Raw genomic sequence first — 57,671 nt, forward strand, 5'->3', positions numbered from 1 at the left:
GGCAAAACTATGACAAAGGTAAAGCGGAATTAGAACGTGTGGTTAATTAGACGCTTACGGGGCATCCATAAGATGCCAAATAATTCCGTCGTTCTTTTTAGCCATAACAGTGATGTGATTGTTGTATTTATATTCATTTAATCACATATCTGACTCATTTTGTTTTGAACATACTAGCAAAAATGAACATTGAGGAATGAGTCAGAAAGTGTCATGAGACAGGCTTTAGAAAATAAGCATTGGAAGAAAAATAGCAGTGAAAGTGGTGTTGCTACATATTTGCTACACAGGAGCTTAAAAAAGCAAAAGGGCTAAGAGGTTGAATTCCACTTAGCCCTTTATTTATATGGCGCTCCCGACAGGATTCGAACCTGTGACCTGCCCCTTAGGAGGGGGCCGCGCTATCCAGCTGTGCCACGAGAGCTAATATTGTAAATAATACACATCTATCTAATATTGTTAAGCTTTTTATTTATCTTCATAAATTTCTTTGTGCATCACATCGCCAATCTGGATACTTTGAGCCAGTGTTGGTTGGTTGATGATTAGCTCTGCTTGTTGGTCATAGACTCTGTTGACGGTTAACGTAATAGAACTTTTGGATACGCGATTACGTGGGATGCCGTGCTGGTCGACAAAAGCGCCAGTGTGCCAGAGTTGTAAAGTGTCGCCTTTTTTTACGCCATGGCGTCTGCCAAGATCGATGGTGACAATGTTGTCTCTGATCGCCACGACTTCAGGTAGTGTGATTTTACATGACAACTCAGCCTCTAGGTCGAGCATGATGTTTCGGCTTACTCGAAGCATCATCTCACCGTAAGTAGAAGACCAAAAGCGCGCGCCTTTAGTGTCAATTTTACTTGTTTTAGGGAATGGCCATAGTGCTACTTCGCGGTAGTTCTTGGTATAAACTTCTGCACCGGTTTTGCCATCAAACACCATCACTTCCATAGCAAACTGACGATTTATTTTGTCATCAGATAGAAATGAGGTTTCGACCGTTGCGGTTAAATCCGTAATCGCGCCGCTTACAATGTATTGCGCGCCGTTGTCTTGGGCGATCATTTTGATGACTTCAGGTTGACGCTTGTCGACGTTATAAGGTGTTGTACCAACAGAAACAAAACTCATGGACTGCTGAGTAAGTTGTCGGTTGATGATTTGGCTATAATCATCGCCTAGGCTGTAAACAGCGCCCATAACAGCTTGTTGTGGGGAAACCATATCAACTTTACCTATCACGAAGGTTTTTTTGTATTGGTCTACATGGCAACCTGTTGCCGAAGGGTAGATGTCGAGGCGTACCTTGATCCGCATCTTGCCGCCTCGTTTGTCTTCATCGAGCACTCTTATATAGCGGACTTCGTGATTGGTAAATTGATACTCCTCACGAGCTTCTTCAAGATACGGCATGATATAGCTAATGGTGCCAATGTCTGCCCCTGAAAAGTTCATCGCCTTAAAAATGGCGTCTTCTATAGCGTGGATCCTTGCCACTTCATCTGTGGATACGATAGCAGACGTGCCTTCCACTTCATACCAAGACGCTTTCGCCGTGAATGAAGATAAAAGCGTTAAAAACAATGCTATAAGACGTAAATTCATTTTTTTCATGACTCACTTACCATTTGGGTACGTTTATTGCTTAATATTTAGTTAGTAGAATTTGGTGATGTTTTTCTTTTTCGGCACATTAAGAAAAGCAAGTATTGTTCCAACTTGTAAGTTTACAGTATTTGGGGCAATAACACTCAGTAAACCCGGAGATGAAGATAATGAATAAATGGCTTGTAATAGCAATGGCGATGCTCTTGTCATCGTGTGCTTTTTCACCCATCTATAACGGTAAAGATACGTATTCTGGCAGTCGATTTATGCTAATGGATACCCCTCGTCATACGATGGACTTTTTTGTAGAAAGCTTAGCGGAAGAGTTAATTCTCTCTAATACTAGCGTTTCTGCTCGTACTCCTATTGCAGTCACATCATTTGTTGACCTGCAAAATATGGATACGACCAACTGGTTAGGCAACTCGGTATCTGAAGGATTTATTCATCAGTTTCAGCGCCGTGGTTTTAAAGTGGTTGATTTTAAAACAACGGGCTCTATCAGAGTAACACACGAGGGTGATTTTGCTTTTAGCCGAGACTGGAAAGAGCTAGCAGAAGAACAAGATGTTAAGTATGTGCTGACGGGTACAATGCTTCGTCAAGATGGTGGTGTGTTGATCAACGCACGTGTCGTTGGGATGCAAACGCGTATTGTCGTTGCTACGGCACAAGGTTTCTTACCAGAAGACCGAATTGGTCGTGATTTAGAAACGCTTAATAGCATTCGTACACAAGATGGTGTGCTAATTCGCTCAGATCCAACTCTAAAGTATCCAAATTCAATTATTTTACGTCCGTAAGAAAGAATTGAGAGAATAGGTGAGAGAAATGAAAAAATTAATGATGATTGCGTTTGCATTAATTGCTGTTGGTTGTCAGCCGTTGAATAGAGAAGAGAATTTATTGATGGCTGTTGGGTATGCAAGCATAAGTGAACAAAAAGGCCGCTCTGTAGAAGAACAGCAAGTTAGAGCGATGAGAGCGTCAAAAGTGGATGCATACCGCGAACTGGCCGAGCAGGTCTATGGGCTGAGAGTAAGTGCGCGCTCTGATATTGAAGATACTCGTTTAGGCCGCGAGTTAACGACAGGATCAGTTGATGGTGTTATTCGAGGGGCACAAGTATTGCGCAGCTACGCTGTTGGTGATAACTACGTGACTGAATTAAGCTTAGATATGGAAAAGATGGATCGATTTAAAGATTACGGTGATGTCCAGCAAGTGCCAGTTAAAAAGCAGACGACATTATTTTAATTACTGAAGGCATTGCTTTTATTAGATAGGACAATGCTCTCATTGTTTAGCCGTTCTGTTCATCTCCAGGGGAGCGGCAAACAAGGTAAGAAGCGGCAATCGCATGGTTTGCCGCTTTTTTAATGTCATAATAAAAAGTGGCGATAAACTGTTGCTAGAAAGTAGAAAGTAGAAAGTAGAAAGTAGAAAGTAGAAAGTAGAAAGTAGAAAGTAGAAAGTAGAAAGTAGAAAGTAGAAAGTAGTTAGGCTTTGATGTTGGTGCCTAGTGTAGAAATAGTATGAGTTTGACCCTCGGCGTTATAGGTCATGCCTATTTTTCCGCGGCTTTGTTGCATTAAGTTATGCAGTTTATTAAAACTCAGTTGGGCGCGTTGCAGGGCTTCACCGTTTATGTCGTTCATTTGCTGGCAATCGTGAATGATTGATTGAATATGAGAAACACGGTCGGAGTATTGCTGAACAGAAGTGAGTTGTTCAATATCTTGATGTTCGGAGATACGCTGGTCAGTTTGTTGAAGTAGACCAATAAGGGCGAGTTTGTCTTTAGCTATGGCTTCGATATCAGTGGCGATACGGTTAGCAATGGCTACTTTTTCTAGCTCGAGTAAATCCGATAAGGACTGAGCATTTTGAACTTGATATTCAAGTAAGCTGGTTAAACTGGCCATAAGTTATCTTAAAATAGCTGGACTGCAACTATCATTACAGTCCTGCTAGATCGTCTTCATGTTTCATCATACTTTCAGCAAGCTTTTCGGGGTTAACCGTATAAGAGCCGTTAGCTATCGCTTCTTTAATAGCAGCAACTTTGGCGCTATCGAAGCTTGGCTCGGAAGCCATTGATTGATGAAGTTGGCCAATCGCTTTGCTTTCTTGGCTTAGCGATACGGCGTCTTTACCGCCTTTAGATTCGGCGACAGAATCAGAACGCGACGTAGCGCTTGAATCTGTACGAGTCTGGGGGCGACTCGTTGCCACCGTTTGTCCGGACCTGAGTTGATCAATGCCTGCCATAGTTTGAACCTTATTCGCAAATGATAGTGAACCTATACAAATGATATCGACAGCCTAAAACAAAACTTTAATATATTTTTGTTCTAATTTTGCTATCACTTGCGTGGTGGTAAACGTGCCATGAATTTCGCTAGAAGTTGACTGTGACTTCTGCAATACCAGTAACTATACCATCAATTATACGACTAGATTTCTTATTTTTCACCCTTACTTGTTCACCGCTTGAACCATCTGACAATGCTGTCCCTTTTGTTGTGATGATGAGCCCACCTTTTACGGCTTTAATTACCACCGTTTCATTGCGACACACGACACAGATATCACCCTGTTCGATGACATCTCCTTGGCGGACATTTCTTTTCAGTTTTGCGCCAACAACTTGATTCGTTTGATTGAAACCAAATCGACGATAAGCGCGTTGTTCTATCAAAGATATGCTAATATCACTGTTACTGACCAATTCTCCTCTGGAGAGTGGTCTTAGTGCAGTCACCAATGGCCGAAGAAGTGATACGCGTACTGGGACATAAATACGCCAGTTATCTGCTTCGCATTGGACAAGTACAGTAACATTGCTTGATGAACGACCATTCGATGGTGACGACGTTGTGAGAGGGTCAGGGCAATCTGTTGCTCTAATACGGCTATCAACGTCGGCCGCAGTAGCGGATAATTGGTCATTAGCTGCAATTTGGTACGTGCTTAATACGTGATCTTGAGCAGCATTTTTGATCATATCCAGTTGCTGTTCTGTTGCTGCACTGCACAAAAGGCTAAAGAAAATTGAACAAAAGCCGATAGATTTAGCAAAATTTCGATAGAAAGCTCTACACTTAGATATAGATTGCATACAGAAAAACACCTTATAATACGTTATTTTGTAATTGTATGTTTTGTAGTCAGTGTTGGGTTAAATACTTTACTAAAAAATGCTTGAGATGGAGATGCGCATATGACGGGCATTCTTGATTCAGTGAATCAACGCACGCAACTCGTCGGTCAAAACCGATTAGAGCTATTAACGTTTCGTCTGATGGGACGCCAACGTTATGGCATTAATGTCTTTAAAGTTAAAGAAGTTCTTCAGTGCCCTAAGCTCACTTCTATGCCTAACTTACATCCTTTGGTTAAAGGTGTTGCGCATATTCGTGGTCAAACAGTATCGGTCATTGATTTAAGTTTAGCTACTGGTGGCAGACCAACAACCGACATCGATAAATGTTTCGTTGTTATTTCTGAATTTAACCGAACTATTCAAGGTTTCCTGGTAACTAAAGTAGAACGTATCATCAATATGCATTGGGAGTCTATTCTTCCTCCACCGGAAGGGGCGGGTAAAGCTCACTACTTAACGGCCGTGACGAATATTGATAACGAGCTGGTTGAAATTCTGGATGTGGAAAAAATCTTGGCTGAAATCTCTCCGGTTGATGAAACCATGAGCGAAGAGCTTAAAGAAGAAATTGCAGAAATTCAAAGCGATAAAAATATTGTCCGAAAAATTCTGATTGCTGACGACTCTACGGTTGCACGTAAGCAAGTTCAGCGCGCTATCGAGTCTATTGGATTTGAAGCTATTGCTGTGAAAGATGGTAAAGAAGCTTATGAGAAGTTGGTTGAAATGGCTGCTGAGGGCAGTATTTACGATCAGATCTCGCTTGTGATTTCTGACATTGAAATGCCAGAAATGGATGGCTACACTTTAACTGCAGAGATCAGAAGAAACGCCGATATTAAAAACCTCCACGTAATCTTACATACTTCTTTAAGTGGTGTGTTTAACCAAGCAATGGTAGAGCGTGTAGGGGCAAATGAATTCATTGCTAAATTCAATCCAGATGAGTTGGGTTCAGCAGTAAAAGCCGCGGTAAATAATTAATAGAGAACTGAATGACAGCTATAACTATAAGTGATCAAGAGTATCGCGATTTCAGCCGTTTTCTTGAGTCCCAATGTGGGATTGTCTTGGGAGACAGTAAGCAATATTTGGTTCGAAGCCGATTAAGCCCGCTGGTTAACAAGTTTAAATTAGGCTCATTGTCTGATTTGCTACGTGATGTCGTAACAGGTCGAAACCGTGAGTTACGTGTCGCCGCTGTTGATGCAATGACCACGAACGAAACGTTGTGGTTCCGTGATAGCTATCCGTTTGCAGTGCTGTCTGAGAAACTGCTACCAGAAGTTGCCGCAAATAAGAGACCAATCAAAATTTGGTCAGCGGCGAGTTCGTCAGGTCAAGAACCGTACTCCATTGCGATGACGATTACAGAAACTCAGCAGCGTAAGCCAGGCATGCTACCGAACGTATCCATCACCGCGACTGACATTTCTTCTAGCATGTTAGACATGTGCCGAGCAGGTGTTTACGATAACTTAGCCTTGGGCCGTGGTTTATCACCAGAGCGCCGCCGTACTTTCTTTGAAGATGCCGGCGATGGCAAGATGAAAGTAAAAGATAACGTTAAGCGTATGGTCAACTTCCGCCCACAAAACTTGATGGACAGCTACGCCTTGCTTGGCAAGTTCGACATTATTTTTTGTCGCAACGTGTTGATTTATTTCTCTCCAGACATGAAAGCTAAAGTGCTGAATCAAATGGCGAGTTGCTTGAACCCGGGTGGCTATTTGCTACTTGGTGCTTCAGAGTCATTGACCGGCCTGACGGATCGCTTTGATATGGTGCGTTGTAATCCTGGTATTATTTACAAGCTGAAAAGTTAGTTAAAAGAGTTTGCTCAACACAATCATCTTTATAGAAGCTAGGTATTATACCTGGCTTTTTTTTCGCCTGAATCATGGAGACAATGTGCCATCAGCGAGTTTTTCGTGTTTTGTCTTTCTATTGGCTTAATAATTGCTAATAAACTATGTAGGTATTGAATTCATCATATGAGAACTTGGTCAAGTTGGCATATAGATTGCATTATTTACCTTAGGTAAGTCAGTTCTTTTTAGTAGAGGCAATATATGGCTATTTCGTTTGATAAAGCATTAGGGGTTCACCAGCACACGGTGGGCTTACGAGAGCGCAATGCAGAGGTGATTTCTACCAACATTGCTCAATCGAACACGCCTGGCTTTAAAGCGAAAGGCATGGATTTTGATAAATCATTGCAAGCGGCAAAGTCGGGGGCAAGTTTTGGTCTTAATCGTACCGATGGACGGCATATTGGTGCCACTACTAATTTTACTGGTGATACTTTGTACCGCGTACCAACCCAACCCGATACAGGGGATGGCAACACAGTCGACGTAGATTTGGAACGTAACTTGTTTATGCAAAACCAAATTCGTCATCAGGCTTCGCTCGATTTCTTAGGCAGTAAGTTTAAGAATCTAACGAAAGCACTAAAAGGGGAGTAATTTAGATGGGCTTATTTAATGTATTCAATGTGACCGGTTCTGCCATGAGCGCTGAATCTGTTCGTCTAAACACAACCTCAAGTAACTTAGCTAACGCCAACAGTGTCAGTAGCTCTGCCGAGCAAACATACAAAGCGCGTCATGCGGTATTTGGTGCTGAGTTAAATAAGGCGAAGTACAACCGTGATCATAATGTTCCGGTAAAAGTGTTGGGTATTGTTGAAAGTGATAAACCACTGAGTTCAGAGTATAACCCAGAGCATCCACTAGCGAATGACGAGGGATTTATCTTTAAGTCAAACGTGAATGTGATGGAAGAAATGGCAAACATGATTTCTGCATCCCGAGCGTATCAAACGAATGTTCAGGTAGCAGATGCAAGTAAACAAATGCTGCTGCGTACGCTGCAGATGGGTCAATAGGAGGTAACGTCATGGCCGGAATAGACAATGTTGGTCAGAGCGGCTTGTCCTATGTTGATCAGCTTAAAAGCTTGCAAGAAAAGAACAAGCCGGCGGAAGCACAAACGGGCCAGAATGATCTCAATCAAGAAGATTTTCTGTCTTTGCTTACCAAACAGCTTGCTCAGCAAGACCCTTTTAAGCCGGTCAGCAATGACCAGATGATTGCGCAAATGGCTTCATTTGCGACCGTCGATGGTATCGGGAAGATGAATACTCAATTCGAAAGTTTGAATTCATCGATGACTTCTAATCAGGCACTGCAAGCTTCATCACTTGTTGGGCGTGATGTGTTAGTTCCTGGTGCTGCAGGCATTAAACCTGAAAACGCTGGAATGTCGGCAATGGTTAAGGTTCCTCAAGCTCTGGACAATTTATTTGTTCGTATTGAAGATGCGCAAGGCCAATTGATCCGTACATTAGATGTTGGTGCTAAACCTTCAGGCGATGCAAAGGTGGAATGGGACGGATTAGATGAAAACGGTAATCCATTACCGGGTGGCAAGTACAAGGTGAAAGCCGGTGGCTTGCTTGACGGAGAGACACGCGAATTCGAAGTTTCGACTTACGCAAACGTGAATAGTGTGCTCTTGGGTAAAGGTGATGGGAATGTACTGCTCAATCTGGCTGGCTTTGAATCGCCAGTTCGACTCGCTGAAGTACTAGAAGTAGGTAAGGCGTAAAACGCTAGCTAGATAGGAGATTTTGGAATGTCATATATTGCACTTAGTGGACTTGCTTCCGCTCAACTAGATTTAAACACAACCAGTAATAACATTGCTAACGCCAACACGTATGGCTTTAAAGAGTCTCGTGCGGAGTTTGGCGATGTTTATTCGAATTCACTTTTTACTAATGCAAAGACTGCTACCGGTGGTGGTGCTCAAGCAAGTAAAGTCGCTCAGCAATTTCATGAAGGTTCGAGTATTTATACTAACAACCCGATGGACTTGCGTATCTCTGGTACTGGCTACTTTGCCGTTTCCAAAGATAGATTGCAGCCGCAACAAAATGAGATGACGCGTAATGGTGCGTTCCACCTTAATAAAGACAATTACATGGTGACTTCTAACGAAGAATACTTGTTAGGTTATAAGGTGAACCCAGAAAATGGTGAGGTGGCATCTTATGAGCCTGAGCCGCTAAATGTACCTGCAGAATATGGCCGTCCAAAACCGACCGAAAATGTTGAGTTGAGCGTTAACTTACCAGCAGACGGTGAGCAAAAAGATCCGTTGCAGTTTGATATTACTGACCCGACAACGTACAACCGTTCGACTTCATCGACGGTGTACGACTCAATGGGTCAGTCATATAAAATGACGACGTATTACATGAAAGATGCGACACAGCCGAACACGTGGCAATCGTACTACACCATGACGGATGCGGAAGGCGAAAAACCTCTGAGTATCGCTGGTGGTGATACGACGGCACCAAATGGTCATGTCGGTCATACTATTCGTTTTAATAACGACGGTACGCTTGCGAGTGTGAATGGTGGCAACGATGTTGTAACTGTTCCTCTGGCGGGTGAAGGCAATCCTAATCCAATCGATCTTAATGGTGCGGATGGTAATCAGTCGTTGACTCTTAATCAGATGGGCGCGACTCAGTATGCTGCTCCATTTGAACTGGTACGTTTTAACGAAGATGGCGCAACCACGGGTTTCTTAACCAAAGTTGACTTTGATGAGTACGGAACCGTAATGGGGACATATTCTAATGGTGAAGCGGTAAGTCTTGGCCGTGTGGCATTGGTGCGCGTTGCCAATGAACAAGGGCTAGACAAGAAAGGCGGAACCCAATGGGATACGACTCAATTGTCTGGTAAGAAGACTTGGGGTGAATCGAACAAAGGTTCTTATGGTTCGGTAACAAGCGGTACCTTGGAGCAATCGAACATCGATATGACTCAAGAGCTGGTGGACCTCATTTCTGCCCAACGTAACTTCCAAGCGAACTCGCGTTCTCTTGAAGTTCACAACGGCCTGCAACAGAACATACTTCAAATCCGTTAATCTACAATCATCTGGCATTGCCGCTTTTTTGCGGCAATGCTTTTTTTCGTGGCAATACTTTTGCCGTTTAAAGCACCGATCCTTACCTCCCCTGATCTTCACACTTCCTATTTTTAATCTAATTAACTGAAATATAACGATTATATTTATTGGCATGCATATTGCTTTATTGCTCTTAGAAACTATTTTGGAGCAAATTATGGATCGTTCACTATTTTTAGCTATGAGTGGCGCCAAGCAGAACATGCAGGCGATGCAGCTTAGATCTAATAACCTCGCGAACGTAAGCACAAACGGCTTCCGAGCCGATTTAGCACAAGCTCGTTCTATGCAGGCTTATGGTGAAGGCTTACCTAGTCGTGTATTTAGCATGACAGAACGTCCAGGACAAAGCTTTGCCCAAGGTAGTGTGATCACCACGGGACGTGATCTTGATGTCACGATTGAAGGCAACGGGTGGCTAGCCGTAATGGACAAGACCGGCAAAGAAGGTTTAACCCGTAACGGTAACCTTCACATTGACCAAACAGGCTTACTGACTAATAGCTCTGGCCACTTAGTCTTAGGTGAAACTGGCGGGCCGATAACTTTGCCAATCCCATTAAGTAAAGTAGAAATCGGCCGTGACGGTACGATTTCTGTTATCCCTCAAGGTGCGCCAGCGGACGCGATGGAAATTGTAGACCGCATTAAATTGACCAACACAGATAACCGTTCATTGTTTAAAGACACCAATGGCCTATTTCGTTCAAAAGAGCCCAACCAACCTTTTGAAGCGGATGCTGCGGTTAAAATTATGACCGGTGCGGTTGAGGGCAGTAACGTTAACGCAGTTGGTGAAATGACCAGCTTGATAGATTTGCAACGCCAGTTTGAAATGCAAGTAAAACTGATGAGCACGGCTGAAGAGATGGACAAAGCGTCTGATTCTCTTATCCGTTCAAGCTAATAGAATTAGGGTAGGGGACAGATTATGCATCCAGCATTATGGGTAAGTAAAACAGGGTTAGATGCTCAGCAGACGAATATCTCAACCATTTCGAACAACCTAGCCAATGCCTCAACCATTGGCTACAAGAAAAGCCGTGCGGTATTTGAAGATCTGTTTTATCAGAATATCAATCAGCCGGGTGGCCAGTCTTCTCAAAACACAGAACTGCCAACAGGCTTAATGCTCGGTGCGGGTTCCAAAGTTGTGGCAACACAAAAAGTACACACCAATGGTAATGCTCAAACGACCAGTAACAGCCTTGATATGATGGTCGAAGGGGATGGTTTTTTCCAAATCCTGCTACCTGACGGCAACACAGGTTATACCCGCAACGGTCAGTTCACACTCGACAGTGAAGGCGCAATTGTGACTTCTGGTTCTGGCTACCGTTTAGAGCCAGAGATTGTGATTCCAGAAGAAGCCATTTCTATTACCGTCGGTAATGATGGTGAAGTGTCGGTTCGTGTGCGTGGCCAGCAAAATAACCAAGTGGTTGGGCAGATCACTACGGCAGATTTCATTAACCCGGGTGGTTTAGAGCCTATCGGCCAGAACTTGTACCTACCAACCGGTGCAAGTGGTGACCCGCAAGAGGGGACGCCAGGCCTTGAAGGTTTAGGTTCTGTACGTCAATCGATGCTTGAAACATCGAACGTAAACGTGACTGAAGAATTGGTGAACATGATTGAAGCCCAACGTGTCTACGAGATGAACTCTAAAGTTATCTCATCAGTAGATAAGATGATGAGCTTTGTTAACCAACAACTATAACCCGACACTTTAATAGGTTCAGTATTATGAAACGTATTCTATTTGCTACTTTGGTCATGGCTATGACGGGCTGTTCGGCATTGCAACAACCTGAGTTGACCGACCCATCACAAGGGACAACCGTTGTTGATGCGATCGAGGGCGATAAGTCCGGTGATGCAGGTGGCGGTATTATAGATACGCTCCGTGGTCGTACTGATCCTGTTGCGGGTGATCCTGCTTGGTCTCCGATTCACCCTAAGCAGAAGCCAGAACATTACGCCACGGCGACAGGTTCTTTGTTTAATACTGATTATGTACAGAACCTATATGATGACAGTAAGCCACATGGTATCGGTGATATCGTGACCGTCATGCTACAAGAAAGCACTAAGGCGGCAAAAAGTGCCGATGCAGATTTAAACAAATCTAACGATGCTTCGATGGACCCATTAAACGTTGGTGGTCAAGAACTGAAAATTCAAGATTACAACTTTTCATATGAGCTCAGTAATGAGAACAAATTCAAGGGCAACGCATCAGCTAACCAAAGTAACAGTATCAGCGGTTCAATTACGGTAGAGGTGATCGAAGTGTTAGCAAACGGCAATTTGATCATCCGTGGTGAAAAATGGCTAACCTTGAATACCGGTGACGAATACATCCGCTTGAGCGGCACAATTCGTCCTGATGACATTTCTTTTGACAACACCATTGCCTCAACGCGTATTTCAAATGCTCGAATTAAATATTCTGGCACCGGAAATCAACAAGATATGCAAGAACCTGGATTCTTGGCACGATTCTTCAATGTATCCTTGTAACAGTTAGAATACGGTCGGAGTTTTGACATCATGAAAAGATTGGCAGTGATATTAGTTAGCGCGTTAATGCTATGTGTGAGCAGCGCTCATGCAGCCCGCATTAAAGATGTCGCTAAGGTCGCCGGAGTTCGTAGTAACCAGTTAGTGGGTTACGGTTTGGTGACGGGTTTGCCGGGTACGGGTGAATCAACTCCGTTTACCGATCAAAGCTTCAATGCCATGCTGCAAAACTTTGGTATCCAACTGCCACCGGGCACAAAGCCAAAAGTGAAGAACGTTGCAGCTGTTATTGTGACGGCTGAGCTTCCTGCCTTTTCAAAGCAAGGCCAACAAGTTGATGTCACTGTGTCGTCCATTGGTAGTGCGAAGAGTTTACGTGGCGGCACCTTAGTGCAAACTTTCTTAAAAGGTTTAGACGGTGAAGTTTACGCCATCGCGCAAGGTAACTTGGTTGTGAGTGGTTTTAGTGCGTCGGGTGCAGATGGCTCTAAAATTGTGGGGAATAACCCAACAGTCGGCCTTATTTCGAGCGGTGCTACCGTTGAACGTGAAATTCCAACTCCTTTTGGTCGTGGCGACTACATTACATTCAATCTATTGGAATCTGACTTCACAACTGCGCAGCGTTTAGTGGATGCGGTAAACAATTTCCTCGGCCCTCAAATGGCACAAGCTCTTGATGCTACTTCTGTAAAGGTTCGAGCTCCACGTGATATTAGCCAACGTGTGGCCTTTTTATCGGCGATTGAAAACATCGAATTTAACCCTGCAGATGGCTCTGCGAAAATAATCGTAAACTCGAGAACCGGCACGATTGTGGTTGGTAAGCACGTTCGTTTGAAACCCGCAGCCGTTACTCATGGTGGCATGACCGTAGCGATCAAAGAAAATTTAAATGTTAGCCAACCTAATGCCTTTGGTGGCGGCCAGACCGTTGTTGTTCCGGATACCGACATCGAAGTATCTGAGCAGTCCGGAAAGATGTTTAAATTTGAACCGGGTCTAACACTTGACGATCTCGTACGAGCAGTGAACGAAGTAGGCGCGGCTCCTTCCGATTTAATGGCTATATTGCAAGCGCTGAAACAAGCGGGTGCAATTGAAGGCCAACTGATTATTATCTAGGGTAATATTATGATTAATGATCCTAATGATATTGGCTTCATCCATGATATCAGCAGTCTAGATAAGCTACGTCAAAGCGCAGTCGGTGATGATGAGCAAAGCAAAGAAGCGGCACTTAAGTCGGCGGCGAAACAATTTGAGTCGATCTTTACTTCTATGTTGTTTAAGTCAATGCGCGATGCCAACGCTACTTTTGAATCTGATTTAATGAAGAGTCAGAACCAAGATTTCTACCGCAATATGCTCGATGATCAAATGTCGAGTGAGCTGAGTGATTCAGGATCTTTAGGGTTGGCAGATATGATTGTTGCCCAATTGAGTGCTGGAACGGGCGAAAACCAATCTGAAATTGCCATGCGCAATGCGGCAATGGATACTTCACTGCGTTTGCCGGTTGACAGAGAAACCGCGCGCCGTGTGACGAATGAATCCATTCAAGCCATGAGTGCGACTCAATCTAAATCCTCTCGCTTTGATAGCCCAGAGCAGTTTGTAGAATCGATGAAGCCGTTTGCTGATAAAGCGGCAAATGCACTGGGTATTGATTCTTCGGTTATTCTGGCTCAAGCGGCGCTTGAAACTGGCTGGGGACAGAAAGTTGTTAAGAACTCTATGGGGTCGAGCAATAACCTGTTCAACATTAAAGCCGATAGCCGTTGGCAGGGTGGTAAAGTGGCAACACAAACACTCGAAGTTTACGACGGCGTACCCGTGAAAGAAAATGCAGCCTTCCGTTCATACAATTCTTATCAAGATAGCTTCAATGATTACGTTCAATTCTTGAACGCGAATCCAAGATATAAAACAGCGCTACAGCATAACGGTAGTTCTGAGCAATTTATTCGCGGAATCCATCAAGCAGGCTACGCAACCGATCCTAAATACGCTGATAAAATCATGCGTGTTAAAGGACAAGTTGATGAGATGTTAGGGAAATAGGCGGACTTCGTCCTGGGGTGAGGACGAACTGCGCTCTACAGGCTGCAGGTTACAGGAAAAGAGTAAGAGCACTGACGTGCTTTCGCTGAACGCTAGTTTAACTCACCTATTCTATAATGCTTCCTGACGCATTATTATTTGCATTGTCATGCTGTTATTTCCAATCTTTTCCCGTAACCCGTAACCCGTAACCCGTAACCCGTAACCCGTAACCCGTAACCCGTAACCCGTCCTTCTATTTTCTTGGCATACATATTGCAAATATAAACAAAGTAACGGCAACTGCCGATTTTGTTTGTTTATTTTGGGGGCGATATGTCATCTGATCTACTAAATGTAGGTACACAGAGTGTCTTGACAGCGCAAAGACAACTGACAACCACCGGTCATAACATCGCGAATGTTAATACCGAGGGTTACAGCCGCCAATCTGTTATTCAAGGGGCGAATGACCCAAAACAATACGGTGGTCAATCCTATGGCATGGGTGTACATGTGGAAAATGTTCGCCGCTCTTGGGATCAGTTTGCCGTTAATGAACATAACCTAACCACGACGGAACTCAGCAACAAACAGGACGAAGTCGAAAACCTAGATCAGCTGACTAACATGCTTTCTTCGGTTGCTTCTCGCAAGATCCCAGATAATGTCAATGAGTGGTTCGATACGCTTAAAACCTTAGCGGATGCGCCTAATGATGTGGGTGCCCGTAAAGTGTTGTTGGAAAAGTCTCATCTGATCACTCAAAATTTAAACCATTTTCATGAAGTGGTTAGAAAAGAAAAAGACAACATCAATACAAAAATAAGTCATTCGGTAGAAAGAATGAATTCATTGGCGATCGAGCTGCGTGATATTAACCGGTTGATCATGCGAACTCCGGGTCCACACAATGACTTAATGGATAAGCAAGAAAGCTTGGTGAATGAGCTTTCACAATATACCAAGGTCACAGTCACCACTCGTGGCTCCAGTGAGGGTTTTAATATCCATATTGGTAATGGCGATACTTTGGTTTCTGGCACAGAAGCCAGCCAGCTTAAGCTGGTGAACGGTAGCCCGGATCCCAAAAAAATGCAGTTGGCTCTGGTTGAAGGACAAGGCACAAAAACCATCAACCCCAAAGACATCAACGGCAAACTTGAAGCATTTTTGAAAACACGTGACGAAACTTTGCCGTATGTGATGGACGAATTGGGCCGACTGGCCACTTCAATGTCATTTCGAGTGAATGAATTGCAAAGCCAAGGCCTAGACCTATATGGGCAGGTTGGTGCTGATATTTTCACTGATGTGAATTCGGAAGACATGGCAAAGTCTCGCGTAGTGCTCGGCGCTGGTTCTCAAACGGATATGTCTGTCTATATTGATGATTTGTCGCAACTCAAAGGTGGCGAATACTCTGTTCGTTATGATGGCTCAACTTATCAGATTACTAAACCATCCGGTGAAACCATCGCGGTATCTAAGAGCGTATTTGCTAACGGCTATAAAATGGATGGTTTACGCATAGATGTCACCAACCCACCCAAAGAGGGTGAGCGTCTTCTCATCCGTCCGACAGAGAATGCGGCAAGGCTAATGAAGGTTGAGATGGATGATCCAACACAATTAGCCGCCCAGAGCTACAAGAGCTCATATACCAATGCGAAAGGCACTGCTGAATTTAATATTTTGCAAGCAGGTGCTCAAAAAGAGTTTCAGGTGGTGGTCTCTCCAAAAGGGGATCAATTCGCCATTCTAGATATGGATGGCCGAGTGATCACTGAGCCACAAACATATCCACCAAATGGCGCGGTTACGGTAAATGGCACTGTCTTTGAGTTAACGGAAGGCGCTAAAGCGAATGATCGCTTTGCGGTTAACCTTGTTCCCTCTGAAGGCGATAACGGCAACTTACTAAAAATGCAGAGCATTCAGACTGACAAAATCATGGATGATGGCAATACCACCATGCTAGGGCTTTACCAGAACTTGAATACAGACGTAGGCCTTAGAACCTCGACAGCCATAAGAAAGGCAGACATAGCAACCTTAGAAAGTGAAGCGGCAAAAGAGCGCATCGCGTCTATCTCTGGGGTGAACCTGGATGAAGAAGCGGCAAACATGATGAAATTTCAGCAGGCGTATATGGCCTCTTCGCGAGTGATGCAGGCATCAAATGATACGTTTAACACCATATTGGCACTGAGGTAGGAGGAAGATAGATGATCAATAATCGTATTTCTAGTTTCCATAACTATCAGACTGTTCAAAATGATTTGCGTCGTCAAGAAGGCAAGATTCATCATAATCAGGCTCAGTTGGCTTCAGGTAAAAAGCTCCTTACAGCAGCAGATAGCCCGCTTGCGGCACACTATGTTCAGGGCCTAAAGCAGCAGACGGAAGAAACGAATCAATACATGGATTCGATTGTTTTAATCCGTAACCGTTTAGAAAATCAAGAAGTGATCATTTCGAGTGCCGAGCAACATGCAGACACAGCTAAGCGCTCTGTAATGGAAATGATCAACGGTGCATTATCACCGGAAGATCGTGCGGCAACCGCTCGTGAGCTAGAAGAGATGTCTAGCAATATGCTGAACTTAGTTAACTCTCAAGACGAATCAGGAAACTATATCTTTGCTGGTACCAAGTCTAAGAATCAACCGTTTTTTAAAGATCATGACAGTAGTGTTCGTTATGTGGGTGATACGTATCAACGCATGATGAAAATTTCTAATGGGCTTGAAATTGCCGCTAACGATGCGGGAAATAAAGTGTTCATGGAAATAGACAATCCGTTGGGCGACTACAACCCAAGCTATAAACTTCAGGCAGCGTCACAGCTGCTGGTAGAACGTGCAACCAACATCAATCAGACTGATGAATCCAATTATCAAGTGACGTTTGTGAACATGGGAGACGGCAGCTTTGGTTATCAGTTAGAGAAAGACGGTTCTGTCGTAGCCGCTGACTCATATGATCCGGTTGAGGGGATTCGCTATGACGGATTATCGCTTCAGTTTAAAGGGCAGATAAGCGCTGGCGATCAAGTTGGCTTCGAGCCGCAGCAAACATTTAATATTTTCGACAGTTTTAATGATGCAATAGACATGTCTAGAGCTTCGGTTGCCGATGCTTCAGCCACGGCTGAACTGCATCAGATAACCGCTCAATTTCACTCGGCGTTTATCCACTTAAACAAAGTGCGTACGGACCTGGGTGCGAGACAAGGCACGTTAGACATTCAAGAGCAGCAGCATGGTGATTTCCAAATATCCATGGCGAAGTCTAAAAGTAATTTTGAAGATCTCGATTACGCAGAAGCGGTTATCGAGTTCAATGAAAACTCGCTTGCACTGCAAGCATCCCAACAGGCCTTTGGTAAAACTAAAGATCTGACCTTGTTCAATTACATCTAATTTATTGATTCTAATAAGAGCCTTGTGTGCTATGCCGCATGTGCCTAGAAAAAGTCAGTGTATAGGGTAAGGATTTGCCGCTGGTTAAGTTGCCGAAAAATGCGGCAATGATTCATCGGCAGATGGAAGTAGAAAAAGGGCAACTCAAGGCCTTAACCTTTAATTGAGATGAGTTAAAGGTAAGGTTAGTTCAGTTGAATGTTATTTAACCTATTGTATTTTAGTGAAAAATAAAATACAGCTACAAATAAAATTGAAGTTCGTAAAAGTTGGCACACTAATTGGATAGTTATATATAACAAAACAACTTAGGTGCGATTGTAAGTTCACCAGTTAAGTTGGACCTTACAAAGCAACTACGGTCAGTGCTTATCCAAATGAGAGTACAGCTGGCCGCTTCGCAAATAATGCGAACTCAATAGGAGAGCAAATTATGGCTGTAACTGTTAGTACTAACGTATCCGCAATGACGGCACAACGTTATCTAAATAAATCGACAGATGCGCTAAACACTTCAATGGAGCGTTTATCATCTGGACATAAAATCAACAGCGCCAAAGATGACGCGGCCGGTTTGCAAATCTCTAACCGATTGACAGCTCAATCACGTGGTTTAGATGTGGCAATGCGAAATGCCAATGATGGTATTTCGATTGCTCAAACAGCAGAAGGTGCGATGAATGAAGCAACGAATGTGTTGCAACGTATTCGTGACCTAGCGATACAGTCTTCGAATGGCGCAAACTCTGATGCAGACCGTCGTGCAATTAACGAAGAAGCAACGGCACTTCAAGATGAGATCAACCGTATTGCTGAAACTACATCATTTGGTGGTCGTCGCTTATTGAACGGCTCTTTTGGTGACGCAGCATTCCAAATCGGTGCTAATTCAGGTGAAGCCATGGTAATGGCACTAACCAGTATTCGTGCCGATGATACAAGAATGGGCGGTACGACCTTTGTTTCGGAACAAGCTAAAACCAAGGATTGGGGTGTACCAGTAGACGCCAATGCGATGAAGCTTGAATTTACGACCAAAGGTGGTGAAGAAACGGTTATCGATATCACCGCTAAAACAGGTGATGATATTGAAGAGCTAGCGACTTACATTAATGGTCAGTCAGACAGAATCAATGCGTCAGTCAGTGAAGATGGCAAGTTGCAAGTATTCATGGCTGAACCAAACTTGGAAGGTGATTTAACCATTTCAGGTACTTTGGCGACAGAACTCGGTCTGAATGCTGATAACCCACAATACACAACGGTACAAGATGTTGATTTAAGAACCGTTGCAGGTTCTCAGAACGCCATCAGTATCGTTGACTCAGCATTGAAATATGTTGATAGCCAACGTGCCGATTTGGGTGCGAAGCAAAACCGTTTAAGCCACAGTATTAATAACTTGGCAAACGTACAAGAAAACGTAGATGCGTCAAACAGTCGAATTAAAGACACAGATTGGGCGAAAGAAACCACTGAAATGACGAAATCTCAAATATTGCAGCAGGCAGGTACATCAATACTTGCTCAAGCTAAACAGTTACCTAACTCTGCTATGCAGTTACTTCAATAGAAGTAACTCTATTCACTAAAAGGGACAGACGTGGACCGTTTGGTGAAACAGCAAAGTTGGTATAGCGGAAAGTGTAATGGTACATGCGGCTCTCTCATCTCTCACCGGCCAAATGTTATTGAAGTTATACTGGAAGCACCTTGGCTAGTCAGTGAAAAGTTCATTTCTCTGATCTCCGAAAGGCTCTGACTGGTAACAGCCCCAGTTCTCTCAAAGGAAAAGGGGCTCTTTCTTTAAAAAGAAGGAAGAGCAACGTGAAAGCGAAGTTTCTTCTCTCTCATTGATAAAGCAAAAAAGCCGACACGCTTGTCACGTGTCGGCTTTATCTTTTCTTGTCGCACTAAATTGTGTTGTTTATGCGGTTTGCAAGCGAAGTACGGGTTTGTCATTGATCGGTAAGTGAATCAACGCTGCGCTAAATGCCATGATGACCGTTGCCCACCAAATAGGGTCATAAGAACCATAATAATCATAGATACGCCCCCCAACCCATGCCCCTAAGAAACTGCCAACTTGGTGAGTAAAGAATACCAAGCCGTATAATGTCGATAGATATTTAGCTCCGAAAATTTGTCTCACCAATCCAGAGGTTAACGGTACTGTCCCTAACCAACAAAAACCGATCGCTGCACCAAATAGTCCCGCTGAATTTTCTGTTATCGGCAGTGTGACAAAACCAGTTATTACAATGGTACGAACTAAGTAAAGTGAAGTCATTACGTAGCGCTTACTATACTTATCGCCTAACACGCCCCAGAAATATGAACCAAAGATGTTAAATATTCCGACGTATGCTAGAGCCATCGCGGCGCTTGTTGCTGGCAAGTTTTTGTCGGCAAGATAACTTGGTAGATGGGTCGCAATAAACATCACATGAAAACCACATACAAAAAATCCAGCGTGGATCAGCCAGTAACCACGGTGAGAAAAGGCTTCCGATAATGCCTGCTTAAGTGACTGACTCTGAGCTAAAGTCTCTGAACCTAGATGATGCTTAGGATTAGAAGGTGTTGTTGCGCCAGAACGCATGAACATGGCAAACGCTATCATCAGAGTACACAGCATCGCAAAGACTTGTATTGCAACTTGCCAGTCAAAGTTATTCAATAATGCTTGTGCCCCAGGTATCACTGCGAACATACCAAACGAACCAGCCGCTGTCGTTAGACCAAAGGCTTTTGCTGCGTGTTGAGGAGGCACAACCTTAGCTACCGCTCCCAAAACGATAACATAGCTGGTACAGCTTAATCCAAGGCCTACTAATGCTCCCATCGAGATAAAGAGAACCGATGGTACGGTTGTGATTGAGGTAATGAATAGCCCAAGCCCATAAGCGCAAGCACCAAGTGCAATGATTTTTTTTGAACCCCATTTGTCTGCTGCCATGCCAACAAAGGGTTGGAATACACCAAAAAGGAGGTTTTGCATTGCGACAACTAAGCTGAAAAATTCACGGCCGGTGCCAAAGGTTTAAGAAACAGGCATCATAAAGATCCCAAAGGACTGTCTGATCCCTAGACTGACGATTAATGTGCCAATCCCTAGCCACACAAGTAAAGGAAAACGAAATATGCTCATAAAAATGACTCTTAGTGATGGTGGCTATGATCTTCTAAACCACCTTGATGGCAGCCAGCATTAACAGCATGCTCTGCTAACGAATCCAATAATGGTTGATATTGGTGGACGGCGATTAGGGTGATGAAGAGCAATACAACCATGCGTGCCAGTTGCGCAAATAATGATTGCGAACGGCAGATTTTGGTAAAAAGGGTCTGCAAAAACACGGAGGTGCCTATTTGTGATAAAGGAGGCGCAGTTTATGGGCTAAAAAGGAATGTTTCAAATGACCATTACTGATGAGATTTATGCATTAAATGCATAGATTAACGGGGATAAAAAGGAACATAGAAGGGAGGGATATTTTGCTTGTGTCTATAAAAAAACGCCGCCCAAAGGCAGCGTTTATTAAAGCGATGATTCTAAGTATAAATTACTTAGTAACGCGAAGTACTGGAGTTTCACCAACAACAACTGCGCCAGAAAGTTTGTTCAACTCTTTGATTTCGTCCATGTTAGAGATAACAACTGGCGTTAGAGTTGATTTTGCTTTCTCTTCAAGAAGAGCAAGATCGAATTCGATTACTGTGTCGCCAGCTTTAACAGTTTGACCTTCTTCAGCGATGCGCTTAAAGCCTTCGCCTTTTAGTTCAACTGTGTCGATACCGAAGTGAACGAAAAGCTCAACGCCATCGTCAGACTCGATAGAGAATGCGTGGTTAGTTTCGAAGATCTTACCGATAGTACCGTTTACTGGAGCAACCATTTTGTCGCCAGCTGGTTTGATAGCGATGCCGTCACCAACAATTTTCTCAGCAAAAACAACATCTGGCACATCTTCGATGTTAACGATTTCACCAGAAAGAGGTGCGATGATTTCAATTGCACCAGCGTCAGCGCTATCATCAGATACTAGCTTTTTAAGTTTGTCAAACAGACCCATTGTGTCTTGCTCCTAACGTTTAATTTTAATTCAGCCGATTTATATTATACCAATCAGAAACATTAGACGACTACTTTTAGTCGTCTATCTCATTGGTAATCGTAGCCTATTGTGTTTTTTCTGCGATGAATTTTTCTACGCAAGCTTCGATTTCTGCCGCTGTTGGTAGAGCAAGAGCTTCATCAGCCATTGCTTTTACTTCAGCAAAATTAGAATTACGAATTACTTTCTTCACTTTAGGAATAGAGATGCCGCTCATAGAGAACTCATCTAGGCCCATACCTAATAGAAGAAGTGTTGCGCGCTCATCACCAGCAAGCTCACCACACATACCTGTCCACTTACCTTCTTTATGTGAAGCATCAATTACTTGCTTGATCACAGTCAGAACTGCAGGTGATAGTGGGTTGTATAGGTGCGAGATCATCTCGTTACCACGGTCAACCGCTAGGGTGTATTGAGTTAAATCGTTCGTGCCGATAGAGAAGAATGACACCTCTTTTGCTAAGTGATGTGCGATAGCTGCAGCGGCTGGTGTTTCAACCATTACGCCGATTTCGATTTCTTCATCGAATGCTAAGCCTTCAGCACGTAACTCAACTTTGTATTCTTCGATCGCTTTTTTAAGCTCACGGATTTCTTCAACAGAAATGATCATCGGGAACATAATACGCAGTTTACCGTGTGCAGATGCACGCAGAATACCACGTAGTTGATCACGTAGGATTTCACGACGGTCTAAGCTAATACGCACGGCGCGCCAGCCTAGGAATGGGTTCATTTCTTTTGGTAGATCCATGTATGGTAGATCTTTGTCGCCACCGATATCCATAGTACGGATGATCACTGACTCACCGTTCATTGACTCGGCTACTTCTTTGTAAGCAACGTATTGCTCTTCTTCAGTAGGAAGAGAAGTGCGGTCCATGAATAGGAATTCTGTACGATACAGACCAACACCTTCGCCGCCGTTGCGGATGATGCCGTCACAGTCTTTTACTGTACCGATGTTGCCACATACTTCTACACGGTGACCGTCTAGAGTCTCAGCATGTAGGTCTTTTAGCTTAGCGAGTTCTGCCGCTTCTGCTTCAAAATCAGATTTGATTTTCTTAGCGTCTGCTAATTCAGCATCAGAAGGGTTGATGATGATTTTGTTGTTCATCGCATCAAGAACCAGCATGTCGCCGTTCTTAACTTGCTTAGTAATGTCGTTTGTACCCACAATCGCAGGAAGTTCCAGTGAACGAGCCATGATTGAAGTGTGAGATGTACGACCACCGATGTCACATGCGAAACCTAATACGTAGTCTAGGTTGATTTGCGCTGTCTCTGACGGTGTTAGGTCATAAGCGACTAGGATAACTTCTTCATCGATATCGCTTAGCGATACGATGTTGATGCCTAGTGCATTTTTTACAAAGCGAGTACCGATATCACGAATATCAGTCGCACGTTCTTTTAGGTATTCGTCATCTAAAGACTCTAGCGCACAAGCTTGCTCTTCGATAACAGAGTGAATCGCACGGTCTGCAGACATTTTGTCTTTTTTAATGAGTGCTAAAATTTCTTCTTCCAGCTCTTCATCTTCCAGCAACATAATGTGGCCTTCGAAGATCGCTTCTTTTTCTTCACCGAATGTTTCAAGTGCTTTTTGTTTAACAACTTCTAGTTGTTGTGATGACTTGGTACGAGCATCGAAGAAGCATTGAACTTCTGCTTCAACTTGGTCGTCGGTGATAGTGTTTGTGTTTAGGACAATTTCATCTTCTTGAAGAAGTAGCGCTTTGCCGAAAGCAATACCTGGAGATGCTAGAATGCCAGAAATCATAGCCTTACCTTAAAGTTGGTCAACAAAAAATAGGAACGTGTTTGACTAAATGTTCACAGTGACGATGTTTTTAATAGCGATAATTCCAACAAAGCCACTTTACTTTCGCAAAATGGCTTTGAGGATAAATCTTTCTATTAATGTAGTTGATCCATTAGAGCAACTAGGTGGTCAACTGCTGCTTGAGCTTGTGCGCCTTCAGCAGAGATAGTAACAACAGTACCTTTTACTAGACCAAGAGTTTGTAGTTTAAACAGGCTTTTAGCGCTAGCGCTTTTGCCGTTAGAAGTCACTGTGATGTCAGCGTCAAAGCCTTTAGCTTCTTTAACGAACTGTGCAGCAGGACGAGTGTGAAGACCATTTTCTGCAGTGATTTCTACTTGCTTCTGATACATGTGATTTACCCCAATTGATTTATTTTATGTTCTGATAATCAAATAAGCTTAACCATAAATATAAACTAAGGCTAGTCTATCGGTTACCTAATCCATTAGTTGCATCGGTAACTGGTTTCGCTAGGTTGATTCCAGTATTTTAATATTGCATATCCAATATCAGTAATATTAGCTATACGTGTTTTAATGCTTATGTCGCATCGCTTCTTTATTTTGAAGCGGAAAATAAAACAAGTGTGATATTACCAAAGGAGCGGCAGGGATCAACAAAAAAGCCCCATAAAGGGGCTATTTTGTAGGAAAAATTGATTTGAACACAGTTTTGTTACCAGATTATTGCTGGTTTTCTTGCTCTGTAAAGAGACCTGCGAACAGAGCCGTGCTTAGGTAACGCTCACCAGAGCTAGGCAGTACTGTTACAATCGTTTTTCCTGCAAATTCAGGAAGTTCAGCAATTTTATTGGCTGCCACAACTGCAGCGCCAGAGGAAATACCAGCTAAGATACCTTCCTCTTCCATAAGGCGACGAGCCATTTCAATCGCTTCATCAGATGTTACAGTTTCGATGCGGTCAATAAGTTCGACATCTAGGTTCCCAGGGATGAACCCTGCACCTATGCCTTGGATTTTATGTGGCGCAGGTTGCACATCTTCACCATTTACCACTTGTGTGATCACTGGAGATTCTGCTGGTTCAACAGCGACTGTGGTGATTGCTTTACCTTTCGTATTTTTAATGTAACGGCTTGTACCTGTTAGTGTACCGCCAGTACCAACGCCTGATACAAACACATCGATTTCGCCGTCTGTGGCATCCCAAATTTCAGGTCCTGTCGTTTGCTCGTGAATGGCAGGGTTTGCTGGGTTATTGAATTGTTGAAGCAATAGGTATTTCGAAGGGTCTGTTGCAACGATTTCTTCTGCTTTACCAATTGCGCCTTTCATACCTTTAGCGGCTTCAGTAAGCACGAGGTTTGCGCCAAGCGCTTTAAGCAGTTTACGACGCTCAAGGCTCATAGATTCAGGCATTGTTAGTGTTAACTTGTAACCACGAGCAGCGGCAACGAATGCCAATGCAACACCAGTGTTGCCACTTGTCGGCTCTACCAGTTCAATACCTTGCTTTAATGTACCTGCTTTTTCTGCTTCCCAAATCATATTTGCGCCGATACGACATTTAACACTAAAGCTCGGGTTACGAGATTCTACTTTAGCTAATACGTTACCTTTACTGACGCGATTTAGGCGTACTAGAGGTGTGTTACCAACGGTTAGGGAGTTGTCTTCGTAAATCTTGCTCATGTTGATGTTCCTTCATTGCACTGAGTTGGGTGCCAATAGCACTGTGTTATAGGAATCTAGCATAAGGCGATAAGATTAAACGGAAAAGGAACGAAAAGTTATAAGATATGAGGGGATAGGCGACAGGACGGAAGCAGAGCGTCCTACAGGTTATAGGTTACGGAAAAGCGTTACCCGCGTGCCATGATGGCAAAATGCAGTAACCCGTAACCCGTAACCCGTAACTTATGCTACATACTTATCTCTATATTCATCAACCCACATTGCGGTCGCACCACAAACAGCGATAGGCATGACAACAAGGTTCAAGAAAGGGATGGTTGTGAAGATCGAAACCAATATGCCAAACCCATAAGATTTAGTTTGATTTCTTTTTAAATCCTGCTTCATATCTTGAAAGGTCACTTTGTGATTATCAAATGGGTAATCACAGTATTGAATCGCCATCATCCAAGCAGAAAAAATGAACCATAGTATAGGGCCGACGGTTTGGCCAACCGCTGGAATGAAAAGCAAAAGGAGCAATCCAATTGCCTTCGGGAGGTAGTACATTAACTTACGCCACTCACGGCCCAAAATGCGAGGGGTGTCTTTCAACAAGTGCATGATGGACTGGTCACTTAGTTTTTTGCCTGTTAGCTTTGCTTCCAGTTGTTCTGCGAGTAATCCATTGAAAGGAGCTGCAATAAAATTGGCAACCGTGCTAAAAAAATAGGTAAAGGTAGCCAAAATGGTTAACACTAATATTGGCCATAAAATATAAGACAACCAAGATAGCATTTCAGGGATCTGCGCCATCCAAGAGTCGATCCAATTGCCTAAATGACTAAATAAGAACATGAGTGCGCCGCCGATAAGCACGATGTTCATTAATAGCGGCAATGCGACAAACCGGCGGATGCCCGGCTGAAAGGCCAGTTCTGCCCCGTATATAAAGTAACCAAAGCCACTGCGTTTTTTATGCTGATTGTCGTTAAGTTGCATAGGACCGTGTTCAAGTTGAGGATTTAACTGCTATTGTAACTCGGTATAAAAAGAAAGAAAGCGTGCAGAAAATCACGTCTTCTGACAAATTGATGGCATTAAATGATTCAAACATATTACAAAATTTTGGTAGAGTAAGAGTAATAACCGTTTTAATTGTTACCCAGTGGCGAAATTGCCGCCACTTTAATCACCACTGAGAGTGAATAATGCAGGAATTGCGACTAGTACTCATCATCGTCGGGCTATTGGCCATTGGCGCACTACTATTTCATGGTTTGTGGACCAGTAAAAAAGAAGGCAAAGGAAAATTCGGAAGTAAACCTCTTGGAAAGTTGACAGAAACCGATGATGACAAGGATTACTCTGCCCAACGAGCGTTTGCACCAGAAGATGATTTCGAGATCATAAAGAAAGAGCGCAAAGAGCCGGAATTTGGCGCGCCGGCTGGCTCGGAGCCGCTCGATTTCGATCCGCTAGTGAATCAAGACCCACTAGAAGATGTGATGCCTTCGATTTCAACCAGTGATGACGTACTAGATAATCCAAGCTCTAAAAATAGCGTTGAGCTTGATATTGAGCATCCGATAAGTCGTGAACCATCGTTAAATCCCGCATCCAGCCCTGACACTGGTAGCAGTGAAGCCTCAGAAACTCTCGATGTATTAGACTCAACGGAGTCTCCTGAGCTCGCTACCTCCGAAGACGAAGTGAAAGAGCCTGAGATGGAAGTCATCGTACTAAACGTACATTGTACTGGTGACGAGCCGTTTATTGGTACCGCTCTGTTTGATAGCATGTTAGAAAACGGCTTGAAATATGGTGAAATGGATATCTTTCATCGCCATGCAGATTTGTCTGGTACGGGTAAAATATTGTTTAGCGTCGCAAATATGATGCAACCAGGAACGTTAGCACATGACGACCCAGCGACTTTCACTACGAAAGGCATTTCCTTTTTCATGACGTTGCCATGCTACGGTGAAGCAGAACAAAACTTTAAAGTTATGCTAAGAACGGCTCAACAAATTGCGGATGATCTTGGTGCGCAAGTGTTAGATGAAACTCGCGTGATCCTAACGCCAAACAAGATAGACGCATACCGTAAGCAAGTTCGAGATTTTGCAAAAAGACAAGAAGCTGCCACGAAATAGTTTCGAATACGACTATACTAAAGGGCTCCGAATGGGGCCCTTATTAATTTTTAAAGCCAAGAATTTAGAATGATGAACATGATGACCGAGCAACAATACGCCGAGTTAAAAGAAAGCCTTCACTATCATGGTGTTCGCTACTACGTAGAAGACAGTCCAGAAATTCCAGACGCCGAGTATGACCGCTTAATGAAGCAATTGCTGGATGCTGAACAACAGCACCCTGAGTGGGTTTCAGTTGACTCCCCAAGTCAGCGTGTTGGAGGTACAGCATTAGATGGATTTGGCTCGGTAAAACATGAGATCCCCATGCTGTCTTTGGACAACGCATTTGATGACGATGAGCTGAAAGCTTTTTACAAGCGAGCTCAAGATCGATCGTCAGAAGTTTTGTCAGCGCGATTCAGCTGTGAACCAAAACTCGATGGTCTTGCGGTCAGTTTGCTTTATGTCGACGGTTTGCTTGTGCAAGCCGCGACTCGTGGTGATGGTGCGACCGGCGAGAACATTACGGAAAACGTACGAACAATTAAGGCCATTCCACTAAAGCTGCAAGGCACTGGTTGGCCGACACGCTTGGAAGTACGGGGTGAAGTTTTCATGCCAAAAGCGGGCTTTGATGCTTTGAATGAAAAAGCACTCAAGAAAGGCTTAAAACCATTCGTAAACCCGCGTAACGCAGCAGCCGGTAGTTTACGTCAGCTGGACTCCAAAATAACCGCCACGCGGCCATTAAGTTTCTATGCATACAGTGTCGGTGTGGTAGAAGGGGCGCAATTGTCACTGAGTCATTATCAGCGTTTTATCGAACTTAAGAACTGGGGACTACCAATGTGCCCAGAGACGAAGCAAATTGATGGGTTAGATAATGTTATCGCGTATTACCAAGACATCATGGAAAGGCGTGAAGCACTTAGTTATGAAATTGATGGTGTTGTGATTAAGTTAGATGACATCAAGGTTCAAGAAAGTTTAGGCTTTGTTGCCCGAGCTCCTCGCTGGGCCATCGCGTATAAATTTCCTGCGCAAGAAGAAATTACAGTTCTTAATGATGTCGAGTTTCAAGTTGGCCGCACCGGTGCGATTACTCCAGTGGCAAAGCTTGAACCTGTGTTTGTTGGTGGTGTTACCGTAAGTAATGCGACACTACATAATGCCGATGAAATTGAGCGTTTGGGTGTGTGTATTGGCGATAGCGTGATTATTCGCCGGGCAGGTGACGTTATCCCACAAGTGACCGCTGTGGTACTTGAGAGAAGACCAGAAGATGCGGTTAGCATTATTTACCCGACACAATGCCCTGTGTGTTCTTCACCAGTAGAAAGAGTAGAGGGTGAAGCCGTAACGCGTTGTGGTGGTGGGTTAGTATGCCAAGCACAGCGCAAAGAAGCGCTCAAACACTTTGTTTCTCGTAAAGCCCTTGATGTAGATGGTTTAGGCGTTAAAGTCATTGAACAGTTGGTAGATAAAGAAATGGTGGAAACACCAGCCGATCTATTCAAGTTGTCGGCAGGGGTTATTACCGTACTGGATCGTATGGGGCCAAAATCGGCTCAGAATGTCGTTTCTGCTTTGAATGCATCAAAGCAAACAACCTTAGCCCGATTCATCTATGCGCTTGGTATTCGTGAAGTAGGCGAAGCAACCGCTGCGAATTTGGCGAGTCATTTTAAAACTTGGGAAGCGATTCAATCAGCTTCAGAAGAGCAATTACTAGAAGTGAGTGATGTGGGGCAGATTGTTGCAAAACACTTACTGCAGTTTTTCTTACAAGATTTGAATATTGAAGTCGTAAGGCAACTACGTGAGCTTGGCGTTGAATGGCCAGACATTGAAGAGGTAAGTGCTGACTTACCACAGCCTCTTGAAGGTAAAGTGGTTGTGATTACAGGCAGCTTCTCACAAGTTAATCGAAATGACGCTAAAGCAGCTCTACAGGCGCTCGGTGCAAAGGTTACAGGTAGCGTATCTAAAAAGACGGATATCTTGTTTGCAGGTGAGGCTGCGGGGTCTAAATTAGCAAAAGCAACGGATCTCGGCGTTGAAGTTAAAGACGAGCAAGCACTAATCGATTTAATCGGTTAGCTCTATCTAACGCTACTCATCATGAAGTCGCTATCAATTAGTTTGGTAGCGGCTTTTTTAATTGACAGACTATTTCAAGTCGTTTTGAATTTCCGCCTTCCGCCTTCCGCCTTCCGCCTTCCGCCTTCCGCCTTCCGCCTCAAGTCACATTTCTTCTGAAATACCACTGTAAACCACCTTTTTTACTTTTTATAGAAACTTTTTTATTTTTTTCATGTCGTAATCACATGGTTTATTAATTTGTTTTTCATTAATTTACTTTGATACCTGCCTTTTGTTAGTGAGTGATTTAGCGTGTATTTGTAACCCCAGCTAGACTCTCTGCAATTCTGTTTTATGTAATTTCTCATTTGAAATTAAGTCTGGTCCAATTCAGTGATCAATGTCCAAATTTCCGTTTTAGGTCTTTTTTTATACTGATCTTTTCGGCACACTTCAATGTTTTTAAAATAAGTAGTAATCATAACTTGTTGTTTATTTTGTATTTTTTGCTTTTCTCTGTGTTTTTGATAAATAACTTTGAACTCAATCACTACCTTGATGAAACTTTGCACTGGCTCATATTTTTTTATATAGAAATTAAGTTCTGATTGATGTTTTTCGTCGCGAAGTTAGTCTCTTAGTTGTGGATGCACACTGTGTATTACGGAGAGAAGAACGTTTGCTAGTTAATAGGTTTTAACTAGAAGAACGAATTAGGAGATTTACTTACCACCTTCGGCGGCCAACTTAAGGGGTAAGTAAAACAAAAAACAGCTATATCCATTTTTAGGAGTTTTTCCATGGACAAGATTTTTAAACGCACCCTTTTAGGCGCAGCAGTAGCAACTATCGCAATGGCTGGTTCAGCAAACGCAGCAGTTGAATTAGCAGGTAAAGCTGTACAATTTTACGGACAAGCCGCTGGTAACATCACTATGATCGATTCAGGCGACAGCCAAAGTGTTGGTGCTGAGATAGAATCTCGTATCGGTTTCCGTGGTGTGGTTGAGTTTGATGATATTTCACCAAACTTCATCTGGCAGATGGAAGGCGGGAACGCAAACAACGGTGACAAAACCGGTGGCCTAGGTGCACGTGATACTTATTTAGGTCTTGATTTTGACGGTGTTGGTCAATTCAAATACGGTCGTCAGCTAGTAGCTGCGTACAATTATGTCGACTGGCCACACTCAAACCCAGGTCTAGGTAACGTATTTGACTGGAACAATGATATCGGTGGCGGTTACCAAGACCGTGCTGACAGTGTTCTACGTTTCGACTCAGCGAATTTTGGTGGTTTTAACTTCCAAGCTACACTTAGCGGCATGACGAAAGACACTGATCAAATGGTATCAAGTGTGGGCACTTCTTTCTCAGCTGATAAGTTCAGCGTTCACGCTGGTTACTACCACCAAGGTTCGTACGAGCAAGGTGTAGACGAGCCAGAGAAGTATATCATTAATGATCAAGGTCAAGTAGCAGTAAACCCTAAATGGACAGAGTGGAATAATGCTGGCGCTCATGATAAAGAGACTGTTGATAGCCGTAACTATGCAATCATCGGTGGTTCGGTATTCTTAGGTGACCTAACATTAACAGCAGCCTACAAGGCGATGAAAGTGGGTGATGTTGGTCAAAACGCTTACTCAGCAACTGCTCAATACGTTATCGACAGCACATACGTTCTAAAAGCAGGTTATGCAGCAACTGATGATGCAGACGGCATCAAGGACAGTGCCGACCAAGCTATTACAGCTCGATTTGGTTACCTACTACCAAGCTCTTACTGGTACATTGATTCTCGTAACTACAAGTTGAACAATAAAGACAATAGTTACGAAGGCAAGTGGGGTCACCGTATCCTAGCAGGGATGGAATACTACTTCTAATATCAATCTATTAAGTGAAATTAGTTGAGTGTTATAGCGAGTGCCTGCATGATGGGTACTCGCTTTTTTATAGAGGAAGTATAATGAAGTTGTTTTATAAAACTCTAGCTGTGACTGTATTAATGGCGTCGTCTCAAGCTTTTGCTGATGTAACGGTGCACTTACATCGTGACTTGGCTCCTGTCGTATTGGATGGTGAAGAGGTAGGTTTTAGTATAGGTTCTAAAAGTCCTCTGGTACTTAACAATGGTTTTAACCAGTTAGTTGTGAGAGTTTCTAAGCTGGTTGAAAAACGGGGAGAATATGAAAAGTATAACTCAGAGCCTATTGTCGTTATGTTTGATGCTGATAATGCGGAATTTACCTTAAAGCCAGGTAGTCTGATTATGAGAGGTGAGCATGCCGATGCGTTTGACTCTAATCCAAAAATTATCGTCGATCAGAGTTCAGGTCCTAATGTGTTGATTAAACAAAGTATCTTGCCTCGAGGGGCTGGCATTTCTCGTGATTATGAAAAAGAGTTAGTGAGATTTAATGCAAAAAATAATATCAACGTTGAGTCAGTAGCAGCCACAATAAATGTAAGCAAACCAAAAGAAGAAGCAATGCTTGATAATGGAAGTATTGCGAAGAGTAAAACGTTATTTTCAAAAGCAACTTCAGCTGAAAAAGAACAGTTTATTGATTGGGCGTTGAAAAACCGAAAAAATTCAGTTTCCTCTTTAGATTCGGATAGCCGTACATTAGAGATGTTAGAATACTGGTTCGACGAAGCAAATAAAGAAGAAAAGTCCGCTATTTTGTCTTGGATTATCGAAAACGAATAACCACTATTTGTTAAAATGATAAACGCGGTATACTTTTATTCTCAGAAAAAGGATACCGCATGAACATCAGCCAAGCAGCCAAAGCGACACAACTTACCACTAAATCCATCCGATTTTATGAAGAAAAAGGCGTGATTACGCCAGCTCAGCGCAGCGATAATGGCTACCGTGTCTATTCTAATCAACATATCGAAGAGCTTTTGCTGATAGCGAGGGCACGTAGAGCTGGCTTTAATTTGGATGAATGTAAATCGTTGTTATCTCTTGCTAATGATCCAAAGCGTACCAGTGCAGAAGTGAAAGCTAGAGCGGTGGAAAAACTGGCTGTGATTGAGCAGAAAATTGATGAGCTTAATGTGATAAAGCAACAACTAGAATCGTGGATATCACATTGCCCGGGTGATAACGGAGCCCAGTGTCCAATTATCGATGAGTTATGTGGGCACAAAAAGTGAACGAAGTGAGATTCAAATTCAAGTGATAATTGTCAGATAAAGGCTCTAAAGTTATTCTTTAGAGCCTTTTTGGCCAATGGCGTAGTGGCTCTTATCTTGGATTGCGTGTTAGTCAACAGGCTCGATAGTTAGGATAATACCATCGACCTTGGTGACTTGAACTAATGTTCCAGCGTTAAGATCTTGATGGCTCTGGGCTGACCATGTTGTATCACCCAATCTTATTCGACAGCGACCAGAAACGATGGCTTCTTCAAGCCGAGTCTGTTGACCAATAAGCTGTTTATCTCGTTGGTTAAGATCGCGATGCTTATCCGATTCAGTATCTTTGCGAAATTGATAACGCCACCAAAGCCACGTCGTTACAAGAGAAAAACTGGCGAAGCTTATCCACTGCATTTCCCAACCTAATGGTAATACTGTATTCAAAACTCCGACTATTATGGCGGATATACCGATCCATAATAAGTATCCGGCAGTCCCTAATAACTCACCACACAGTAAAACAAGCCCGAAAGCGATCCAGTGCCAGTGATTCATTTGATCGAGTAATTCAATCATGGTTACTTCTCTTTACCTTGACTGAACATTTCAGCGATGCCTGCGACAGATCCCATCAGGCCAGTAGCTTCAAGTGGTAGCATGATTATCTTACCGTTTTCGGCTTGTCCAATTGATTTGAGTGCATCAGTGTAGCCCTGAGCAATAAAGTAGTTAACGGCTTGCATGTCACCTTGAGCGATTGCTGTGGATACCATTTCAGTCGCTCGAGCTTCAGCTTCAGCCGCACGCTCACGAGCTTCTGCTTGCAAAATAGCGGCTTGCTTATCACCTTCAGCCTTCAAAATTTCAGCTTGTTTATGACCTTCTGCTCTTAGGATTTCGGCCTGTCTGACGCCTTCTGCTTCTAATACGTCAGCGCGCTTATTACGCTCAGCTTTCATTTGAGCGTTCATTGCTGCCGTTAGGTCTGCTGGCGGTTGAACGTCTTTAATTTCAATACGAGTGACCTTCACACCCCAAGGGTTAGTCGCTTCGTCTACGATGCTGAGAAGGCGAGTATTGATCATATCACGCTGACTTAACATTTCGTCGAGCTCTAAAGAACCAAGAACGGTTCGGATGTTTGTGAGTGTTAGGTTACGGATCGCGTGTTCAAGATCGTTAACCTCGTAGGCGGCTTTAGCTGCATCAACCACTTGAACGAAACAGACCGCATCAATGGTCACGTTGGCGTTATCTTTTGATATGACTTCTTGGGCGGGGATATCCATGACCCTTTCCATCATGTTAACTTTATGACCAATACTGTCGATAAATGGCACGATAAGATTTAAGCCGGGCTTTAGTGTTTTAGTGTAGCGTCCAAAACGTTCCACGGTCCAATTGTTACCTTGGGTAACCATTTTGACAGCAGCAAATATAAAGATAATCGCTACGAGAAGAAACACACCTACGGTAATGAGGATATCGATGTCCATCTAGCCTTCCTTATTTAGTGGTTAATCATATAACATGTTGATAAATAAGTTATATGGAAGCACGGTTGTTTTTATTTATAAAAAATTAGGATAGAGGATATGCGGCTGGATGTGTAGCGAAATCGAAGCGGAGTTTATATTTTGTACAAGAAATGCGATGGCTTTCATTCCATCGCATGTTGAGAGTCTAACTAGTAGTGATCAGTACAATAGGGAGTAGAGCTTGCGTCGGTATTGCCCGGCAACGGCATTACCTTGTCCTAGAGCCGCAAGTATATCCATGAAGGTTTTTTTCATATCGCCATCGAGCGCATTTAAATCTCTGACTAAATAACGCCACATTAATTCTAATGCATCTTCATCTTTAGATACTTGGTGGTACTGAATGGCAAGTTCGTGAGCAATGCTTAAATTGCTTTCGTCAGTGGCAAGCTTGTTTTCCAGAGCTTGAATTTCTGGGCTTTCTGCCGCTTGTTGTTGAAGCTCTAACTTAGCGATTAAGCCTTTGTAGTAGTTGTCTTGATATTCTAGTGGAATAGCACTGAGTACGGCTTGTGCAGAGTCGAATTGGCGGGTTTCTAAGAAGCAATCCGCGATGGCGAGTTTGATGTCCCCGCGTATTTTTAACTCATCGCTTAGATCCAATAAGATAGCTAGGGCTTGTTCATGCTGCTGAGATTGCATTAGTTCAAGTGCGTTTTTTAGTGCCATGTCATCTTGGCTAGGCAAATGCTTTGCGAGCATTGCTTTGACTGATTCAATGGTTTGCGGACCGCCAAGGCCGTCAACAGCCTGACTATTTGAAAAAACTGCGATAGTGGGTAAAGACTGCACACCAAACTGAGCGGCAATGGCTTGTTCCTTTTCACAATTTAGTAATGCAAGAGTGAATGCCCCTTGGTATTGCTGTGCCAATGTTTGAAGATCTGGGATGATCTGAGCACTTTCTGGGCTCATCGGGGCCCAGAATTGAATGACAACAGGGGATTGTGTTGAGCTTTCCAGTACCGTACGAAAGTTTTGTTCTGTTAGCTCGACAATGAATTCAGATTGCATGACCGATCCTTTAAATTGAGTTCTATCTTAGTAAATAGTGTCTGAAAGCTCGCTTTTCAAGTGGCTATAGATTTCAAGTGGATATAAAAAAGAAACGCCACATCAAATTGACGTGGCGTTTCTTTTTTGTTGCAAGCAAAGGTGTTTAAAATAGTAGTAATACTGTTAGCGCTACACCCACGCTTAGCCAGTTTAACTGGTTTAGACTCATAGTGTCCTCAACGTAACGCAAATAAAATTATTTTGTTTCAGTTAAGCCAGAATAACTGAGCATTATGAATGTTTCATGACAAAATGATAAATAGAACGGGTTTTAACCGGCTTTAAGCAGGATATGATCTAATAACTTGGTAGGAAGAATTCGTTTGAGGACGGCAAATACCTTGGTTGGAGTCGTAACTGGATAGCGAACTTTAGGATTGTCAGACTCAATAGCATGCAGTAACGGTGCGACAATGGCATCGGCTGGTAGAGTAAAATCATTCCCCGAACTTTTGCTGCTTAATCGTTCAACTTGTAGTAGGTATTGCTGCCGATGAGCGCTGGTTTCTATATTGATCCATTGACGAAATTTCATCAAAGCGTTCTTCCTAAATTGCGTCTCGATAGGACCTGGTTGAATGAGGGATAGGTGGATGTTTGTGTCCATTAACTCTAAACGCAGAGTGTCAGTCCAGCCCTCCAATGCAAATTTGGATGCGTTGTAAGCGCCACGATAACGCATTGCAGCAAAACCTAACACAGAGCTGTTTTGAATAATTCGCCCACTATTGTTATTCCTCATGCTTGGTAAAATCGCGTTGACCAAGTGATGCCAGCCAAAAACATTGGTTTCAAACTGTTCTCTTAGGGCTTGTGTAGGCAAATCTTCTAGCGCACCAGCTTGCCCATAAGCTGCATTATTGAACAGCACATCTAACTTACTGTCTGTGAGTGTGAGTACTTCCTTCACCGCTTGTTCAATGCTGTCGACGGAGTTGACATCTAGCTGAATGCAAGTGAGCCCTTCGTCTTGCAATTTTTTTACGTCTGTTTGACTACGGCATGAAGCAATGACTTGGTAGCCTTTAGCGTGTAAAGCGTGGGCACACGCATAACCGATACCTGAAGAGCATCCAGTGATCAGGATAGATTTCGTCATGAAAGATCTCTTTGATTAAAATAAGTCGCGATTCATCTTAATACGAAATCATCATGAGTGTTGTAACAAGTTATTGAGGGCGGGTTCGATTCTTGAGTATGTGAACTTAAAACCCAGCTCGGTTAAGTGCTTTGGTTTGGCTCTTATGCTGTCAAACAGTAAACAAGAGGATTCGCCCATGATTAGCGTTAGCGCCCATTTAGGCGTGAAAAGTAAATGAGGGCGTTTCAGCGTACGAGCGAGTGCTCGACTAAACTCTTTGTTTTGAACTGGATGAGGCGCGCAAAAGTTAAAATCACCGAAAGCGTGTTCGGTATTGAGTACGTAGGTGATCCCTCGCACCATATCTTGCATGTGGATCCAAGGCATGTATTGCTTCCCGCTTCCTATAGGCCCGCCAACGCCCATTTTATAAGGAAGTAACATTTTTTGCAGTGCTCCTCCATCTTTGCCGAGTACTACGCCTGTTCTTAAAATGCATACGCGGGTCAGTTCGGATTGGGCTCGTTTAGCTATGGTCTCCCATTTCACGCACACCTGATGTGGAAATGTGTCGTGATGGATATGAAGCGATTCGTCAAAAGGGTGTTGTTGCTGGTCACCGTAGTAACCCACGGCTGAGCCACTGATAAATACAGCGGGCGGGTTAGTACTGGCGTGTATTAAAGAAACGATTTTTTCGGTTATCTCCCAGCGGCTTTGGCAGATAACGTGTTTTTGCTCTTGGCTCCAGCGCTTATCAGCAATGGGCTCACCTGCGAGATTGATCACGGCGTCTATGTGGTTGAGTTCGGTTAATTCATTAAGATCCGAAAGGTAAACAATATTGCCAAAATCGGCATGGTGAAGTCTATTCTTGGCTGACGTCGTATTTCTAGTGAGTAGAGTAATGTTGTGTCCTGCCAAGTGCTTGATGAGCTCAGCTCCAACAAAGCCAGTGCCGCCAGTGAGCAATATGTGCATACGTGTCCTCCTTGTGCGTTGTTCTCATTATAGTCAGATATCACCAACTGGGTACAACCACCAGTGGAACTCATTATATGAGTTAATTGAGTTGCTTGGAGTTGCATTGCTTTAATTTAGTCACACTTTATTACAAAAATGTGTGCCATGCTTGTATTAACACAAGGAGGTGGAATGCAAACAATACTCGCGATGTCACGTGCAATGCTCTCTAGTTTACGAGATTTACTGCCCATTATTTGCGTCATTGGCTTTTTTCAGCTGGTGGTATTGCAAGAGCCCTTACCCAACCTTTTTCCGACACTTATGGGGCTTGTTTTTGTTGTAGTTGGTCTGACCTTTTTTGTCTTTGGCTTGGAGCTAGGCTTATTTCCGATAGGGGAATCAATGGCGCAAGCTTTTGCTAGAAAAGGCAGCGTTGTGTGGTTACTTATCTTTGCTTTTTGTCTTGGTTTTGGAACCACCATAGCAGAACCAGCATTAACAGCGGTGGCGCAAGAAGCCGCGGAGGTGGCGTCTGAAGGTGGCGTAATTGCTGCTGATGAAGAAGCCATGGAAAGCTATGCAGACGGTTTGCGGTTAACGGTTGCGTTTTCTGTTGGTATTGCCATTGTTATTGGTGTGATCCGTATACTTAAAGGCTGGCCCATTCATTTCATGATCATTGGTGGCTATCTTGGTATCGTTGTTCTTACCGCTTTTGCGCCGGATACTATCATAGGCATTGCTTACGATTCAGGAGGGGTGACGACGTCAACCATTACTGTCCCTTTAGTGACCGCATTAGGGGTCGGATTGGCTTCTGCCATTAAGGGACGTAATCCGATGATCGACGGCTTTGGGCTTATCGCGTTTGCGTCTTTATTACCTATGATGTTCGTTATGGTATACGGGATGGTGGTGTCATGATCAGCCTAACCATGTTTGTCGATACATTATTCGGTACCGTCCTTGATGTAGTGCCTATTGCAACGATTATATTTGGTTTTCAGTTTGCGGTGTTACGCAAACCTGTCTCCAATATTGGCAAAGTTATCCTTGGTTTTATTTATGTCATCCTTGGTTTGTCGCTGTTTCTTATGGGGCTGGAGTTAGCCTTGTTCCCATTAGGGGAAACCATGGCAATGCAGCTTACCGAACCTGAGTTTCTTCAAGAATTCAAACTTTCTTCACAATTGGATCTAAGTTGGCTCGATTACTATTGGGTCTATCTGTTCGCCTTCTGTATTGGTTTTAGTACCACAGTGGCAGAGCCATCCCTTATTGCCGTCGCGATTAAAGCAAATCAAGTGTCTGGTGGCGCCATTAAAGTGAATGGCTTGCGTTTTGCCGTTGCATTAGGGGTCGCTGTTGGGATTTCACTAGGCAGTTACCGAATTGTGGTTGGTGATCCCATTCAGTATTACATCATCGCTGGATATATCTTGGTGGTTATCCAGACTTTTTTTGCGCCTAAGATGATTGTGCCTTTGGCTTATGATTCTGGTGGTGTGACGACATCAACGGTCACCGTTCCGTTAGTTACCGCTCTTGGGTTAGGGCTTGCTTCAACGGTGCCAGGTAGAAACCCAGTTATTGATGGCTTTGGGCTTATTGCTTTCGCCAGTTTATTTCCAATAATCTCCGTAATGGGGTACGCACAAATTACGCACTGGTTGAATCACCGAGCGGCAAATAAGGAGAATGAAAATGCGGTTTAAACTAATTTTGGCTTTTGTTGAAGACAGCAAAACAGAAGCGGTACTGGACGCTGCCCGCTCAGCTGGCGCGACAGGGGCAACCGTGATTAACCATGCACGGGGTGAGGGGCTAAGGCAAAAGAGAACCTTTCTTGGGTTGACACTTGAGGTTCAAAAAGATGTCTTGTTGTTTGTAGTAGAAGAGCACCTAGCTCGGCATATTTTAGAACAGATTGCCGATGTAGGGGAATTCGATAAGGCGTCGGGGCAAGGCATTGCGGTACAAATTGATGTGGAAGATGCGGTGGGTGTGGCTCACCAAGTTGAAACGCTAACCAGTGTAGTTGAGGACGAGTTATTATGAGCATGCAGATGATCATTCAAGTGAAAGATGTCATGGCTAATACCTACGTAATTGTTGATGGCTTGATCACGGTTCAAGAAGCCATTCATCTTGCGAAAGAGCACCAAGTAAAAGCCCTATTAGTCGATAAACGTTATGACGACGATGAATATGGCATAGTATTAATGAACGACATCGCCAAACGTGTATTAGCACAAAATCGCTCCGCTGAGCGCACTAACATCTATGAAATAATGACCAAGCCAGCGTTATCAGTTAAGCCAAATATGAATGTGAAGTACTGTGCGCGTTTATTTGAGCGGTTTGGTATCAGCCGAGCACCTGTTGTCGAAGAAGGTAAGGTGATTGGAATGGTGAGCTACAACAATATAGTGATTAATGGTATGGCGAAGCAGTATTAGTGACTCGATTAAACAAGGTAGGGTAGTAATCTAGGCCAGAGCGCGTAAAATCTCGCGAGATTCATTATTACTTAGAGGTTCGCGTGAAACTATTTTTTGCATCCGATTTACATGGCTGTTTACCAGCAACAAAGAACGTTGTAGAAGCCTATAAAGCGTCTAATGCTGACTATCTTGTGCTGCTTGGTGACGTATTAAACCATGGCCCTCGAAATCCGGTACCTGATGGGTATAACCCTCCAGCGGTTGCTGATACCTTGAATCAATACGCAGATGAGATCATCGCAGTTAGAGGTAACTGCGATAGTGAAGTTGATCAGATGCTGCTCGATTTCCCTATGATGATGGATTATGCATGGGTGTTGTTAGACCGAGGTCAGCGCCTGTTTTTGACTCATGGCCATCTTTATAATGCCGAAAAAAGACCAAGCTTGAAAAAGGGCGATGTTATCGCGCACGGTCACACCCACATACCTGTTGCACAATGTAGCGGTGAGCAAGTCGTGTTTAATCCAGGCTCCGTGACCTTTCCTAGGAATGGTTTTGAGCCAAGCTATGGCTTGTATGACAATGGCAAACTGTCGGTGGTCGATTTTTCGAATGCTATCATCGTGGAACACACGCTAGATTAACGTACTTTGGTGTACTGGAAAATGGCCGATAATAAGAGCTTATCGGTCTATATGGCCTAAATCTCGTTCTGGGAAAATCAAGTCACGAACCCGTTGTTTTAAGATCTTCGCCTCCGGGAACCCTTCATCTTTTTTACGTTCCCAAATGCTGACACCATTACAAAAGATCTCAAACCGACCACCCGTATCAGGGTGTAAAGAAACACTTTCGATCTCTTCACTAAATGTATGCAGTAGCTCTTGAGTTAACCATGTAGAACGCAGCATCCAATTACATTGACGGCAGTAGTGAATTTCGATAACGCCTTTTATCATTTAAATTGCTCCAAGAATGAGTTTAATACCAACAGCGAAAGTGAGGAGTTCAAACGCCTTTTTAATGATGTGATTGGACAGTTTAGTCGTAAGATAAGCCCCAAGCCAGCCACCGAAAAAAGAAGCGACCAGTAAAATGGGTATCCAAGGCCAGTGGGGGTTAATACCTGCATGGATGATGGCCATTGCGCCGATACCGTTCCAAAATAGACCCACGCATATTAAAGTCAGCGCAACAGATTGTTTATAGCTAAAGCCAAACCAGCGGACAAGAAAAAGCGTGACGACGAGCCCGGAACCTGCCGTTAATGAACCATTAAAAATACCAAGTAAGATGAGCACAAGACCACCGATTACCCAGCCTTTTAGATCTCGGTGAGTTGGTGTTTCTTGATGGCCCAGAGCCGGCTTGATTCGGGAGTAAATCCCGAGGCAAAGAATTAACGCACCGAGTAACCGTTCACCAAGTTCGCCGTTGAGGTTAACGACGAGATTGGCGCCGATCACAACACCCAACGAACCAACAGTAATTAAATAGCTCATCAAGGGAACGTCGAGAGTTTTTGATTTAAGGTGCGACCCGGCAGCGCCGAGCCCCATCGCGACGGTGGCAATTTTATGAGTGGCGAGCGCGACAGAAAAGGGTAACCCAAGAAATATAAGTAGAGGAAATTGGAGCAATCCGGCACCTCCTCCTGCAATAGAAGAGAGTGTACTCGCGGTTAATGACCCAAAGAAAAGCAGTGAGGTGTTTATCCAATCCATAGAAAAAAGGGAGCCTAGTTGGCTCCCGTCATTTGATTAATGTGAGTAGAACACAGCGGAACCGTGGTCCAAACTGGTCATCAATAGCGCTTTGTTATTGATAATTTCGACACGGCGGCTTTGTTGAGAATCCATTTTGAAAATTTGCGTAATTACACCAAGTTGTTTTTCAGTGAAGTCTTGGCGTTGATTTGAAGAAATTTCTTTAAATTCTATTGGCTCAATCAGTACATAATTATCGCTCATCTCCCAACTACCATTTTCTGAGACATTAATGATTGAAGAAGCTTCAACACTTTCAGAAAACAGATTGATTCGTGATACGCGTAAGTAGGTACCATTTGGCAGATACTTCACATTTGATTCAATGGTGGCTTTTCTTAAAGGGCCGATTTCACCATCGTGTTCAAGTACATCAGCACTTGTGTCAGCGTAAATTCGCATAACCATGCGAGTTTGCCATTCACGAGAAGTCAGTACACGTTCTACTTGTGCATCACTTCCCCAATACAACCAAGCACTGAAAATAATCGAAAGAATAACGATGAAAACAGGCAATTTAGAATTAACGTGATTGTTCATTGAATGTTCGTTCATTGAGTGCATACCTGATTGTAGTCTGGCTGAACCGCTAATAGCTTGAGAGTTACGTTTTCGCTAGAGTGCTCTGGCGAATGAATATAATTCAATGCTATTTGGCCATTTTGGCCACCGGTTGCAATGACTTCCACTGGAGCAAGGTCATTTGGATGTCGTGCAATATAGACTTCGACACATTGCGTAATACTCGGGATCCATTGTGAAATATCTGGATGATTTTCTGGTGTTTTAACTGGTATGTTTGAAAATGTTGCCACCGTCGTAAATGTTGATGGAGACGGTGATGTCGTGAAAAATGTCATGACAGGCAGAGCCGCTGCAATTAATAGCGCAACCATTAGCCCTTTATAAGAAGTTCTTAGAGCTGGTGCCTTAGCATGCTCTTCTTTCGCTGAAATTTTTTCGGCACTACTCGTGTTTTCTGCCGGTTGAGAAATCGATAATGGCGCAGGGTCTGCAATAGTAGACTCTGTCGCTAAATTAGGCTCTGTGATCTCAGGTGTTTCATCGCTTGCAATGGAGGGCACAGAGCGTTCTACACTTGAAATTAGCTGATAGCCGCGCTTAGGCACGGTTTTGACAAACTGAGGTGACTTTGTAGAGTCTTTCAAAAGCTTTCTCAGTGTAGAGATAGCTTGAGTTAGACTTGAATCATCGACCTGAAATCCTTGGTCGCGCCACACAAACTCATGCAATTGCTGCCTTGTCACCACTTCGTTGTGGTGCTCAGCGAGCAAAAGCAAAATGCGGCTTTCATTACTTCCTAGACGAATCACTTCATTATCATTCTGCTGATCTAACAGAGAATTATTATTCGGATCAAAGGTAAACCTTTGAGCGAGAATGAATTTTGTACCAATATTACTCATTATTGAGACGCTACGTAATGTTGAGGATGGAAGAGCCAAATGTAAGCTAAGAAAAGCAGAATGCGAGTTCACTTTAGCTTCTTTGATATTTTTGAAGCACATAGCATAATCAAAAATTACTAAAAAATCAGGATTTTTATCATTTTTGACCTTGAATTTACAATTGGCAGCCTCATTTCATTACTTAAGTTGATAATCATACCAAACAAACGTGCAAAGAGTTTTTTCAAAAGACATAACGTTTGATGTGTATCTATATGATAGTTCCTTGGAGTAAATATGAGCGAAGCAGCAGTAAACAATAAAGAAACAAGAGGGTTTCAGTCTGAAGTTAAACAACTTCTACATCTAATGATCCACTCTTTGTATTCCAACAAAGAAATCTTTTTACGTGAGTTGATCTCAAATGCTTCTGATGCGGCAGATAAACTGCGCTTTCAAGCTCTGTCTGATGGTGATTTGTACCAAGGTGATGCAGATCTCGGCGTGAAGCTTTCTTTCGACGCTGCAGCAAACACACTGACGATTTCTGATAATGGCATCGGAATGAGCCGTGATAACGTGATCGAGCACCTTGGTACGATTGCAAAATCAGGCACCGCGGACTTTTTCTCGAAACTGAGCGACGACCAAAGCAAAGATTCACAGCTTATCGGTCAGTTCGGTGTTGGTTTTTACTCGGCATTTATTGTTGCAGATGCGGTAACGGTACGAACTCGTGCAGCTGGTGTGGCAGTGGATGAAGCCGTTCAATGGCATTCTGCTGGCGAGGGTGATTACACCATCGAAAACATCAGTAAAGAAAGTCGCGGTACTGACATTGTTCTACATATGCGTGATGAAGGTAAAGAGTTCTTATCTGAGCATCGCTTACGCGAAGTGATCGGTAAGTATTCTGATCATATTGGTATCCCAGTGTCAATTTTGACTCCTGTTAAGGACGAAGAAGGTAAAGACACCGAAGAGAAAACTTGGGAGCAAATCAATAAAGCTCAAGCATTGTGGACTCGTAATAAATCGGATGTTACCAAAGAAGAATACCAAGAGTTCTATAAGCACGTGTCCCATGATTTTGCTGATCCGATGACGTGGAGTCATAACCGCGTTGAAGGTAAAAACGACTACACAAGCTTACTATATATTCCGGCTAAAGCCCCTTGGGATATGATGAATCGCGATCATAAAAGCGGTTTGAAATTATATGTTCAACGTGTCTTTATCATGGATGACGCTGAACAGTTTATGCCGAGCTATCTGCGTTTTGTTCGCGGTTTGATTGACTCAAACGATCTGCCATTGAACGTATCTCGTGAAATCTTGCAAGATAATAAAGTGACTCAAACGCTTCGCAGCGCATGTACTAAGCGTGTCTTAGGCATGTTAGAGAAAATCGCTAAGAAAGATGACGAGCAATACCTGTCTTTCTGGAAAGAGTTTGGCATGGTACTTAAAGAAGGACCGGCTGAAGATTTTTCTAACAAAGAGAAAATTGCAGGCTTAATGCGTTTTGCTTCTTCAGAAGTAGACAACGCAGAGCAAACGGTCTCCCTTGCAGCATACGCAGAAAGAATGAAAGACGGTCAAGATAAGATCTTCTACTTGACGGCAGACAGCTATGCAGCGGCTAAAAACAGCCCACACTTAGAGCAATTCAAAGCGAAAGGCATCGAAGTGATTCTGATGTACGATCGCATTGATGAGTGGTTGATGAACTACCTAACAGAGTTCGATGGCAAGCAATTCCAGTCTATCACTAAAGCGGGTCTGGATCTTAGCAACTTCGAAGATGAAGGTGAGAAGGAAAAACACAAGGAAACGGAAGAAGAGTTTAAGTCCGTAGTAGAGCGCACCAAGACCTACCTAGGTGATCGCGTAAAAGAAGTTCGTACTACGTTTAAACTGGCGACGACACCAGCTGTTGTGGTTACGGATGACTTTGAAATGGGTACACAAATGGCAAAACTTCTGGAGGCGGCTGGTCAGGCTGTGCCTGAAGTGAAGTACATTTTTGAAATCAACCCTGAACATGCACTGGTAACACGCATGGCTGATGAGGCCGATGAAGAAGAGTTCGGTCGTTGGGTCGAGTTGCTCCTTGGTCAGGCTATGCTAGCGGAGCGTGGTGCTATGGAAGATCCTACTCAATTCCTAGGCGCAATTAATCAGCTTTTGACTAAAGCCTAATAGTGTTCAGTTTTCATTAGTGACATATTAAGCCAGTCCCATAGTGGGCTGGCTTTATTGCTTATAAATTGTTCTAACGGGCAATTTAATGGCAAAGACCGTTAATTTCATGCGGATTGTGGTATATTCTCCGCCCCTAACTTAAACCTTTATACCGAAACTTTCCGTTCTCACAGTGAGCTTCGGTATAAATCAAAAATCTTTAAGAGGATCCAATATGCGCATCATACTTCTAGGTGCTCCTGGTGCTGGTAAAGGCACACAAGCTCAATTCATCATGGAAAAATACGGTATTCCACAAATTTCTACTGGTGACATGCTACGTGCTGCAATTAAAGCAGGTACAGAGCTTGGTAAACAAGCGAAAGCAGTAATCGATGCCGGTCAATTAGTTTCTGACGATATTATCCTTGGTCTGATCAAAGAGCGCATTGCTCAAGACGACTGTGAAAAAGGTTTCCTTCTGGATGGCTTCCCACGCACTATTCCTCAAGCTGAAGGCTTGAAAGCTATGGACGTTGCTGTTGATTACGTTATTGAATTTGACGTAGCAGACAGCGTTATCGTTGAGCGTATGGCTGGCCGCCGTGCTCACCTTCCTTCTGGTCGTACTTACCACATGGTATACAACCCGCCGAAAGAAGAAGGCAAAGATGACGAAACGGGTGAAGCACTAGTGATTCGTGAAGACGATAAAGCAGAAACTGTTTTAGCTCGTCTTGGTGTTTACCACGATCAAACTGCACCTCTTATCCAGTTTTACGGTAAAGAAGCACAAGCAGGCAACACTCAGTACCTTAAATTTGACGGTACTAAGCAAGTTGCTGAAGTTAGCGCAGATATTGAGAAAGCTCTGTCTTAATTCGCTGACATTCAAACAGTTTGTTTGTTATATTAAACGGCCTTTGGGTCGTTTTTTTTCGTCTGAATATTAATTTTGAAAGGTGAGTTCGCTGAGTATGGAAACCAACAAAAAACAGGGCGTGTTATTGATTAACTTGGGCACTCCTGATGCCGCTACAGCGCCGGCTGTTAAAAAATTCTTGAGTCAGTTTCTTCATGACAAACGAGTGGTCGATACAACGCGCTGGCTTTGGTGCCCAATTTTACATGGTGTGATCTTACCTATTCGCTCACCTAAGGTAGCTAAGTTATATCAAAGTGTTTGGATGGAGCAGGGCTCACCCTTAATGGTGCACTCTCAGCGTCAGGCTCAGAAGTTAGCAGGGCAGTTAGATATACCGGTTGAGTTAGCGATGACGTATGGATCGCCGAGCTTAGATAATGGAGTTCAGCGACTTCTCGAGCAAGGTTGTGAACACATTATTATTTTGCCGTTGTACCCTCAGTATTCTGCCACCACAAGTGCGGCAGCAATGGATGGCTTAGCAAAAGTGTTTGCTTCCCTCCCTGTTGTACCAAGTCATACATTTATCCGTGATTACCACAATCACCCAACTTATATAAAAGCTCTTGCTAGCAGCGTTCGACGTCATTGGCAAGAACACGGCAAAAGCGACTATCTGTTATGTTCTTATCATGGCATTCCACAACGTTTCGCCGATAATGGCGATGTGTACCCTAACCATTGCGACATCACCACCGAATTACTAGCCAATGAACTCGGGTTAACAGAAGCGGATATCGGTATGGCATACCAATCACGTTTTGGTAGGGAAGAGTGGCTAAAACCATATACAGATAAAACCTTGGAGCAGATGCCAGCTAAGGGCTTAAAAAATATTGATGTCATGGCCCCCGCTTTCTCTGTTGATTGTCTAGAAACATTGGAAGAAATGGCTGAGCAAAACAAAGAAGTGTTTATTGACGCTGGTGGTGAGCAATATCGTTATATCCCTTGCCTTAATGACGACGATGAGCACATCCAAATGATGGTTGAGCTAGTCAAACAGCATAGTAACGGCTAGTCCACTTACTTGATTAAAAAGGACTTCGATATAAAAGGGCCGCCACTGTATTTACAGGGCGGCCCTTTTTGTTTGAGTGTCTTTAGCTATTTGAGTCGCTTACTAGGCGTTTTGCAGTTCAAGTTTAGAGTCGTCATTCTCTTCTATGTCGGCTTTATCTTCTGCACCGTGCATCCAATCAATTAGCTTGTTAGAGCACAATAGCAACAACACTCCGGAGATGGTGGCAGTAATGGCAATGCCACCGAAGATGGCCATGGCGCCAAAATCACCCACGTGAGAGCCGATGTAACCAGCGACGTAGTTCGCAATGGCATTGAAACCAAACCAAGCGCCCATCATCAATGATGCTAAACGAAGTGGTGCGAGTTTCGTGATCATAGATAAGCCAATAGGTGAAAGGCAAAGTTCACCTAAGGTATGGAAGAAGTATGCGCCAACCAGCCAGAACATAGACGTCTTGACGGTTGTGTCTCCACCTTGTTCCAACACTGCGCCAACCATGCATAAAAAACCAATGGCTAGAAAGAACAGCGCCATGGCAAATTTAACGGGTGAGTTAGGTTCGCGCTTACCAAGCTTGATCCACACCGCAGCTAAAATAGGCGCCATGGTAATAATAAAAAATGGATTCAGCGATTGGAACCATGCTGCAGGCACCTCAAAATTACCTAGCATTCGGTCGGTGTATTGTTGGGAGTAGATGTTCATAAGACCACCGGCTTGTTCAAAGCCAGCCCAGAACACAACAACGAATAAGCCCATCACCAAAATAACTTTAAGTCGGTCTTTTTCTTGTGAGGTTAGCGGGGTTTTCTCGGTTTTTCCTTTCTGCGCTCTTACTGCTGATGGTTCAATGCCGATGTTACCAAGCAGCTTGTTCGCCATGGTCATTTGCATGATCAAGCTGATCACCATACCAATACCAGCAACGAGGAAGCCTGCTTTCCAACCGTAGCCCACGGTAACAGAACCAGAAACAATGCCTGACAGCAAAGCGCCTAAGTTAATACCCATGTAGAAAATCGTAAATGCACCATCGCGACGATTATCGCCAGCTGGATATAGATCACCCACCATCGTTGAAATATTTGGTTTAAACATGCCGTTACCAGCAATAATGAACGCTAGACCTAAATATAAAGTCCCCACATTACTTAGTGGCATCGCACTGTCAGGCATTGCCAGTATAAACTGACCAATGGCCATCAAGGCGCCGCCAATAAGCAGGGAGCGACGTTGGCCCAAATAATTGTCGGCAATCCAGCCACCAATAAGAGGGGTGATGTAAACAAGGCCAGTATAAATACCATAAAGCTGCAGTGCTTGCTGAGTAGTCCAACCAAGACCACCGTTCAGCGTTGTATCGGTTAAAAATAGCACCAAAATAGCGCGCATGGCGTAATAGGAAAAGCGTTCCCATAATTCGGTACTAAACAACAGGAACAGTCCTTTCGGATGCCCCAGAAAATCAGATTGTTGGTTTGTCATATTAGATAATTTTTATTGTTGGAAAGAGAAAGCATGGAGTGACAATCGTAGACGAATCGACATCGTGTCGATTCAGAGTGAAGGTGTCTTCGGCTAGACAACAACGAACATTATGTATCTATACTTACCGAGTGGTAGCAATCCTTGACGATAGATACGAAAACAATGCAGTGTTCATGCGGTGTTTGCAAAGACACTATACCCCTCGGGTTAGTGAGAGTGCCTATGCAATCTATGTTTCCATTATTGCATTTCAACCAAGTGGTGAAAATGCTAGGATGACATAAAAATTATAAGTAGTTGGCTTTATGAAACGTTGGTATTTGGTGTACTGCAAGCGTGGTGAACAAGCGCGGGCAAAAATGCATCTAGAAAATCAAAATGTGGAGTGTTTTTATCCACAAATTGAAGTAGAAAAAATGCTTAGAAAGAAAAAGCAGGTTGTGAGTGAACCATTGTTCCCAGGCTACGTGTTTGTTCGATTCGACTATGAAGTCGGTCCTAGTTTTACGACCATTCGTTCGACTCGTGGTATTACGGATTTTATTCGTTTTGGCGCGTACCCTCAAGAAGTCGAGGGTGATTTGATTTCAGAATTGAAAAAGCTAGAAAAATTAGAGGCCGAAGACGGCATAAAACGTCTTGAGATGCCAAGCGCGGGTGATGAAATGCTCATCTTGGAAGGGCAATTTTCTGGCATTACCGCGATTTACCAAGAGCCTGACGGAGATAAACGCTCCTTCATGCTCGTTAACATGATCAATCAACTTGTTCCAGTAAGTATTGAAAATGATAACCTTGATATGAACCAAGAGAGTGATGACTGATAGCGCTCAGCAAGGCAAAATACATAGAATTATGCATTTAAAAAGGGCACAAAATGTGCCCTTTTTAGTCTCTGTCATTTGTTGCTAAATGAAAGGAGTATTAGTTAGTATGCATCGTTATGAACAGCCTGTACTGCTCTTCCTGATGGGTCTACGCAGTTTTTGAATGACTCATCCCACTCAATGGCTTTCGCTGATGAACAAGCGACAGAAGGGCCTCCTGGTACACATTCAGCTGCAGACTCTAGCGGGAAGAGTTCTTCAAAGATTTCACGGTAAGAATACCCTTCTTTGGTCGTTGGCGTATTGTATGGGAATCGGAATGCTGCTGTTTCAAGCTGCTTGTCTGTTACTTTCTCTTCCGCAACCGCTTTTAGAGTATCGATCCACTCGTAGCCAACACCATCAGAGAACTGTTCTTTTTGACGCCATGCAATTTGCTTCGGTAAATAGTGCTCAAAGCACTCACGAAGAATGTGTTTTTCCATTTTACCGTTGCCACACATTTTATCTTCAGGGTTTAGGCGCATAGCAACGTCTATGAATTCTTTATCTAAGAATGGCACGCGTCCCTCAACACCCCATGCAGCCAATGATTTGTTCGCACGCGCACAGTCAAACATGTTCAAAGCAAGTAATTTACGAACGGTTTCTTCATGGAATTCTTGTGCGTTTGGCGCTTTGTGGAAGTACAAGTAACCACCGAAAATTTCATCCGCACCTTCACCAGACAACACCATTTTGATGCCCATTGCTTTTATTTTACGAGCAAGTAGGTACATAGGCGTTGATGCACGAATTGTAGTTACGTCGTAGGTTTCAATGTGGTAAATTACATCGCGAATGGCATCCAGCCCTTCTTGAATGGTGTAGGTCATTTCGTGGTGAACGGTTCCGATTTGATCAGCAACATCACGTGCCGCGATAAGATCAGGGGCACCTTCAAGGCCAACAGCAAATGAGTGAAGTTGAGGCCACCATGCTGCTGATTGTTCGTCATCTTCGATACGCATCGCCGCGTATTTTTTTGCAACCGCTGATGTAATTGAAGAATCTAAGCCTCCGGAAAGAAGCACGCCGTATGGAACATCGGTCATCAGCTGGCGCTTAACTGCGTCTTCCAATGCTTTGGTTAAATCTTCTTTGCTTGTACTGTTACCTTGAACTGCAGCATATTCGTTCCAATCACGCTTGTAATAACGCACCGGTTCAGCATCTTCACTGCGGTAGAAGCTGCCAGGAGGGAACTCGCTAATAGTCTTACAAACTGGAACGAGTGCTTTCATTTCTGAAGCAACGTAGTAGTTGCCGTGTTCGTCAAAGCCTTGGTAAAGGGGAATGATGCCAATGTGATCGCGGCCAACAAGGTACTGATCTTTTTCTTCATCGTATAGAACGAAAGCAAAGATGCCGTTTAACTCTTCTAAAAGATCCGCGCCAAGTTCTTGGTACAGAGCAAGAATGACTTCACAGTCAGAATCCGTTTGGAATTCGAACTTATCTTCGTAACGAGCGCGAAGCTCTTTATGGTTGTAGATTTCACCATTAACCGCGAGGATGTGCTTTTTATCTTGGCTATAAAGCGGTTGAGCTCCACTATTTAGACCGACGATGGCTAAACGTTCGTGAGCCAAGATTGCATTGTCTGAAGCGTAAATACCCGACCAATCAGGGCCTCGGTGTCTAAGCTTCTTAGACATTTCTAATGCGACAGGGCGCAATGCTGCAGGATCACTCTTTATATCTAAGATGCCAAAAATTGAGCACATACCATTAACCTCTAAATTCTAAATCCATTTGATTTCGTTAAGTTCAATTTGCCACTTTCAACAAAAAAAGCAACCAACAACCATTAAAAACATGATAAATAGCGCCTAGCTTTAAATGGAGTTTAATGAATTCGTTGTTTTGGTGAATGAAATTTAATTAAGGGTATTATTTGAGCAGTTGTTACGTAGAAGTGGTCTATTATGAGGTGTGTTAACGATTTTTGTGACAAAAATGACCTGGCACTAAAAGAGTATTAGCCCCAGGTATAATAATAGAAAAGATAAACACTAAAGCTTAAAGTCGGGCTTTAACTGTTCACATACGTGGCGTGCGAAACCGCTACCGGCTTCACTATAGATGTTGAATGCGGCGTCAACTCCCTCTCGTTCTAACTCTTCAAGTTGATCTGAGTATTCAGCAATGGCCGCTACTTGGCCTTGGAAATTACGTATTTGTAACTGCTCCAATGCGGTTTGGTTACCTAAGTGGTGCGGCATGGCAAGCAACACCAATTTAACGTTTGCCGTATCTAGGATGCGCTCCCAAAAATCTGGGTCCGTTGCATCGCCCTCAATTACGTTACGGCCATGGTTACGATGTACCTGAGCAGCGTCGGGTCTCACTTCGACGCCAAGGCTTATTTTCCCGTAGCGCTGCCTGATTTCATCATAGGCTCCAGACCCGATACGGCCCATGCCTAAAATCAGCACCTGCGCGTGACCAGGGTTAATGAGTTGATCTTTAGCGTGAAGCTTTTCTGCTGCGACCTCTTTAAGCCATTTGGAGCTGCGTCGATAAATTTCATGACCGAAGCGATTTATCGGGGCCGCAATAATAAATGATAAGGAAACTGCAATGGCGATGGAGACGAGTACATCGCCTGAAAGCCATCCCATCTTATAGGCCAAACCACCCACAATAAGACCGAATTCGCTGTAGTTAAAAAGTGATAGAGAAGCTAATAGTGAGGTTCGAACTCGGAATTTGAATTGATGGACGATATAAAAATACAGTAATCCTTTAACCGGTAACAAGACCAAGAACAGAATAGCCATTGTGAAACCGGCTACGGTCGGCTGTTCTGCAAGCCCAATGTTGAGGAAAAAGCAAACGAGGAACAGTTCTTTTAAGTTGAACAAAGACTTAGAAAGTTCAGAGGCCTTCTTATGCCCAGCGAGCATCATGCCGAGTATTAGGGCTCCTAAATCGGCTTTCATGCCAACCGCATCAAAAAGGCCAGCTCCGACAACCAGTGCGAAAAACACTCCGGAAAGCACGAGCATTTCGCCATGGCCTACCCAGTCGAGCACTTTGTAGAATAGCGGACGAACAAAGGGGAGGGCAAATAAGATAACCGCGTACCATTCTGGGATCTTACCTGTAGATACGGTTAAGAAGATAACCGCGAAGATATCTTGCATGACTAAGATACCGATGGCCAATGTGCCATACGTGGCGTTCATATCCCCTTTTTCTTGCAAGCTCTTAACGGCAAAAACCGTACTCGAAAAGGACAATGCGAATCCAAGTAGGATAATTTGATCGATGGCCATGTCAGCCAGCATCGTGACGCCGAGGATTTTAAAACCCAGCAGCGCACAAGTGAAGAAACACGTTGATAATAAGTTATGGATAGATGCGCCGGCCCAAATCTCTTTTGCTAGAAGGGTTTTAACGTCAAGTTTCAAGCCAATCGTGAATAGTAGTAAGGTCACACCTAGATCAGACAAGGTGATGATTGTTTCATTGGATTGAAATCCAGCGGCATTGAGCCCGAACCCGGCAATCAAAAAGCCGACAAGTGGGGGTAATTGGCACTTGAGTGCGATAAAACCAGCCACAAACGCAACGGAAATTAAAACGATGTCCATAATCAGTCAACTTATCCTGAATTAAATAAAAAAACGGGCCGCATTACATGCGACCCGTAGATTGAAGCCTTTAACTTGTTATTCTTCAAGTATTTTCTGTAACAAAACGCCATTTAACATCGCACGCTTAATCATTGCGAAGGCGCCCATTGCAGGTTGTTCGTCCAACATGGATGGCACAATTGGCAATCCCGTGTGGAACGTTGTCAGTGATTGGGTTTCGACGTTACGAGTAATCGCAGGGAAAATGATGTCTTTTGCTTTAGTAATATTGCCGGCAATTACTATCTTTTGAGGGTTGAACAAGTTGATGGTAATAGCAATGGCTTTACCTAACTGGTTACCAACACGAATTAAGCTCTGTGAAGCCAGCTCGTCGCCTTGCAATGCATGCTGACATATTGCATCCATGGTTATCGCAGGCGCGGTTGCTAAAGATGACGGATAACCTTGGTCTAAACGTGTCTGTACCGTGTTGATAATGGCTGGATTCGCGGCAACGGTTTCTAAGCAACCGAAGTTTCCACATTGGCATTTATCGCCTAATGGGTCGATCTGAATATGGCCGACTTCGCCTACGTTTCGATTCGAGCCCAAAAAGACTTGGCCGTTAACAATGATACCAGACCCCGTACCACCTTGAACGCTGACCAAGATCGAATCTTTGCAATCTCGGCTTGCACCGAAATAGTGTTCTGCAAGGGCCATGCCTCTTACATCGTTACCAACAAAGCACTCTACGTTGAAGGTATCTCTTATGATGTCGCCTAATGCTAGGTTATCGATATCTGTATTCGGCATGTACTCGACAACACCGGTTTCAGGGTTCACTAAACCAGGAAGAGAAACACCTATCGCGATGAGTTGCTCGATGCTCGTGTCATGCGCCTGTAAGAAACGTTGGATATGTTTAACTAAGCTTTCAATCAACTGGACTTGATTGGTGTAGTGAAACTCTAAATGTTCTTTAAGAATTTCTTTGCCACCTAGGTTATAAAGACCCAAATGTAAGTAATCACGGCCGATTCGAATCGCTATTGAATGAAAAGGTTCGACTTCAGTGGTGAGTGAAATAGCACGCCTACCACCGGTAGACGCCTGCTGCGCGACCTCTTTTATTAGGCCGCGTTCTAGAAGTTGGCGGGTTATTTTTGTAACACTTGCTGGTGCAAGTTGACTTACATCAGCGACCTGAATTCGAGAAATCGGGCCTTGCTGATCAATCAAGCGGTAAACCGCTGCACTGTTGAGTTGTTTGACTAAGTCTACGTTACCGATTTGTCCGCCATTCATACTTAATTTTGCTCGTATTGTCCGTTAACTACTGTCGCTTTGACATTGAAGTCACGATCAAAAATAGCAAGGTTAGCAACCATACCTTTTTTAACTCGGCCTAACTTGTTCTCTACTCCAATTGCTTGAGCAGCATACAAGGTAGCCATACGCAAAGCTTCGTCCAAAGCGATACCAACGTGCTCAACAGTATTCTGAACTGCTTCGATCATGGTTAAAGCTGAGCCGCCTAGTGTGCCGTTTTCATCAACACACTTACCATCACGGTAATATACTTTCTTACCAACAAAAATAAAGTATTCCATGTCAGCACCTGCAGGAGCTGTGGCATCGGTCACTAATACGAGCTTTTCGCCCTTGATTTTGTGCGCAATTCGAATGTTTGCGTAGTCTACATGGAAACCATCAGCAATCACGCCAGCGTATACTTCAGGCGTATCGTATATCGCACCTACAACACCTGGTTCGCGGCCTGCGATTGGTGTCATTGCATTGAATAAATGAGTTGCGAATGTAATACCTGCTTGGAAACCTTTACGGGCTTCAGCGTAAGTCGCGTTAGTGTGGCCGATTGCTACGATGATGCCAGCCGCTTTGAGTTTTTCGATGTGCTCAGGGGCATTGAGTTCAGGTGCTAGAGTCACTTTGGTAACCACATCGGCGTTTTCACAAATGAAGTTAATCATATCGTCGTCTGAACGGCGGATGTGATCGACGCTATGAATGCCTTTTTTCATTACGTTTAGGTATGGACCTTCAAGATGTAAGCCCAACGATTGATTTTGATATTTTGCTTGGTATTCACGAGCTGCAGCAACCGATGCGCGCATGTCTTCGTTTGAAGAGGTGATTAACGTTGGTAAGTAGCTAGTACAGCCTGACTTAAGGTTTGCTTCGTGCATGATTTGCATCGTTTGAGCGGTGATTTCATCATTGAGCATCACGCCGCCACAACCGTTTAATTGTAGGTCAATAAAGCCAGGGCTTACATTAGCTCCGTTAAGGTCAATGGTTTTTATATCGTTCGGTAGCTCAGCGATAGGGCACACTTTATCGATGTTTGAGTCGTTAATAATAACAGCGTGATTGTCTAAAACATCGCTTCCTGTATAAATCTTACAGTTCGTTAGTGCATACATAGTTTATGTCCTTACCTAAAGTTTTTGTCTTTCCCTCGTTTGTTCAAGGGAGTTACTAATTTTTATGCCGTTAACTTACCAATCAATGGCAAGTAATGGGCCGTCAAAAAGCGAAAATTTGAATTATGGGCATTTGTCGTCTACAGAGCCATTTTGCTCTGACTAACCACCTGTTACGTTTTAAGTGACAATTTGCCCTTATCTTATTGAATAAAAGCATTATTAAAGATGCTTGTATTCGTAAAACTTTCGTAGTTACTCGTGATGCAATCAGGCTTGTCAGTGGCCCTTCTGCATAGAAAGGGGTATGGCAAGACGCTTTCTTTATTCGGTTTATGAAGTCTAAGTAATCGTTTACTTTAACGACAAAAACTGAGTTTACGCACTACGAAAATGCAATCTAAATAGTTATTCATTCCCTGAACCTATTGATTCTAATTGTAATATTGGCTTTACCAGTTAAGCCTGAACATCATATTTATACTCAAGAAACAAGTCTCACATTGCTCTACTGTTGGTCTCATTTCTCTATAAGACTTTATTGCCAATTGGCTATTCTTTCGAATGATAAAATAAGTTTTATGATCTCGCTAGCAAATTCACTCGCACAGACCTCAAACGGGTGACTATGATCACAAATGATGACGTTTTAATTTGCGGGGCAAAATTAATGGAATACACTGAACAGGACTAAATTGAGCGGCCAAATTAAGTGGCTCATGTCTAATATTAAAAAAAATTCCTATAGGGGGAACTTACGGTGAATATTCTCGGATATGCGCAAAAACTAGGTAAAGCTTTAATGCTTCCTATCGCAACGCTACCAATCGCAGCGTTGTTACTACGTTTAGGTCAAGGTGACCTACTAGACATCGCATTCATGGCGCAAGCTGGTGGTGCAATCTTCGGTAACCTTCCACTGCTATTTGGTTTGGGTATCGCAATTGGTTTGGCGAAAGATGGTAACGGTGCAGCAGGTCTTGCTGGTGCGGTTTCTTACTTCGTTCTTACTGCTACAGCAACAACAATCGACGAATCAGTTAACATGTCTTTCTTCGGCGGTATCTTCGCAGGTATCATCGCGGGTCACTGTTACAATGCATTTAGCACAACTCGTCTTCCTGAGTGGCTTGCATTCTTCTCTGGTAAGCGTTTAGTACCTATCATGGCAGGTCTTTTCGCTCTTGTTGCTGGTGCAATCGGTGGCGTTGTATGGCCTTCAATCCAAGGCGGCCTTGATGCACTAGCGCACGCTGTATCTACTTCTGGCGCTATCGGTCAGTTCGTATACGGTACGCTTAACCGTGCTCTTATCCCTGTTGGTCTTCACCACGTACTTAACTCTTACTTCTGGTTTGGTATGGGTACTTGTCAAGAGATCATCGTTGCAGGTCAAGGCGCATTCGAAGGCATCACTCAACTATGTGTTGACCCAACACTAGCGAAAACGCTTGTTGTTGGCCAAGAGCACACATTTACTTTTGCTAACTCAGTAACTCCTGAAATTACAACTGTAGTTAAAGAAGTAACTGAAACAGTTAAATCTGGTGACCTACACCGTTACTTCGGCGGCGACAAAGGCGCTGGCGTATTCATGAACGGTTTCTTCCCAGTAATGATGTTTGGTCTTCCAGGTGCAGCACTTGCTATGTACCTTGCAGCTCCAGCTGAAAAACGTAACCAAGTTGGTGGCGCACTATTCTCAGTAGCTTTCTGTTCATTCCTAACGGGTATCACAGAGCCTCTAGAATTCATGTTCGTATTCCTAGCGCCTGCACTATACGCTCTACACGCAGTATTTACTGGTCTAGCGCTTGTTGTTGCTAACATGTTCGGTACGCTTCACGGATTCGGTTTCTCTGCAGGTCTTATCGACTTCGTATTGAACTGGGGTCTAGCAACTAAACCAGTTACGCTTCTAATAATTGGTCTAGGCTTCGGTGCTCTATACTTCTTTACTTTCTCTTTCGCTATCCGCGCATTCAACTTGAAATCGCCTGGCCGTGAAGATGATGACGAAGCTGTAGCTCCTGCTGCTGACGCTCCAAAAGGTGACGTTGCGCGTCAATACCTTAAGGCGCTAGGTGGTCACGATAACCTAACATCTATTGATGCATGTATTACGCGTCTACGTCTTACTCTTAAAGACCGCTCTCTAGCTGACG

General features: G+C 43.5%; 56 protein-coding genes and 1 tRNA gene (1 of these 57 running past the window's edge). 31 read left to right on the plus strand and 26 right to left on the minus strand.

Annotated features, from left to right (window positions below):
- Positions 1-347: 347 nt before the first annotated feature.
- Positions 348-424: transfer RNA gene (locus QWZ04_RS17425), tRNA-Arg, on the minus strand.
- Between the two features lie 44 nt (positions 425-468).
- Positions 469-1,614: a flagellar assembly protein FlgT gene (locus tag QWZ04_RS17430; RefSeq protein WP_290329537.1), complete on the minus strand. Its 1,146-nt coding sequence runs from the start codon at positions 1,612-1,614 to the stop codon at positions 469-471.
- A 161-nt stretch (positions 1,615-1,775) separates the two neighbouring features.
- Between QWZ04_RS17430 and QWZ04_RS17435 the strand changes: the two genes are divergently transcribed.
- Together QWZ04_RS17435 and QWZ04_RS17440 are read left to right on the plus strand one after the other, a co-directional pair.
- Complete coding sequence (locus tag QWZ04_RS17435) at positions 1,776-2,411, plus strand: FlgO family outer membrane protein (protein WP_290329538.1); 636 nt, start codon at positions 1,776-1,778, stop codon at positions 2,409-2,411.
- A 28-nt stretch (positions 2,412-2,439) separates the two neighbouring features.
- Positions 2,440-2,865 (plus strand): LPP20 family lipoprotein, encoded by a 426-nt coding sequence (locus QWZ04_RS17440; RefSeq protein ID WP_290329539.1) that lies wholly within the window; start codon positions 2,440-2,442, stop codon positions 2,863-2,865.
- 242 nt (positions 2,866-3,107) lie between these two features.
- Here QWZ04_RS17440 and QWZ04_RS17445 read toward each other — a convergent pair whose 3' ends face one another.
- The 3 genes from QWZ04_RS17445 to flgA all read right to left on the minus strand — a co-directional run bounded on the left by QWZ04_RS17445 (position 3,108) and on the right by flgA (position 4,756).
- Entirely contained in the window at positions 3,108-3,533 is a 426-nt protein-coding gene (locus QWZ04_RS17445) for a flagella synthesis protein FlgN (RefSeq protein ID WP_290329540.1), read from the minus strand.
- 34 nt (positions 3,534-3,567) lie between these two features.
- Positions 3,568-3,879, minus strand: coding sequence for a flagellar biosynthesis anti-sigma factor FlgM (gene flgM / locus QWZ04_RS17450; protein WP_102522025.1), 312 nt, complete (start codon positions 3,877-3,879; stop codon positions 3,568-3,570).
- A 130-nt stretch (positions 3,880-4,009) separates the two neighbouring features.
- Positions 4,010-4,756, minus strand: coding sequence for a flagellar basal body P-ring formation chaperone FlgA (flgA, locus tag QWZ04_RS17455; protein WP_435433630.1), 747 nt, complete (start codon positions 4,754-4,756; stop codon positions 4,010-4,012).
- Positions 4,757-4,831: 75 nt separating this feature from the next.
- Between flgA and QWZ04_RS17460 the strand changes: the two genes are divergently transcribed.
- From QWZ04_RS17460 to QWZ04_RS17525, 14 genes are all read left to right on the plus strand, one after another.
- On the plus strand, positions 4,832-5,758 hold the full coding sequence (locus tag QWZ04_RS17460; protein ID WP_290329542.1) for a chemotaxis protein CheV: 927 nt from the start codon (positions 4,832-4,834) through the stop codon (positions 5,756-5,758).
- An 11-nt stretch (positions 5,759-5,769) separates the two neighbouring features.
- Positions 5,770-6,600, plus strand: coding sequence for a protein-glutamate O-methyltransferase (locus QWZ04_RS17465; protein WP_290329543.1), 831 nt, complete (start codon positions 5,770-5,772; stop codon positions 6,598-6,600).
- A gap of 246 nt (positions 6,601-6,846) precedes the next feature.
- The gene (gene flgB, locus QWZ04_RS17470) at positions 6,847-7,242 is read left to right on the plus strand and encodes a flagellar basal body rod protein FlgB (RefSeq protein WP_290329544.1); all 396 of its coding nucleotides are present in this window, start codon (positions 6,847-6,849) and stop codon (positions 7,240-7,242) included.
- A gap of 5 nt (positions 7,243-7,247) precedes the next feature.
- Positions 7,248-7,664, plus strand: coding sequence for a flagellar basal body rod protein FlgC (gene flgC / locus QWZ04_RS17475; RefSeq protein ID WP_102522020.1), 417 nt, complete (start codon positions 7,248-7,250; stop codon positions 7,662-7,664).
- 11 nt (positions 7,665-7,675) lie between these two features.
- A complete protein-coding gene (locus QWZ04_RS17480; RefSeq protein WP_290329545.1) occupies positions 7,676-8,386 on the plus strand; it encodes a flagellar hook assembly protein FlgD in 711 nt (236 codons plus the stop codon).
- Positions 8,387-8,413: 27 nt separating this feature from the next.
- Positions 8,414-9,724, plus strand: a complete 1,311-nt coding sequence (gene flgE / locus QWZ04_RS17485) for a flagellar hook protein FlgE (RefSeq protein ID WP_290329546.1) — start codon at positions 8,414-8,416, stop codon at positions 9,722-9,724.
- A 199-nt stretch (positions 9,725-9,923) separates the two neighbouring features.
- Positions 9,924-10,673, plus strand: a complete 750-nt coding sequence (locus QWZ04_RS17490) for a flagellar basal body rod protein FlgF (RefSeq protein WP_290329547.1) — start codon at positions 9,924-9,926, stop codon at positions 10,671-10,673.
- A 24-nt stretch (positions 10,674-10,697) separates the two neighbouring features.
- Entirely contained in the window at positions 10,698-11,486 is a 789-nt protein-coding gene (gene flgG, locus QWZ04_RS17495; protein WP_290329548.1) for a flagellar basal-body rod protein FlgG, read from the plus strand.
- A gap of 26 nt (positions 11,487-11,512) precedes the next feature.
- Positions 11,513-12,289, plus strand: a complete 777-nt coding sequence (flgH, locus tag QWZ04_RS17500; RefSeq protein ID WP_290329549.1) for a flagellar basal body L-ring protein FlgH — start codon at positions 11,513-11,515, stop codon at positions 12,287-12,289.
- 30 nt (positions 12,290-12,319) lie between these two features.
- Positions 12,320-13,414, plus strand: coding sequence for a flagellar basal body P-ring protein FlgI (locus QWZ04_RS17505; protein WP_290329550.1), 1,095 nt, complete (start codon positions 12,320-12,322; stop codon positions 13,412-13,414).
- A gap of 9 nt (positions 13,415-13,423) precedes the next feature.
- On the plus strand, positions 13,424-14,353 hold the full coding sequence (flgJ, locus tag QWZ04_RS17510) for a flagellar assembly peptidoglycan hydrolase FlgJ (protein WP_290329551.1): 930 nt from the start codon (positions 13,424-13,426) through the stop codon (positions 14,351-14,353).
- A gap of 315 nt (positions 14,354-14,668) precedes the next feature.
- Positions 14,669-16,549, plus strand: coding sequence for a flagellar hook-associated protein FlgK (gene flgK, locus QWZ04_RS17515; RefSeq protein ID WP_290329552.1), 1,881 nt, complete (start codon positions 14,669-14,671; stop codon positions 16,547-16,549).
- A 14-nt stretch (positions 16,550-16,563) separates the two neighbouring features.
- Positions 16,564-17,757: a flagellar hook-associated protein FlgL gene (flgL, locus tag QWZ04_RS17520; RefSeq protein WP_290329819.1), complete on the plus strand. Its 1,194-nt coding sequence runs from the start codon at positions 16,564-16,566 to the stop codon at positions 17,755-17,757.
- 433 nt (positions 17,758-18,190) lie between these two features.
- Positions 18,191-19,330, plus strand: a complete 1,140-nt coding sequence (locus QWZ04_RS17525) for a flagellin (protein WP_290329553.1) — start codon at positions 18,191-18,193, stop codon at positions 19,328-19,330.
- Positions 19,331-19,684: 354 nt separating this feature from the next.
- On the opposite strand, the gene QWZ04_RS17530 is transcribed toward QWZ04_RS17525, so the two are convergent.
- From QWZ04_RS17530 to cysZ, 7 genes are all read right to left on the minus strand, one after another.
- Entirely contained in the window at positions 19,685-20,758 is a 1,074-nt protein-coding gene (locus tag QWZ04_RS17530; protein ID WP_435433628.1) for an MFS transporter, read from the minus strand.
- A 161-nt stretch (positions 20,759-20,919) separates the two neighbouring features.
- The gene (locus QWZ04_RS17535) at positions 20,920-21,117 is read right to left on the minus strand and encodes a hypothetical protein (RefSeq protein ID WP_290329554.1); all 198 of its coding nucleotides are present in this window, start codon (positions 21,115-21,117) and stop codon (positions 20,920-20,922) included.
- A 206-nt stretch (positions 21,118-21,323) separates the two neighbouring features.
- Positions 21,324-21,833 (minus strand): PTS glucose transporter subunit IIA, encoded by a 510-nt coding sequence (gene crr / locus QWZ04_RS17540; protein WP_290329555.1) that lies wholly within the window; start codon positions 21,831-21,833, stop codon positions 21,324-21,326.
- 106 nt (positions 21,834-21,939) lie between these two features.
- Positions 21,940-23,664, minus strand: coding sequence for a phosphoenolpyruvate-protein phosphotransferase PtsI (ptsI, locus tag QWZ04_RS17545; protein WP_290329556.1), 1,725 nt, complete (start codon positions 23,662-23,664; stop codon positions 21,940-21,942).
- A gap of 137 nt (positions 23,665-23,801) precedes the next feature.
- On the minus strand, positions 23,802-24,059 hold the full coding sequence (locus QWZ04_RS17550) for an HPr family phosphocarrier protein (protein ID WP_290329557.1): 258 nt from the start codon (positions 24,057-24,059) through the stop codon (positions 23,802-23,804).
- 333 nt (positions 24,060-24,392) lie between these two features.
- Positions 24,393-25,361 carry a cysteine synthase A gene (cysK, locus tag QWZ04_RS17555; RefSeq protein ID WP_290329558.1) on the minus strand — a complete coding sequence of 323 codons (969 nt, stop codon included), beginning with the start codon at positions 25,359-25,361 and terminating at the stop codon, positions 24,393-24,395.
- Between the two features lie 225 nt (positions 25,362-25,586).
- On the minus strand, positions 25,587-26,345 hold the full coding sequence (gene cysZ, locus QWZ04_RS17560; protein ID WP_290329559.1) for a sulfate transporter CysZ: 759 nt from the start codon (positions 26,343-26,345) through the stop codon (positions 25,587-25,589).
- Between the two features lie 209 nt (positions 26,346-26,554).
- Between cysZ and zipA the strand changes: the two genes are divergently transcribed.
- The 5 genes from zipA to cueR all read left to right on the plus strand — a co-directional run bounded on the left by zipA (position 26,555) and on the right by cueR (position 32,737).
- Entirely contained in the window at positions 26,555-27,499 is a 945-nt protein-coding gene (gene zipA / locus QWZ04_RS17565; RefSeq protein WP_290329560.1) for a cell division protein ZipA, read from the plus strand.
- Between the two features lie 72 nt (positions 27,500-27,571).
- Positions 27,572-29,584, plus strand: a complete 2,013-nt coding sequence (gene ligA / locus QWZ04_RS17570) for an NAD-dependent DNA ligase LigA (protein ID WP_290329820.1) — start codon at positions 27,572-27,574, stop codon at positions 29,582-29,584.
- Between the two features lie 782 nt (positions 29,585-30,366).
- Positions 30,367-31,455 carry a porin gene (locus QWZ04_RS17575; RefSeq protein ID WP_290329561.1) on the plus strand — a complete coding sequence of 363 codons (1,089 nt, stop codon included), beginning with the start codon at positions 30,367-30,369 and terminating at the stop codon, positions 31,453-31,455.
- Between the two features lie 83 nt (positions 31,456-31,538).
- Complete coding sequence (locus tag QWZ04_RS17580) at positions 31,539-32,282, plus strand: YccT family protein (protein WP_290329562.1); 744 nt, start codon at positions 31,539-31,541, stop codon at positions 32,280-32,282.
- Positions 32,283-32,341: 59 nt separating this feature from the next.
- Positions 32,342-32,737, plus strand: coding sequence for a Cu(I)-responsive transcriptional regulator (gene cueR / locus QWZ04_RS17585; protein WP_290329563.1), 396 nt, complete (start codon positions 32,342-32,344; stop codon positions 32,735-32,737).
- Between the two features lie 108 nt (positions 32,738-32,845).
- On the opposite strand, the gene QWZ04_RS17590 is transcribed toward cueR, so the two are convergent.
- From QWZ04_RS17590 to QWZ04_RS17610, 5 genes are all read right to left on the minus strand, one after another.
- Positions 32,846-33,298 carry an NfeD family protein gene (locus tag QWZ04_RS17590; protein ID WP_290329564.1) on the minus strand — a complete coding sequence of 151 codons (453 nt, stop codon included), beginning with the start codon at positions 33,296-33,298 and terminating at the stop codon, positions 32,846-32,848.
- 2 nt (positions 33,299-33,300) lie between these two features.
- A complete protein-coding gene (locus QWZ04_RS17595; protein ID WP_290329565.1) occupies positions 33,301-34,218 on the minus strand; it encodes an SPFH domain-containing protein in 918 nt (305 codons plus the stop codon).
- A 201-nt stretch (positions 34,219-34,419) separates the two neighbouring features.
- Positions 34,420-35,274, minus strand: coding sequence for a thioredoxin family protein (locus QWZ04_RS17600; RefSeq protein WP_290329566.1), 855 nt, complete (start codon positions 35,272-35,274; stop codon positions 34,420-34,422).
- A gap of 313 nt (positions 35,275-35,587) precedes the next feature.
- Complete coding sequence (locus QWZ04_RS17605) at positions 35,588-36,415, minus strand: SDR family oxidoreductase (RefSeq protein WP_290329567.1); 828 nt, start codon at positions 36,413-36,415, stop codon at positions 35,588-35,590.
- Positions 36,416-36,466: 51 nt separating this feature from the next.
- Positions 36,467-37,378 (minus strand): TIGR01777 family oxidoreductase, encoded by a 912-nt coding sequence (locus tag QWZ04_RS17610; RefSeq protein ID WP_290329568.1) that lies wholly within the window; start codon positions 37,376-37,378, stop codon positions 36,467-36,469.
- 174 nt (positions 37,379-37,552) lie between these two features.
- Here QWZ04_RS17610 and QWZ04_RS17615 point away from each other — a divergent pair, with 174 nt between their 5' ends.
- The 5 genes from QWZ04_RS17615 to yfcE all read left to right on the plus strand — a co-directional run bounded on the left by QWZ04_RS17615 (position 37,553) and on the right by yfcE (position 40,454).
- Positions 37,553-38,287, plus strand: a complete 735-nt coding sequence (locus QWZ04_RS17615) for a DUF1538 domain-containing protein (protein ID WP_290329569.1) — start codon at positions 37,553-37,555, stop codon at positions 38,285-38,287.
- Positions 38,284-39,078: a DUF1538 domain-containing protein gene (locus QWZ04_RS17620; protein ID WP_290329570.1), complete on the plus strand. Its 795-nt coding sequence runs from the start codon at positions 38,284-38,286 to the stop codon at positions 39,076-39,078. Before QWZ04_RS17615 ends, QWZ04_RS17620 begins: the two co-directional genes overlap by 4 nt.
- A complete protein-coding gene (locus QWZ04_RS17625; RefSeq protein ID WP_290329571.1) occupies positions 39,068-39,421 on the plus strand; it encodes a P-II family nitrogen regulator in 354 nt (117 codons plus the stop codon). Before QWZ04_RS17620 ends, QWZ04_RS17625 begins: the two co-directional genes overlap by 11 nt.
- Positions 39,418-39,822, plus strand: a complete 405-nt coding sequence (locus QWZ04_RS17630; RefSeq protein ID WP_290329572.1) for a CBS domain-containing protein — start codon at positions 39,418-39,420, stop codon at positions 39,820-39,822. Before QWZ04_RS17625 ends, QWZ04_RS17630 begins: the two co-directional genes overlap by 4 nt.
- A gap of 83 nt (positions 39,823-39,905) precedes the next feature.
- The gene (gene yfcE, locus QWZ04_RS17635) at positions 39,906-40,454 is read left to right on the plus strand and encodes a phosphodiesterase (protein WP_290329573.1); all 549 of its coding nucleotides are present in this window, start codon (positions 39,906-39,908) and stop codon (positions 40,452-40,454) included.
- 39 nt (positions 40,455-40,493) lie between these two features.
- On the opposite strand, the gene QWZ04_RS17640 is transcribed toward yfcE, so the two are convergent.
- The 4 genes from QWZ04_RS17640 to QWZ04_RS17655 are packed head-to-tail and all read right to left on the minus strand — an operon-like array spanning position 40,494 to position 43,003.
- Complete coding sequence (locus QWZ04_RS17640; RefSeq protein WP_290329574.1) at positions 40,494-40,769, minus strand: Rdx family protein; 276 nt, start codon at positions 40,767-40,769, stop codon at positions 40,494-40,496.
- Positions 40,770-41,534, minus strand: a complete 765-nt coding sequence (locus QWZ04_RS17645; RefSeq protein ID WP_290329575.1) for a sulfite exporter TauE/SafE family protein — start codon at positions 41,532-41,534, stop codon at positions 40,770-40,772.
- A gap of 36 nt (positions 41,535-41,570) precedes the next feature.
- Positions 41,571-42,116: a regulatory protein ToxS gene (locus QWZ04_RS17650; RefSeq protein WP_290329576.1), complete on the minus strand. Its 546-nt coding sequence runs from the start codon at positions 42,114-42,116 to the stop codon at positions 41,571-41,573.
- Between the two features lie 11 nt (positions 42,117-42,127).
- Positions 42,128-43,003 (minus strand): transcriptional regulator, encoded by an 876-nt coding sequence (locus QWZ04_RS17655; RefSeq protein WP_290329577.1) that lies wholly within the window; start codon positions 43,001-43,003, stop codon positions 42,128-42,130.
- A gap of 279 nt (positions 43,004-43,282) precedes the next feature.
- Between QWZ04_RS17655 and htpG the strand changes: the two genes are divergently transcribed.
- The 3 genes from htpG to hemH all read left to right on the plus strand — a co-directional run bounded on the left by htpG (position 43,283) and on the right by hemH (position 47,115).
- Positions 43,283-45,187: a molecular chaperone HtpG gene (gene htpG / locus QWZ04_RS17660; protein WP_290329578.1), complete on the plus strand. Its 1,905-nt coding sequence runs from the start codon at positions 43,283-43,285 to the stop codon at positions 45,185-45,187.
- Between the two features lie 217 nt (positions 45,188-45,404).
- A complete protein-coding gene (gene adk / locus QWZ04_RS17665; RefSeq protein ID WP_290329579.1) occupies positions 45,405-46,049 on the plus strand; it encodes an adenylate kinase in 645 nt (214 codons plus the stop codon).
- 97 nt (positions 46,050-46,146) lie between these two features.
- Entirely contained in the window at positions 46,147-47,115 is a 969-nt protein-coding gene (hemH, locus tag QWZ04_RS17670; RefSeq protein WP_290329580.1) for a ferrochelatase, read from the plus strand.
- Between the two features lie 102 nt (positions 47,116-47,217).
- Here the strand turns inward: hemH and QWZ04_RS17675 are convergent, their stop codons facing one another.
- Positions 47,218-48,606, minus strand: coding sequence for a peptide MFS transporter (locus QWZ04_RS17675; protein WP_290329581.1), 1,389 nt, complete (start codon positions 48,604-48,606; stop codon positions 47,218-47,220).
- Positions 48,607-48,914: 308 nt separating this feature from the next.
- Between QWZ04_RS17675 and rfaH the strand changes: the two genes are divergently transcribed.
- Entirely contained in the window at positions 48,915-49,433 is a 519-nt protein-coding gene (gene rfaH / locus QWZ04_RS17680) for a transcription/translation regulatory transformer protein RfaH (protein ID WP_290329582.1), read from the plus strand.
- Positions 49,434-49,537: 104 nt separating this feature from the next.
- Here rfaH and asnB read toward each other — a convergent pair whose 3' ends face one another.
- The 4 genes from asnB to nagA all read right to left on the minus strand — a co-directional run bounded on the left by asnB (position 49,538) and on the right by nagA (position 55,506).
- Complete coding sequence (gene asnB, locus QWZ04_RS17685) at positions 49,538-51,202, minus strand: asparagine synthase B (protein ID WP_290329583.1); 1,665 nt, start codon at positions 51,200-51,202, stop codon at positions 49,538-49,540.
- 288 nt (positions 51,203-51,490) lie between these two features.
- The gene (locus QWZ04_RS17690) at positions 51,491-53,074 is read right to left on the minus strand and encodes a cation:proton antiporter family protein (protein WP_290329584.1); all 1,584 of its coding nucleotides are present in this window, start codon (positions 53,072-53,074) and stop codon (positions 51,491-51,493) included.
- Between the two features lie 78 nt (positions 53,075-53,152).
- Positions 53,153-54,367, minus strand: a complete 1,215-nt coding sequence (nagC, locus tag QWZ04_RS17695) for a DNA-binding transcriptional regulator NagC (protein ID WP_290329585.1) — start codon at positions 54,365-54,367, stop codon at positions 53,153-53,155.
- Between the two features lie 2 nt (positions 54,368-54,369).
- On the minus strand, positions 54,370-55,506 hold the full coding sequence (nagA, locus tag QWZ04_RS17700; protein ID WP_290329586.1) for an N-acetylglucosamine-6-phosphate deacetylase: 1,137 nt from the start codon (positions 55,504-55,506) through the stop codon (positions 54,370-54,372).
- A gap of 760 nt (positions 55,507-56,266) precedes the next feature.
- Here nagA and nagE point away from each other — a divergent pair.
- Positions 56,267-57,671, plus strand: the 5' portion of a protein-coding gene (nagE, locus tag QWZ04_RS17705) for an N-acetylglucosamine-specific PTS transporter subunit IIBC (RefSeq protein WP_290329587.1). It continues 152 nt past the right edge of the window; only the first 1,405 of its 1,557 coding nucleotides appear in the window; it begins with the start codon at positions 56,267-56,269; the stop codon falls past the right edge of the window.

It is taken from the genome of Vibrio tapetis subsp. quintayensis, from assembly GCF_030409945.1.
GTDB classification, from domain to species: Bacteria; Pseudomonadota; Gammaproteobacteria; order Enterobacterales; family Vibrionaceae; genus Vibrio; species Vibrio quintayensis.

Bases quoted from the DNA above. Each gene is read 5' to 3' on its own strand.
- QWZ04_RS17625 (WP_290329571.1), top strand. From the start codon at position 39,068: ATGCGGTTTAAACTAATTTTGGCTTTTGTTGAAGACAGCAAAACAGAA.
- QWZ04_RS17690 (WP_290329584.1), bottom strand. From the start codon at position 53,074: ATGGACATCGTTTTAATTTCCGTTGCGTTTGTGGCTGGTTTTATCGCA.
- crr (WP_290329555.1), bottom strand. From the start codon at position 21,833: ATGGGTCTGTTTGACAAACTTAAAAAGCTAGTATCTGATGATAGCGCT.
- QWZ04_RS17550 (WP_290329557.1), bottom strand. From the start codon at position 24,059: ATGTATCAGAAGCAAGTAGAAATCACTGCAGAAAATGGTCTTCACACT.
- QWZ04_RS17440 (WP_290329539.1), top strand. From the start codon at position 2,440: ATGAAAAAATTAATGATGATTGCGTTTGCATTAATTGCTGTTGGTTGT.
- QWZ04_RS17655 (WP_290329577.1), bottom strand. From the start codon at position 43,003: ATGAGTAATATTGGTACAAAATTCATTCTCGCTCAAAGGTTTACCTTT.
- QWZ04_RS17580 (WP_290329562.1), top strand. From the start codon at position 31,539: ATGAAGTTGTTTTATAAAACTCTAGCTGTGACTGTATTAATGGCGTCG.
- QWZ04_RS17525 (WP_290329553.1), top strand. From the start codon at position 18,191: ATGGCTGTAACTGTTAGTACTAACGTATCCGCAATGACGGCACAACGT.
- QWZ04_RS17610 (WP_290329568.1), bottom strand. From the start codon at position 37,378: ATGCACATATTGCTCACTGGCGGCACTGGCTTTGTTGGAGCTGAGCTC.
- QWZ04_RS17645 (WP_290329575.1), bottom strand. From the start codon at position 41,534: ATGGATTGGATAAACACCTCACTGCTTTTCTTTGGGTCATTAACCGCG.
- flgG (WP_290329548.1), top strand. From the start codon at position 10,698: ATGCATCCAGCATTATGGGTAAGTAAAACAGGGTTAGATGCTCAGCAG.
- QWZ04_RS17595 (WP_290329565.1), bottom strand. From the start codon at position 34,218: ATGGACATCGATATCCTCATTACCGTAGGTGTGTTTCTTCTCGTAGCG.
- QWZ04_RS17575 (WP_290329561.1), top strand. From the start codon at position 30,367: ATGGACAAGATTTTTAAACGCACCCTTTTAGGCGCAGCAGTAGCAACT.
- QWZ04_RS17435 (WP_290329538.1), top strand. From the start codon at position 1,776: ATGAATAAATGGCTTGTAATAGCAATGGCGATGCTCTTGTCATCGTGT.
- QWZ04_RS17530 (WP_435433628.1), bottom strand. From the start codon at position 20,758: ATGCAAAACCTCCTTTTTGGTGTATTCCAACCCTTTGTTGGCATGGCA.
- QWZ04_RS17445 (WP_290329540.1), bottom strand. From the start codon at position 3,533: ATGGCCAGTTTAACCAGCTTACTTGAATATCAAGTTCAAAATGCTCAG.
- hemH (WP_290329580.1), top strand. From the start codon at position 46,147: ATGGAAACCAACAAAAAACAGGGCGTGTTATTGATTAACTTGGGCACT.
- nagC (WP_290329585.1), bottom strand. From the start codon at position 54,367: ATGAATGGCGGACAAATCGGTAACGTAGACTTAGTCAAACAACTCAAC.
- htpG (WP_290329578.1), top strand. From the start codon at position 43,283: ATGAGCGAAGCAGCAGTAAACAATAAAGAAACAAGAGGGTTTCAGTCT.
- QWZ04_RS17430 (WP_290329537.1), bottom strand. From the start codon at position 1,614: ATGAAAAAAATGAATTTACGTCTTATAGCATTGTTTTTAACGCTTTTA.
- QWZ04_RS17630 (WP_290329572.1), top strand. From the start codon at position 39,418: ATGAGCATGCAGATGATCATTCAAGTGAAAGATGTCATGGCTAATACC.
- rfaH (WP_290329582.1), top strand. From the start codon at position 48,915: ATGAAACGTTGGTATTTGGTGTACTGCAAGCGTGGTGAACAAGCGCGG.
- flgM (WP_102522025.1), bottom strand. From the start codon at position 3,879: ATGGCAGGCATTGATCAACTCAGGTCCGGACAAACGGTGGCAACGAGT.
- zipA (WP_290329560.1), top strand. From the start codon at position 26,555: ATGCAGGAATTGCGACTAGTACTCATCATCGTCGGGCTATTGGCCATT.
- QWZ04_RS17490 (WP_290329547.1), top strand. From the start codon at position 9,924: ATGGATCGTTCACTATTTTTAGCTATGAGTGGCGCCAAGCAGAACATG.
- ligA (WP_290329820.1), top strand. From the start codon at position 27,572: ATGAACATGATGACCGAGCAACAATACGCCGAGTTAAAAGAAAGCCTT.
- QWZ04_RS17675 (WP_290329581.1), bottom strand. From the start codon at position 48,606: ATGACAAACCAACAATCTGATTTTCTGGGGCATCCGAAAGGACTGTTC.
- flgC (WP_102522020.1), top strand. From the start codon at position 7,248: ATGGGCTTATTTAATGTATTCAATGTGACCGGTTCTGCCATGAGCGCT.
- QWZ04_RS17640 (WP_290329574.1), bottom strand. From the start codon at position 40,769: ATGATAAAAGGCGTTATCGAAATTCACTACTGCCGTCAATGTAATTGG.
- QWZ04_RS17615 (WP_290329569.1), top strand. From the start codon at position 37,553: ATGCAAACAATACTCGCGATGTCACGTGCAATGCTCTCTAGTTTACGA.
- QWZ04_RS17650 (WP_290329576.1), bottom strand. From the start codon at position 42,116: ATGAACAATCACGTTAATTCTAAATTGCCTGTTTTCATCGTTATTCTT.
- cysK (WP_290329558.1), bottom strand. From the start codon at position 25,361: ATGAGCAAGATTTACGAAGACAACTCCCTAACCGTTGGTAACACACCT.
- QWZ04_RS17460 (WP_290329542.1), top strand. From the start codon at position 4,832: ATGACGGGCATTCTTGATTCAGTGAATCAACGCACGCAACTCGTCGGT.
- QWZ04_RS17505 (WP_290329550.1), top strand. From the start codon at position 12,320: ATGAAAAGATTGGCAGTGATATTAGTTAGCGCGTTAATGCTATGTGTG.
- flgJ (WP_290329551.1), top strand. From the start codon at position 13,424: ATGATTAATGATCCTAATGATATTGGCTTCATCCATGATATCAGCAGT.
- flgH (WP_290329549.1), top strand. From the start codon at position 11,513: ATGAAACGTATTCTATTTGCTACTTTGGTCATGGCTATGACGGGCTGT.
- cysZ (WP_290329559.1), bottom strand. From the start codon at position 26,345: ATGCAACTTAACGACAATCAGCATAAAAAACGCAGTGGCTTTGGTTAC.
- QWZ04_RS17465 (WP_290329543.1), top strand. From the start codon at position 5,770: ATGACAGCTATAACTATAAGTGATCAAGAGTATCGCGATTTCAGCCGT.
- nagA (WP_290329586.1), bottom strand. From the start codon at position 55,506: ATGTATGCACTAACGAACTGTAAGATTTATACAGGAAGCGATGTTTTA.
- QWZ04_RS17600 (WP_290329566.1), bottom strand. From the start codon at position 35,274: ATGCAATCTGAATTCATTGTCGAGCTAACAGAACAAAACTTTCGTACG.
- adk (WP_290329579.1), top strand. From the start codon at position 45,405: ATGCGCATCATACTTCTAGGTGCTCCTGGTGCTGGTAAAGGCACACAA.
- flgK (WP_290329552.1), top strand. From the start codon at position 14,669: ATGTCATCTGATCTACTAAATGTAGGTACACAGAGTGTCTTGACAGCG.
- flgB (WP_290329544.1), top strand. From the start codon at position 6,847: ATGGCTATTTCGTTTGATAAAGCATTAGGGGTTCACCAGCACACGGTG.
- QWZ04_RS17620 (WP_290329570.1), top strand. From the start codon at position 38,284: ATGATCAGCCTAACCATGTTTGTCGATACATTATTCGGTACCGTCCTT.
- flgE (WP_290329546.1), top strand. From the start codon at position 8,414: ATGTCATATATTGCACTTAGTGGACTTGCTTCCGCTCAACTAGATTTA.
- cueR (WP_290329563.1), top strand. From the start codon at position 32,342: ATGAACATCAGCCAAGCAGCCAAAGCGACACAACTTACCACTAAATCC.
- QWZ04_RS17480 (WP_290329545.1), top strand. From the start codon at position 7,676: ATGGCCGGAATAGACAATGTTGGTCAGAGCGGCTTGTCCTATGTTGAT.
- QWZ04_RS17590 (WP_290329564.1), bottom strand. From the start codon at position 33,298: ATGATTGAATTACTCGATCAAATGAATCACTGGCACTGGATCGCTTTC.
- QWZ04_RS17605 (WP_290329567.1), bottom strand. From the start codon at position 36,415: ATGACGAAATCTATCCTGATCACTGGATGCTCTTCAGGTATCGGTTAT.
- ptsI (WP_290329556.1), bottom strand. From the start codon at position 23,664: ATGATTTCTGGCATTCTAGCATCTCCAGGTATTGCTTTCGGCAAAGCG.
- asnB (WP_290329583.1), bottom strand. From the start codon at position 51,202: ATGTGCTCAATTTTTGGCATCTTAGATATAAAGAGTGATCCTGCAGCA.